Source organism: Amycolatopsis vancoresmycina (genome assembly GCF_000716785.1).
Taxonomy (GTDB): Bacteria; Actinomycetota; Actinomycetes; order Mycobacteriales; family Pseudonocardiaceae; genus Amycolatopsis; species Amycolatopsis vancoresmycina.
This window is the reverse complement of record NZ_JNYY01000002.1, coordinates 110,039-166,642: the sequence shown is the minus strand read 5'-3', so window position 1 is coordinate 166,642 and position 56,604 is coordinate 110,039. Positions and strand designations below refer to the sequence as shown.

At 71.8% G+C, this 56,604-nt stretch carries 53 protein-coding genes (2 of these 53 only partly in view); 32 read left to right on the top strand and 21 right to left on the bottom strand.

All coding sequences use genetic code 11. The features are described 5' to 3' along the window. Positions 1–487: the 3' portion of a hypothetical protein gene (locus tag OO60_RS06325; RefSeq protein ID WP_003076952.1), read on the top strand. 539 nt of this gene lie to the left of the window's left edge; 487 of the gene's 1,026 nt are visible here — the last part of the coding sequence; its start codon lies off the left edge, out of view; the stop codon is at positions 485–487. Here OO60_RS06325 and OO60_RS06320 read toward each other — a convergent pair. Continuing rightward, positions 454–1,692: an MFS transporter gene (locus OO60_RS06320; protein WP_003076953.1), complete on the bottom strand. Its 1,239-nt coding sequence runs from the start codon at positions 1,690–1,692 to the stop codon at positions 454–456. The genes OO60_RS06325 and OO60_RS06320 overlap by 34 nt on opposite strands. Before the next feature lie 173 nt (positions 1,693–1,865). On the opposite strand from OO60_RS06320, the gene OO60_RS06315 reads away from it, so the two are divergent. After that, positions 1,866–2,762, top strand: coding sequence for a LysR family transcriptional regulator (locus OO60_RS06315; RefSeq protein ID WP_003076955.1), 897 nt, complete (start codon positions 1,866–1,868; stop codon positions 2,760–2,762). On the opposite strand, the gene OO60_RS06310 is transcribed toward OO60_RS06315, so the two are convergent. The 3 genes from OO60_RS06310 to OO60_RS06300 form a co-directional block, all read right to left on the bottom strand. Then, a complete protein-coding gene (locus OO60_RS06310) occupies positions 2,759–3,496 on the bottom strand; it encodes a hypothetical protein (protein WP_003076957.1) in 738 nt (245 codons plus the stop codon). The two genes, OO60_RS06315 and OO60_RS06310, sit on opposite strands and share 4 nt — an antisense overlap. Before the next feature lie 13 nt (positions 3,497–3,509). Next, the gene (locus OO60_RS06305) at positions 3,510–5,318 is read right to left on the bottom strand and encodes a substrate-binding and VWA domain-containing protein (protein ID WP_033261007.1); all 1,809 of its coding nucleotides are present in this window, start codon (positions 5,316–5,318) and stop codon (positions 3,510–3,512) included. A gap of 80 nt (positions 5,319–5,398) precedes the next feature. After that, entirely contained in the window at positions 5,399–6,571 is a 1,173-nt protein-coding gene (locus OO60_RS06300; RefSeq protein WP_003076961.1) for a homogentisate 1,2-dioxygenase, read from the bottom strand. Positions 6,572–6,656: 85 nt separating this feature from the next. Here OO60_RS06300 and OO60_RS06295 point away from each other — a divergent pair, with 85 nt between their 5' ends. Both OO60_RS06295 and OO60_RS06290 read left to right on the top strand, forming a co-directional pair. Next, positions 6,657–7,511, top strand: coding sequence for a hypothetical protein (locus OO60_RS06295; protein WP_063749384.1), 855 nt, complete (start codon positions 6,657–6,659; stop codon positions 7,509–7,511). After that, positions 7,508–8,149, top strand: coding sequence for an IclR family transcriptional regulator (locus OO60_RS06290; protein WP_003076967.1), 642 nt, complete (start codon positions 7,508–7,510; stop codon positions 8,147–8,149). The genes OO60_RS06295 and OO60_RS06290 overlap by 4 nt, the downstream gene beginning before the upstream one ends. Here the strand turns inward: OO60_RS06290 and OO60_RS06285 are convergent. Both OO60_RS06285 and OO60_RS06280 read right to left on the bottom strand, forming a co-directional pair. Beyond that, entirely contained in the window at positions 8,146–8,811 is a 666-nt protein-coding gene (locus OO60_RS06285) for a DUF998 domain-containing protein (protein ID WP_003076969.1), read from the bottom strand. The two genes, OO60_RS06290 and OO60_RS06285, sit on opposite strands and share 4 nt — an antisense overlap. A 56-nt stretch (positions 8,812–8,867) precedes the next feature. Beyond that, positions 8,868–9,455 carry a TMEM165/GDT1 family protein gene (locus OO60_RS06280; RefSeq protein ID WP_003076971.1) on the bottom strand — a complete coding sequence of 196 codons (588 nt, stop codon included), beginning with the start codon at positions 9,453–9,455 and terminating at the stop codon, positions 8,868–8,870. Positions 9,456–9,642: 187 nt separating this feature from the next. Here OO60_RS06280 and OO60_RS06275 point away from each other — a divergent pair, with 187 nt between their 5' ends. The 5 genes from OO60_RS06275 (at position 9,643) to OO60_RS44435 (ending at position 17,927) form a co-directional block, all read left to right on the top strand. Then, positions 9,643–10,602, top strand: coding sequence for a S41 family peptidase (locus OO60_RS06275; protein ID WP_003076973.1), 960 nt, complete (start codon positions 9,643–9,645; stop codon positions 10,600–10,602). A 79-nt stretch (positions 10,603–10,681) separates the two neighbouring features. Beyond that, complete coding sequence (locus OO60_RS06270; RefSeq protein WP_033261090.1) at positions 10,682–12,154, top strand: cytochrome ubiquinol oxidase subunit I; 1,473 nt, start codon at positions 10,682–10,684, stop codon at positions 12,152–12,154. Between the two features lie 201 nt (positions 12,155–12,355). After that, positions 12,356–13,363 carry a cytochrome d ubiquinol oxidase subunit II gene (gene cydB, locus OO60_RS06265; protein WP_003076976.1) on the top strand — a complete coding sequence of 336 codons (1,008 nt, stop codon included), beginning with the start codon at positions 12,356–12,358 and terminating at the stop codon, positions 13,361–13,363. Next, positions 13,360–16,581 (top strand): thiol reductant ABC exporter subunit CydD, encoded by a 3,222-nt coding sequence (cydD, locus tag OO60_RS06260; protein WP_051767644.1) that lies wholly within the window; start codon positions 13,360–13,362, stop codon positions 16,579–16,581. The genes cydB and cydD overlap by 4 nt, the downstream gene beginning before the upstream one ends. A gap of 59 nt (positions 16,582–16,640) precedes the next feature. Continuing rightward, the gene (locus tag OO60_RS44435; protein ID WP_004562362.1) at positions 16,641–17,927 is read left to right on the top strand and encodes a GAF domain-containing sensor histidine kinase; all 1,287 of its coding nucleotides are present in this window, start codon (positions 16,641–16,643) and stop codon (positions 17,925–17,927) included. A 196-nt stretch (positions 17,928–18,123) separates the two neighbouring features. On the opposite strand, the gene OO60_RS06250 is transcribed toward OO60_RS44435, so the two are convergent. Next, the gene (locus OO60_RS06250) at positions 18,124–18,750 is read right to left on the bottom strand and encodes a response regulator (RefSeq protein ID WP_033261005.1); all 627 of its coding nucleotides are present in this window, start codon (positions 18,748–18,750) and stop codon (positions 18,124–18,126) included. Positions 18,751–19,034: 284 nt separating this feature from the next. Between OO60_RS06250 and OO60_RS06245 the strand changes: the two genes are divergently transcribed. Then, positions 19,035–19,499 carry an excalibur calcium-binding domain-containing protein gene (locus tag OO60_RS06245; RefSeq protein WP_004562360.1) on the top strand — a complete coding sequence of 155 codons (465 nt, stop codon included), beginning with the start codon at positions 19,035–19,037 and terminating at the stop codon, positions 19,497–19,499. Next, positions 19,496–20,146 carry a class F sortase gene (locus tag OO60_RS06240; RefSeq protein ID WP_004562359.1) on the top strand — a complete coding sequence of 217 codons (651 nt, stop codon included), beginning with the start codon at positions 19,496–19,498 and terminating at the stop codon, positions 20,144–20,146. Before OO60_RS06245 ends, OO60_RS06240 begins: the two co-directional genes overlap by 4 nt. Here OO60_RS06240 and OO60_RS06235 read toward each other — a convergent pair. Beyond that, positions 20,116–22,392, bottom strand: coding sequence for a helicase-associated domain-containing protein (locus OO60_RS06235; RefSeq protein WP_033261004.1), 2,277 nt, complete (start codon positions 22,390–22,392; stop codon positions 20,116–20,118). The two genes, OO60_RS06240 and OO60_RS06235, sit on opposite strands and share 31 nt — an antisense overlap. A 14-nt stretch (positions 22,393–22,406) precedes the next feature. Beyond that, on the bottom strand, positions 22,407–23,222 hold the full coding sequence (locus OO60_RS06230) for an excalibur calcium-binding domain-containing protein (protein WP_033261003.1): 816 nt from the start codon (positions 23,220–23,222) through the stop codon (positions 22,407–22,409). A gap of 194 nt (positions 23,223–23,416) precedes the next feature. Here OO60_RS06230 and OO60_RS06225 point away from each other — a divergent pair, with 194 nt between their 5' ends. The 4 genes from OO60_RS06225 to OO60_RS06210 are packed head-to-tail and all read left to right on the top strand — an operon-like array spanning position 23,417 to position 26,801. Beyond that, the gene (locus tag OO60_RS06225) at positions 23,417–24,787 is read left to right on the top strand and encodes a 3'-5' exonuclease (RefSeq protein ID WP_033261002.1); all 1,371 of its coding nucleotides are present in this window, start codon (positions 23,417–23,419) and stop codon (positions 24,785–24,787) included. Positions 24,788–24,797: 10 nt separating this feature from the next. Next, the gene (locus OO60_RS06220; RefSeq protein WP_004558585.1) at positions 24,798–25,349 is read left to right on the top strand and encodes a P-loop nucleotide/nucleoside kinase family protein; all 552 of its coding nucleotides are present in this window, start codon (positions 24,798–24,800) and stop codon (positions 25,347–25,349) included. Between the two features lie 23 nt (positions 25,350–25,372). Continuing rightward, positions 25,373–25,708: a DUF3024 domain-containing protein gene (locus tag OO60_RS06215; RefSeq protein WP_004558584.1), complete on the top strand. Its 336-nt coding sequence runs from the start codon at positions 25,373–25,375 to the stop codon at positions 25,706–25,708. A 55-nt stretch (positions 25,709–25,763) separates the two neighbouring features. Further along, complete coding sequence (locus OO60_RS06210; protein WP_155848996.1) at positions 25,764–26,801, top strand: NHL repeat-containing protein; 1,038 nt, start codon at positions 25,764–25,766, stop codon at positions 26,799–26,801. Here the strand turns inward: OO60_RS06210 and OO60_RS06205 are convergent. Continuing rightward, the gene (locus OO60_RS06205; RefSeq protein WP_004558582.1) at positions 26,798–27,115 is read right to left on the bottom strand and encodes a nucleotide pyrophosphohydrolase; all 318 of its coding nucleotides are present in this window, start codon (positions 27,113–27,115) and stop codon (positions 26,798–26,800) included. The two genes, OO60_RS06210 and OO60_RS06205, sit on opposite strands and share 4 nt — an antisense overlap. 133 nt (positions 27,116–27,248) lie before the next feature. Between OO60_RS06205 and OO60_RS06200 the strand changes: the two genes are divergently transcribed. The 3 genes from OO60_RS06200 (at position 27,249) to OO60_RS06190 (ending at position 31,257) form a co-directional block, all read left to right on the top strand. Continuing rightward, complete coding sequence (locus OO60_RS06200; protein WP_004558581.1) at positions 27,249–28,169, top strand: nitrate- and nitrite sensing domain-containing protein; 921 nt, start codon at positions 27,249–27,251, stop codon at positions 28,167–28,169. A gap of 88 nt (positions 28,170–28,257) precedes the next feature. Next, entirely contained in the window at positions 28,258–29,583 is a 1,326-nt protein-coding gene (locus OO60_RS06195) for a DUF6880 family protein (protein WP_338059670.1), read from the top strand. Between the two features lie 165 nt (positions 29,584–29,748). Then, a complete protein-coding gene (locus OO60_RS06190; protein WP_004558579.1) occupies positions 29,749–31,257 on the top strand; it encodes a hypothetical protein in 1,509 nt (502 codons plus the stop codon). 3 nt (positions 31,258–31,260) lie between these two features. On the opposite strand, the gene OO60_RS47070 is transcribed toward OO60_RS06190, so the two are convergent. From OO60_RS47070 to OO60_RS06180, 3 genes are all read right to left on the bottom strand, one after another. Beyond that, complete coding sequence (locus OO60_RS47070; protein ID WP_004558578.1) at positions 31,261–31,407, bottom strand: hypothetical protein; 147 nt, start codon at positions 31,405–31,407, stop codon at positions 31,261–31,263. Between the two features lie 270 nt (positions 31,408–31,677). Next, positions 31,678–32,610, bottom strand: a complete 933-nt coding sequence (gene coaA / locus OO60_RS06185) for a type I pantothenate kinase (RefSeq protein WP_004558577.1) — start codon at positions 32,608–32,610, stop codon at positions 31,678–31,680. Between the two features lie 114 nt (positions 32,611–32,724). Next, positions 32,725–33,345 (bottom strand): macro domain-containing protein, encoded by a 621-nt coding sequence (locus OO60_RS06180; protein ID WP_004558576.1) that lies wholly within the window; start codon positions 33,343–33,345, stop codon positions 32,725–32,727. 98 nt (positions 33,346–33,443) lie between these two features. On the opposite strand from OO60_RS06180, the gene pheA reads away from it, so the two are divergent. From pheA to OO60_RS06165, 3 genes are all read left to right on the top strand, one after another. Further along, on the top strand, positions 33,444–34,355 hold the full coding sequence (gene pheA / locus OO60_RS06175) for a prephenate dehydratase (protein ID WP_033261000.1): 912 nt from the start codon (positions 33,444–33,446) through the stop codon (positions 34,353–34,355). Then, entirely contained in the window at positions 34,352–34,969 is a 618-nt protein-coding gene (locus OO60_RS06170) for a histidine phosphatase family protein (protein ID WP_004558574.1), read from the top strand. Before pheA ends, OO60_RS06170 begins: the two co-directional genes overlap by 4 nt. Before the next feature lie 123 nt (positions 34,970–35,092). Beyond that, on the top strand, positions 35,093–35,734 hold the full coding sequence (locus OO60_RS06165) for a DUF4232 domain-containing protein (RefSeq protein ID WP_420835577.1): 642 nt from the start codon (positions 35,093–35,095) through the stop codon (positions 35,732–35,734). A 51-nt stretch (positions 35,735–35,785) separates the two neighbouring features. Here OO60_RS06165 and OO60_RS06160 read toward each other — a convergent pair whose 3' ends face one another. From OO60_RS06160 to OO60_RS06145, 4 genes are all read right to left on the bottom strand, one after another. Beyond that, positions 35,786–36,256 (bottom strand): hypothetical protein, encoded by a 471-nt coding sequence (locus OO60_RS06160; protein ID WP_004558572.1) that lies wholly within the window; start codon positions 36,254–36,256, stop codon positions 35,786–35,788. Between the two features lie 39 nt (positions 36,257–36,295). Further along, a complete protein-coding gene (locus tag OO60_RS06155) occupies positions 36,296–37,558 on the bottom strand; it encodes an MFS transporter (RefSeq protein ID WP_004558571.1) in 1,263 nt (420 codons plus the stop codon). A gap of 154 nt (positions 37,559–37,712) precedes the next feature. After that, positions 37,713–38,063, bottom strand: coding sequence for a metallopeptidase family protein (locus tag OO60_RS06150; protein WP_004558570.1), 351 nt, complete (start codon positions 38,061–38,063; stop codon positions 37,713–37,715). After that, a complete protein-coding gene (locus OO60_RS06145) occupies positions 38,063–39,091 on the bottom strand; it encodes a septum formation family protein (protein WP_004558569.1) in 1,029 nt (342 codons plus the stop codon). The genes OO60_RS06150 and OO60_RS06145 overlap by 1 nt, the downstream gene beginning before the upstream one ends. A gap of 94 nt (positions 39,092–39,185) precedes the next feature. On the opposite strand from OO60_RS06145, the gene OO60_RS06140 reads away from it, so the two are divergent. From OO60_RS06140 to OO60_RS06125, 4 genes are read left to right on the top strand one after another with little or no spacing between them, the layout of a single operon-like run. Beyond that, on the top strand, positions 39,186–39,782 hold the full coding sequence (locus OO60_RS06140; protein ID WP_004558568.1) for a hypothetical protein: 597 nt from the start codon (positions 39,186–39,188) through the stop codon (positions 39,780–39,782). Then, positions 39,783–40,949: a glutathionylspermidine synthase family protein gene (locus OO60_RS06135; RefSeq protein WP_004558567.1), complete on the top strand. Its 1,167-nt coding sequence runs from the start codon at positions 39,783–39,785 to the stop codon at positions 40,947–40,949. It begins immediately after the preceding gene. Positions 40,950–40,994: 45 nt separating this feature from the next. Further along, entirely contained in the window at positions 40,995–41,447 is a 453-nt protein-coding gene (locus tag OO60_RS06130) for a DUF350 domain-containing protein (protein ID WP_004558566.1), read from the top strand. Positions 41,448–41,470: 23 nt separating this feature from the next. Beyond that, entirely contained in the window at positions 41,471–42,376 is a 906-nt protein-coding gene (locus OO60_RS06125; RefSeq protein WP_004558565.1) for a haloalkane dehalogenase, read from the top strand. A 580-nt stretch (positions 42,377–42,956) separates the two neighbouring features. Here OO60_RS06125 and OO60_RS06120 read toward each other — a convergent pair. After that, positions 42,957–43,886: an NADP-dependent oxidoreductase gene (locus OO60_RS06120; RefSeq protein ID WP_004558564.1), complete on the bottom strand. Its 930-nt coding sequence runs from the start codon at positions 43,884–43,886 to the stop codon at positions 42,957–42,959. 91 nt (positions 43,887–43,977) lie between these two features. Between OO60_RS06120 and OO60_RS06115 the strand changes: the two genes are divergently transcribed. After that, entirely contained in the window at positions 43,978–44,520 is a 543-nt protein-coding gene (locus OO60_RS06115; protein WP_004558563.1) for a TetR/AcrR family transcriptional regulator, read from the top strand. On the opposite strand, the gene OO60_RS06110 is transcribed toward OO60_RS06115, so the two are convergent. Further along, positions 44,517–45,809 carry an aspartate aminotransferase family protein gene (locus OO60_RS06110; protein WP_004558562.1) on the bottom strand — a complete coding sequence of 431 codons (1,293 nt, stop codon included), beginning with the start codon at positions 45,807–45,809 and terminating at the stop codon, positions 44,517–44,519. The genes OO60_RS06115 and OO60_RS06110 overlap by 4 nt on opposite strands. Positions 45,810–45,927: 118 nt before the next feature. Here OO60_RS06110 and serS point away from each other — a divergent pair, with 118 nt between their 5' ends. Beyond that, positions 45,928–47,190 (top strand): serine--tRNA ligase, encoded by a 1,263-nt coding sequence (gene serS / locus OO60_RS06105; RefSeq protein ID WP_004558561.1) that lies wholly within the window; start codon positions 45,928–45,930, stop codon positions 47,188–47,190. Positions 47,191–47,255: 65 nt separating this feature from the next. Next, positions 47,256–48,257 carry a DUF3558 family protein gene (locus OO60_RS06100; protein WP_004558560.1) on the top strand — a complete coding sequence of 334 codons (1,002 nt, stop codon included), beginning with the start codon at positions 47,256–47,258 and terminating at the stop codon, positions 48,255–48,257. On the opposite strand, the gene lhgO is transcribed toward OO60_RS06100, so the two are convergent. Beyond that, entirely contained in the window at positions 48,254–49,444 is a 1,191-nt protein-coding gene (gene lhgO / locus OO60_RS06095) for an L-2-hydroxyglutarate oxidase (RefSeq protein ID WP_033260996.1), read from the bottom strand. The genes OO60_RS06100 and lhgO overlap by 4 nt on opposite strands. Before the next feature lie 114 nt (positions 49,445–49,558). Then, positions 49,559–52,669, bottom strand: a complete 3,111-nt coding sequence (locus OO60_RS06090) for an AfsR/SARP family transcriptional regulator (RefSeq protein ID WP_033260995.1) — start codon at positions 52,667–52,669, stop codon at positions 49,559–49,561. A 127-nt stretch (positions 52,670–52,796) separates the two neighbouring features. Between OO60_RS06090 and OO60_RS06085 the strand changes: the two genes are divergently transcribed. The 4 genes in view from OO60_RS06085 to OO60_RS06070 are tightly spaced (at most 32 nt apart) and all read left to right on the top strand, a layout consistent with a single transcriptional unit that may run on beyond the window. Further along, positions 52,797–53,930 carry a DegT/DnrJ/EryC1/StrS family aminotransferase gene (locus OO60_RS06085; protein WP_004559081.1) on the top strand — a complete coding sequence of 378 codons (1,134 nt, stop codon included), beginning with the start codon at positions 52,797–52,799 and terminating at the stop codon, positions 53,928–53,930. Positions 53,931–53,953: 23 nt separating this feature from the next. Further along, entirely contained in the window at positions 53,954–54,883 is a 930-nt protein-coding gene (locus tag OO60_RS06080; RefSeq protein ID WP_004559082.1) for an NAD-dependent epimerase/dehydratase family protein, read from the top strand. A gap of 32 nt (positions 54,884–54,915) precedes the next feature. Further along, on the top strand, positions 54,916–56,112 hold the full coding sequence (locus OO60_RS06075; RefSeq protein ID WP_004559083.1) for a glycosyltransferase family 4 protein: 1,197 nt from the start codon (positions 54,916–54,918) through the stop codon (positions 56,110–56,112). Beyond that, on the top strand, positions 56,099–56,604 hold the 5' portion of the coding sequence (locus tag OO60_RS06070; RefSeq protein ID WP_004559084.1) for an acyltransferase. The gene runs 124 nt beyond the window's last position; the window shows 506 of its 630 coding nt (coding positions 1–506); it begins with the start codon at positions 56,099–56,101; the stop codon falls past the right edge of the window. Before OO60_RS06075 ends, OO60_RS06070 begins: the two co-directional genes overlap by 14 nt.

The window sequence follows — 56,604 nt, the reverse complement described above, 5'->3', positions numbered from 1 at the left end:
GGCCGGGGCGTACTCGCCGCGGCTCGACCCGGTGCTGACGGCGCACCGGCGCCGCATCGCCCGCGACCACCGCGCGCTGGCCGCGTTCCTGCTGGTCCTGGCCGCCTTCGCGGGCTGGGTCCGGCTCGAGCTCCCGGCCACGGGCTGGATCGCGTGGACTTTCGCGGCCGGCGCCCTGCTGACCGCCCTGGTGGCGGCGGCCCGCTCGCTCGCCTACCGCCGCCCGCTCGCGGCCGACCACTGGACGGAGCTGCGCGCGGTACTGGACGGCCCGGTCCGCATGGGCCCCCGCGGCGCCCGCCTGAGCGGCCTGACGATGCTCGCGGACGGAACGGTGATCGGCTTCCGCATGCCCACGGCGGACCCCTCGATGGCGGCGAACGTCGCGGCCACCGGCCGCCTGTGGATCGCCGGCGTCCCGAGGCCCGGCGGAGCGACGGCGGGCGTGCCGGGTTATCCGGTGCTGGGCACGGTCTGGCTCGGCTGAGCGGGCGTCCGGTCACGGCGGGGCAGCAGGAACGGCGTCGCCAGCACCAGGACCCCGGCGATGCCGATCGCGACGCGCGATCCGGTGAAGCCGGCCAGCACGCCCCAGAGCGCGGTCATCGTGGCGATGGCGGCCTTGGTGCTGACCGACCACGCCGACAGCGTCCGCGCGACGCGGTCCGCCGGGAGCTGCTCCAGCCGGTAGGTCGCGAGCACCGGGTTGAACACGCTGCAGCAGACGATCAGGCCGAGCTCCACGACCATGACGTACGCCAGCCCGCCGGCGCCGTCCGGGAGGAAGGCGAGCGCGAGCAGCCAGCACGCCCTCGCGGCCCCGGCCGTCACCAGGACGGGGTGGCGCCCGAACCGCTCGACGAGCCGCGGGGTCAGCCGCGAGCCGGCGAGCCCGCCGAGGCACGGGACGGCGAACGCGAGCCCGTACTGCCACGGCGCGAACCCGAGGTCCTTCAGCATCAGCACGGCGAGCAGCGGCTCGGTCCCCATGATCAGGCCGTTGAACAGCAGGACGTTGCAGAACAGCGGCCGCAGGCCGGGGTGCGTCAGCAGGAAGCGCCACCCGTCGGCGAGGTCCCGCGCCCGCAGCGGGGCGGTGACCCGCGGGTGCGGTTCGTCGCCCTTGATGGCGCGGATGCCCAAGGCGGAGAGCAGAAAGCTGACGGCGTTGGCGACGACGGAGGTGACGGGCCCGAGGACGGCGAACGCGGCCCCGCCGAGCGGCGGCCCGAGCGCGGTGGCGGTCCAGTTGGTCGACTCGAACCGGCCGTTGGCGAGCAGGAGGTCTTCGGGCGGGACAAGTCCCTTGAGGAAGGCACCGCTGGCGGAGGTGAAGGTGATGTCCGCGGCGGCGACGATCACCGAGACGACGAGCAGCTGGGCGAAGCTCAGCAACCCGAGCGCGTAGGCGGCGGGCACGCTGACGAGCGAGGCGAACCGCACGAGGTCCATGCCCACCATGACCGGCCGCTTCCGCCGCCGATCGACCCACGGCCCGAGCGGAACGGCCACGAGCGCCCCGACGGCCGGCCCGACGGCGGCGAGCGCGGAGACGGCGAGCGGCCCGGCGTGCAGCACGAGGATGGCGAGCAGCGGGAAGGCCCCGAAGCCGAGCCAGGTCCCGAACGCGCTCACGGCGTAGGCCGACCAGAGCCACCTGAACCGCGGCCCCAGCGACCGCCCGCGCACCACGGGGAGATCAAAGCCGGGACCGCCCGCGCAGAGCAAACAACCGACGCGGCGGCGAGCCACAACGCCCCGTTGTGGCTCGATGCTCGAGCGGTGCGGCGACGAGCCGGGAGGGCTCGTCACCGGAGTCACGGCACCCGGGCCGCCCCTGGCCCGCACACCTAGAGTCGACCGTCGTGGACCTCGATACCGTGCGGACCTTCGTCACCGTGGTGGCGGCGGGCCGGTTCCAGGACGCCGCCACTGACCTGGCGATCACGCAGCAGGCCGTGTCGAAGCGCATCGCCGCCCTGGAGAAGGCGCTCGGAGTGCGGCTGTTCACGCGCACCGCCCGCGGCGCCGTCCTCACCGGCGACGGCGAAGCCTTCCTGCCGCACGCGCGCGAGCTCATGCAGGCCGAGCTGCGAGCCCTTGCGTCGGTGCGCACCGCGCCGCTCCGGGTCGACGTCATCGGCAGGCGGCTGTGCCCGGCAACCCTGCTTCGCGGATTCCACCAGGCCCACCCGGAAGTCGCGTTGGAGGTCACGACGCTGCTCGACACCGCGGTCGCCGCGATCCGGGACGGCTCGATCGATGCGTCGTTCCGCGCGGTCGGCGCACTGCCGGGCGACCTCGAAGCGCAGTGGGTGCACGACGAGCCGCTCCACCTGCTCTGCGGTCCCGCGCATCCGCTGGCCGCCGCGGCCGCCGTCACGCCGGAACAGCTGGCGGGGCACCGGCTCTGGATGCCCGGCGTGGTGCCCGGGACCGAGTGGGGCGCGTACTACGCCGAGTTCGCGACCGCGTTCGGACTGACCATCGACGCGGCCGGCCCGAACTTCGGGACCGAGGTGGTGCTGGACACGATCGCGGAATCGGCGCGCGTGGCGACCCTGGTCGGGGCGGGCAGCCGGGTGTGGTGGCCGCCGGGGCACGACCTGCGGCGGGTGCCGATCGAACGTCCCACGCCGGTGTACCCGCATTCGCTGGTGTGGCGCCGGGGCAATGCGCACCCCGGGCTGGCGGCGCTGCGGCGTCACCTCACGAAGAGCGAGAGCACCGCCGGTGCGTGGCGGCCGGCCTGGGCCGCTTAACCCAGCGACTTCCGCGTCGCCTGCTCGGTCTCCAGCACGCCCTGCCGGATGCCTTCCAGCTGGTCGCTCAGCTCGCGCACCGCCCCGGTGTCCACCGCGACGTCCGTCGTCGCCGCGGTCAGCTCCGCGACCCGGGCCACCAGGCTGTCCAGGCCGAGGGCTCCGGACTGCAACTGGGCCAGCAGCTTGTCGCGGGCGCCGGACAGCCGGGCGTGCACGTCCGCCTGGGCCTGGACCGCCGTCAGCGCCTGTTCGAGGTCGCCGCGGACCTCGGGGTTCGCCGTGCGCAGCTCGCGTTCCAGCCGGCGGCGTTCGTGCGCGACGGCGTCCAGGTCGACCCGGGCCAGGGCCTGGCCCGTCGCCGAGGCGCGGCCGGCCAGGCGGCGGAGCGTCGACAGCGTCTCCCGGACCACCGGCTCCATGTCCGCGACGCGGTCGGCGAGCGGGCCGCTGGAGAGGGAACCGCTCAGGGAGGCGAACCCGTCCGCTGCCGCCGACGCCCGGCGCAGCCAGTTCTCCTCGGCCGACCCCGGCGCCACGTCGAGCACGCGCGCCTCGCGCTGCGGAGGCTCCTTCTCGCGGGTTGCGACCGCCACGCCCGCCCAGGCCGCGAGAACGGCGGCGCCGACGCCGACCGACGCGACGACCGGCAGCTGCACGGCCCACGCCACCCCGGCCGAGGTGGCGGCGAGCAGCAGCCCCCACGGTTCGGCGAGCTCACGGACGAACTTCATGACCGCGAGGATCTCAGAAGTTCGAGATCACGGAGGTGAAGACCTGGTTGATCGAGTCCGGTTTGGACGAGTCGTACTCCGAGCCCTCGGTCGCTTCCGCGATCTGCTTCAGCACGTTCTGGTCGGCGTCCGAACCGTAGGCGATCGTGAACAGCCGGACCGTCTCCCCGTTGCCCTCCGGCCGCAGCTGGGGCACCAGGTGGTCGAGGTCGATGCCGCCGGAGTCCTCATTGCGGCCGTCGGTGAGCACGACCACCGCGTTGATCGCCGCCGGGTCCAGGTGGGCCTTCAGGTACTCGTACGCGGCCAGCGACGAGTCGTACAGGCCCGTGCCCGACTGCGGTGTCAGCCCGCTGAGCCGCATCGCCAGCGTCTCCTTGCCGCTGTTCCCGAGCGGCTGCACCGGGACCAGCTCCTGGTAGTCCTTGTCGCCGTCGAGGCGGGTCGAGAACTGCCAGAGCCCGACCTGGTCGCGCGGCACGAACTGGCCGAGCGCGTCGATCGCGGCCTGCTTGGCCAGGTCGATCTTGCTCTTGCCGGTGCCCTTCACCTCGTCGCCCATCGAGCCCGAGACGTCCACGACCAGCAGCACGTTCGCCTTCTTGCGCAGGTCCGTCCAGGTGGTCAGCAGCTTCGACAGCACCGACGGCGACGGCGGCCGGATGAAGTTGATCTTCGCGTCCGGCTGGACGCCGTTCGCGACGCTCGCCTGCGGGCCCGGTTTGCCGTCGAAGGACCGGAAGCCGAGTGCGGCGAACTTCGCCTGCGTCTCGTCCATGCGCAGGTAGCCGAGGAAGTCCGCGGCGATCTGCTTGCGCGCCGGGTCCGCCCAGTTCAGCGTGACGAACGGGTGATCGGAGTTCAGCGTCCCGTCGGCCGGGTAGATCGCGACGAGCGGCACCTTCGGCGGCGCGTGCTGGCCGACCTTCGCCGGGTCGTTCGTCGGGTTGCCCTGGTTGTAGCCGATCAGCGAGCTCTCCTCGACGGTCACCGCCGAGATGTAGGACAGCGCCGCGCCGCGGTCGTCGGCCTTCTGCAGGTTCGTCAGGAAGGTCAGCGTGTTGTCGCCGTAGTGCACGATCGCCTGCTCGATGTTCGACACGAACTGCTTGGCCTCGGGCTTCTCCAGCGCCGCCGCGGTGAGGTCGGACGACGTCCCGGTGGCCGCGTAGTAGGCGCCGATGGTGGCGTTCAGCCCCGCGGTGGAGATGTTCGGGTTCGTCTTGCCGAGCCGGAACTTCCCCCACTCCGGGTGGCCGTACTTCGCCCAGCCCGCCGGGTCGGTCGCGAGCGTGGCGAGGTCCTTCCAGCCGATCGGCTTGGCCGGCCAGCCCAGCGCCTCGGCCATCGGCTTCGGCATGGCGACGGTCAGCGGCGAGTTCGCGATCGACTGCGGGTCGCCGTCCGGCACGATCGACGCCGTGTCGCCCTTGGCGTTGACGCGCAGCAGGTTGACCCAGCCGCTCGCGGCCGGCGTCCAGACGTCCGGGCGCGGCCCGTCGGTGGCTTCGTTCCAGCCGTTCGCCAGCGCCTGCATCGCCACGCCGGACGATTTCGACCGCACGACGACGTCCACGCAGTGGCCGGCGACGGTCCGTCCGGAGTAAGCCTTCGCGGCTTCTTGGACGATTCCGACCTTTTCCGGTGACGAAGCGACGTTGAGCGCCACCGCGTCCGCACCCGAGCATTTCGGCGCGTCGGCGTCGTCGCTGGAGCCGCTGGTCCAGTACCGGATTCCGATGATCAAGGCGACGGCGACCACGATCGCGGCCAGGAACGGGAGGATTTTTCTCCTGCGTCGCGCTGGTTGGGAATTGATCATCGTAGCCTCCCCGTTCCGCCACCCGGACGTTCATTATCCGGGCGGCGGAACGGGGCGGGGACGGTATTTCCGAATCTTGATTATTGCTTAGGCCCGCGGCGCGACCACGTCCACGCGTAGCCGGGGTCTTCGGACGCGTCGGCGGCCTCGCCGAGCTCCAGCGGTGCGAACGTGTCGACCATGACCGCGGTCTCGTCGAAGAACTCCGCGCCGATCGACGCCTCCGCCGCGCCCGGCTGCGGGCCGTGCGTGAAGCCGGACGGGTGCAGCGACAGCGAGCCGATCCCGATCCCCGAGCCCTTGCGGGCCTCGTAGTTGCCGCGCACGTAGAACATCAGCTCGTCGGAGTCGACGTTCGCGTGGTTGTACGGCACCGGGATGGCGTCCTCGTGGTAGTCGACCTTCCGCGGGCAGAAGGAGCAGACGACGAAGTTCGGGCCCTCGAACGTCTGGTGCACGGGCGGCGGCTGGTGCACGCGGCCGGTGATCGGCTCGAAGTCGTCGATGTTGAACACCCACGGGTAGAGGCAGCCGTCCCAGCCGACGACGTCGAACGGGTGCGTCGCGTACGTGTAGCGGGTCAGCCCGGCGCGGTGCCGCACCAGCACCTCGACGTCCTCGCCGTCCTCCAGCAGCGGCTCCGCCGGCCCGCGGATGTCCCGCTCGCAGTACGGCGAGTGCTCCAGGAACTGCCCCTTCGCCGACAGGTAGCGCTTCGGCGGCCCGATGTGGCCGCGCGCCTCGAGGGTGAAGAGGTTGACCTCGCCGTGCGGGACGACCCGGTAGGTGCAAGACGTCGGGATCACGACGTAGTCGCCGTCACCGACCTCCAGGCGGCCGTAGATGGTCTCGAAGGTGGCCGAGCCGCCGTGGACGTAGAACAGCTCGTCGCCGGCCGCGTTGCGGTACAGCGGGCTGGGCGCGGTCGCCGTGACGAACCCGATGGTGACGTCGTTGTTGCCGAACAGCCGCCGCCGGTCGGTCACCGCGTCGGCCTCGCCGCCGAACTTGAGGTCCTGCGTCCTGAACGCCCGCGGCTTGAGCGGGTGGTTCGGGGTGAGCGTCCCGCGGTCCTCCTCGACGGCGACGGCGTCGACGATCGCCGTCGGCAGGCCGCGGTGGTAGAGCAGCGCGGAGTCGGCGGAGAAGCCCTCGACGCCCATCAGCTCCTCGGCGTAGAGGCCGCCTTCCGGCTTCCGGAACGCGGTGTGCCGCTTGTGCGGGATCTCGCCTACTCGCCGGTAGTAAGGCATCGACGTCCCCTTCTGACGTGTCCGTTGTGCGAACGATTTTGTCCTCATGTCGTACGCTACTAGCGTGTCAGTCGTGTCAAGCGCTGTGGAACTCACGCCCCCCGGCCCCCGTGGAATTCCTCCCCTGTTCGCGAGGCTCGTCGACGACTCGGCGCTCTTCCCGCCCGGGGACGCGGCCATGCCCGAAGCGCTGCGTGCGCACTTCGCCAGCCGGGAGTCCGAACACGCCGGTGTACTGGGGGTTTTCCTCTGCCAGGCGTCCCGGCTGCCGGAGCTGATCACCGAGCTGATCAAGATCAAGCCGAAGCAGCCGCTGCCGCTTTCGCTGATCATCGACACCGGCCTGGGCGGTGTCCCGAAGGCCATCTCGATCGTCGAGTCGCGCAGTGAGCTGCTCGCGCTGCGGATGGTCGAGATGCCCGCGCCGTCGGACGTCGACGAGGTGTGGCTGGAGCGCGTCTCCGAGTTCGTGCCCGAGGACGTCATCCGGGTGGTCGAGCCGCGGCGCGGCGTCGGCTGGCTCGACGGCGTCCGGAAGGTGATCGAGCACGGCAGCTGGCCGAAGATCCGCTGCGGCGGCCAGGCGGGCGAGAACTTCCCCAGCGTCGACGAGGTGGCCGACTTCCTCGCCGTCGTCAGCGGGTCCACCGGGGCGTCGTTCAAGGCGACGAACAGCCTGCACCGCGCGGTCCGGCACACCGACCCGGGCACCGGCTTCGTGCACCACGGCTTCCTGAACCTGATCGTGGCCTCCGCGCGCAGCCTCGCCGGCGGTGACGTCCGGGCGGCCCTGGAGTCCACCGATGCGCAGGCGCTGGCCGAGGAGGCCCGCGCGCTGTCCGAGCCGGCGGCGAAGGCCGTGCGTGAGCTCTTCGCGTCCTACGCGGCGGCGTCGTTCGAGGAGCCGGTCGCCGACCTGGGCGAACTCGGCTTGCTGTGACCAGCCGGGAGGGGTCGCTGACGCTCGACCGCGGCTTGGCGCTGCTGCAGGCAGTCGCCGACGCCGGCGGCGACGCGGCGACCATCTCCGAGCTGGCGGTGGCCATCGGGGCCAGCCGCGCGGCCGTCTACCGGCTGCTCGTGCCGCTGTCCGAGCGCGGCCTGGTGTGGCGCGACGGCACGAAGGTCCGGCTCGGCGTCGGGCTGCTCCGGCTGGCCGGGCAGGTGCTGCCGCAGCTGCGGGACGCGGCCGGACCGGTGCTGCGCGAGCTGGCCGAAAAGGTCGGCGCGACCGCGCACCTGTCGGTCGCGCAGGGGACGCAAGCGCTTGCGGTGGCCGTCGTCGAGCCGTCGTGGACGAGTTTCCACGTCGCCTACCGCGTCGGCAGCCGGCACCCGCTGACCGCCGGCGCGGCCGGCAAGGCGATGACCCTGCGTCCGGGCGGCGACGGCTGGGTGACGTCTTCCGGGGAGCTCGAAGCGGGCGCGTCGGGTGTCGCGGCGCCGGTCCGCGGGGTGCCGGGGCTGCGGGCGAGCGTCGGGGTCGTGTCGATGGAGCCGCTGAAGGCCGCCGAGGTGGGGCCCCAGGTCCTCGCGGCCGCCACGCGGCTGGCCGACATCCTGCGGACGGACGGCTAGCGCCGCGAGACCGCCAGCAGCGGCCGGACCATCGTCAGCAGCAGGGCGACGTCGATGCCGAACAGCAGGCGCTCGAACAGGCCCAGCGTGACGTCCTGCTGGGCCGGGCCGAGGACCAGCGTGAGCACGAACCCGGCGAGCACCACGCCGACGCTGGCGAAGCTCGCCGTGGCGAGGCGCCGGATCGTCGTCCGGCGGGGCTCCCACGGGCAGCGTTCGCGGCCCCTCTTCGTCAGCACGAACGCGGCCGCGGGCAGCGCGACGAACGCCGTCAGCGCGGCGATGTTGTGGACCTGGCCGGCGAGCGAACGCGCCTGCCCGTCCGGGTCGACGGGCACGAGCCCGCACACGAGCAGCCCGGCCGACCACACGCCGAGCAGCACGCAGACGGCGGTGGTGCCCGGGCGGTGGGCTTTCGCGATGCCGGCGAGGAGCGCGACCGAGCCGAACGAAAGCGCCAGGCACATCGCGCTGAACAGGGGAGCGGCCGAGGACGTGCCGAGCTTGCCGTAGACGTACTCCGACAGCGTCTGCCAGACCGGGCTGACCTGGCCGGACAGCCGCAGGTGCAGGTCGATCGAGATGGCCACGGCCAGCCCGATGCCGCCGAGCGCCACCCGGCCGTGCAGCGGCGAGACCGCGTGCGTCTTCGGCAAGTTCACCTGGTGCTCTCCCTTTCGTTCCCGAAAGGTTACCGGGTGAACCTGTGAGGCAGCGGTCAGAAGGCCAGCTGGAGCAGGGCGAACGCGGCGAACCCGGCAAAGACGAACCCGGCGCAGCGCTGGATCAGCTTCGGGTTGATCCGGCTGCGGATCTTCCCGCCGATGAACACGGCGAGCCCGGCGACCACCACGAGCGCGGCGAACGCGCCGACGCCGACAGCGACCGGGTTGCCGATGCGGGCGGCGAGGCTCGCTGTCGCGAGCTGGGAGGCGTCGCCCCACTCGGCGGCGAAGAGCACACCGAACGACGTCATCGCGGAGCGGAGGAAGGTCTGCGGAGCCGGGCCGGTGCGCGAAGCGTCTTCGCCTGCTTCGTCGGCTTCGCTGAATCCTTCGCGAAGGAGCATGAAAGCGCCGAGGCCGAACATCGCGGCGACCACGAGCGAAAGGACTACGTCCGGTAGCAGCGTCAGCACGCTGCCGAATGCGACGGCTATGACGCACTGCACGGCGAACGCGGCGCACACACCGGCGAAAACCGGCCAGCCCCGGAAACGGGTGGTCAGCACCAGTGTTGCGACGAGCGTCTTGTCCGGCAGCTCCACGGCGAGGACCAGGCCGAACGCGCTGATCAACGCCACCATAGCGGCAGTCATGAGTATTCTTTCGCCCCTTTCACTGCAACGATAAAGGGGAGGTTCGGAAAACCGCAAGCTGATGGCTTGTGCGAAATTGCCGGATCGGCGGCCATGAATTTGACATCAAGGGGTGTCGCACAAATTTTTTCGGCACGCCGAATTTTCGGTTGTGGCCTGGGGTACGTTGACCGCCGTGGGGTCACAGGCGCGTGCTGCGCAGGTCGAAGAGGTCATCCGCCGGCTGGAAGGTCACTACGTCTTCCCGGACGTTGCCGCGAAGCTGGCGAAGGTGCTTCGCGCGCGTCTCGACGAAGGCGCGTACGCAGACCTCGGCGACGCGGAATTCGCGACCCGCGTCACAGCGGACCTGCAGTCGGTGAACGACGACAAGCACCTGCGGCTGCGCCACCACACCGACCCGGTGGCCGAGGACGGCGACGCGGAGCACGCGTCGGAGGACTTCCGCCGCGCGGCCGAGCTGGAGAACTTCGGGATCGCGTCGGTGCGGCGCCTGCCCGGCAACGTCGGCTACCTCGACACCACCCTGCTCTACCCGCCCGGCCTCGCGGCGCCGTCGATCACCGCGGCGATGACGCTGGTCGCGCCGGCCGACGCGCTGCTGATCGACGTGCGCCGCAACCGCGGCGGCGACCCGGACACGAGCGCGTTCCTGCAGAGCTACCTGGTCGACGAGCGGACCCACTACCTCGACCTCTACGAGCGCGAGGGTGACCGCGTGACCCAGATGTGGACGCTGCCGTACGTCCCGGGCGCGAAGTTCGGCGGGACCAAGCCGATCTGGGTGCTCACCGGCCCGGCGACGTTCTCCGGCGGCGAGGACCTCGCGTTCTCGCTGCAGCGGCGGGGGCGGGCGAAGACCGTCGGCGAGCCGACGCGCGGCGGCGCCCACCCGCGTGAACAGTACAAAGTGGACACCTACCTGGACGTGACGGTGTCGATCGCCCGCTCGTACGACCCGGAGACGGGGGAGAACTGGGAGAGCACCGGCGTGCCGCCGGACGTCCCGGTCGCCGCGGACAAGGCGTTCGACACGGCGTACGCGCTGGCCCTGCGGCACGTCCTCGAGCTGGGTCCCGCGGGGCCGCGGCGGGCGGTGGCCGAGGAGGCCCGGCAGGCGCTCGACCAGCTGTAGTCACCCGGGACGTTGGTCCTGGGGCGGACGGGACCAGTTGATCTGGCTGCGGCCGGGGCCCCGGAGCACGCTGGACCACGTGGAGGTCCTTGAGCTAGCGCGGTGGCAGTTCGGCATCACCACCGTCTACCACTTCCTGATGGTCCCGCTGACCATCGGGCTGTCGATCCTGGTCGCGGCGATGCAGACCCGCTGGGTCCGCACCGGCGAGCTGCGGCACCTGAAGATGACCAAGTTCTGGGGCAAGCTGCTGCTGGTCAACTTCGCCATGGGCGTGGTGACCGGGATCGTGCAGGAGTTCCAGTTCGGGATGAACTGGAGCGCGTACTCCCGCTTCGTCGGCGACGTCTTCGGCGCGCCGCTGGCGATGGAAGGGCTCGTCGCGTTCTTCGTCGAATCGACGTTCCTCGGCCTGTGGATCTTCGGCTGGGACCGGCTGCCGAAGAAGGTTCACCTGGCGTGCGCGTGGGCGTTCTCGCTGGCCACGATGGCGTCGGCGTACTTCATCCTGGCCGCGAACTCGTGGATGCAGCACCCGGTGGGCGTGACGTTCGAGAACGGCAAGCCGACCATGAACTCGATCTGGGCGGTGCTGACGAACAACACGGCGCTGGCCGCGATCCCGCACACCCTCGCGGGCGCGTTCTCGGTGGCGGCGGCGTTCCTGGTCGGCGTCGCGGGCTGGCACCTCTGGCGGCGCCGCGGTCACCTCGACGTGTGGCGCTCGTCGTTGCGGCTGGGCGGCTGGGTCGGCGTGGCGGCGTTCGCGGTCCTCGCGATCACCGGCGACGCGCAGGGCAAGCTGATGTTCGAGCAGCAGCCGATGAAGATGGCGTCCGCGGAAGCGCTGTGCCACACGGAAAAGCCGGCGAGCTTCTCGATCATCGCGATCGGCGACGTGTCGGGCGCGAACTGCGAAGACGTCAAGACGTTCAACGTGCCCGCGCTGCTGTCGTTTCTGGCGCACAACGACTTCAAGACCGAGGTCAAGGGCGTGGAGAACCTGGTGACGGAGTACCAGGCCAAGTACGGCACGAACTACCCGGACGACCCGGCGCTGGGCTCGCTGGCCGGCAAGCCGATCGACTACGTGCCGAACCTGCCGGTGACGTACTGGGGCTTCCGCATGATGATCGGCTTCGGCGCGGTCTCGGCGGGCATCGGCGTCCTGGCCCTGTGGCTCACCCGCCGCGACCGCATCCCGACGGCCCGCTGGTTCCCGCTGCTGGTCCTGGGCGGCATCGCCACGCCGTTCCTGGGCAACAGCGCGGGCTGGATCTTCACCGAGATGGGCCGTCAGCCGTTCGTGGTGGCCCCGAACCCGACGGGCGTGGACGGCGTGTGGATGTTCACGGCCCAGGCGGTCTCACGCTTGACGACCGGCGAGGTGTGGACGTCGTTGATCGCGCTGACGACGGTGTACGCGGCCCTCGGCGTGGTGGAGCTGTACCTGATGCGCAAGTACATCCGCGGCGGCGTCGAAGCGGTGATGCCCCCGGAGAAGAAGAACTCGGACGAGGCCGAAGGCGACACGCTCGCCTTCGCGTACTGAGGCGGCCAAGATGACAAACCTGCAGCTCAGAAGCGGTGCAGCAGCCCCAGCTTTACCAACAGCAGCCCCCGCCCTTCCCGGGGGGCGTCCCCGAACCCAGTGTATCGGCCTGATCACTCTCGCGGGTTACCCACAGCAAATCTGTGGACAACTCGACCCGATGTGGATAACTCACGGCGACCGGCCGGCTCGAGGTGCCCGATGACTCTCGCCATCGTCTGGTTCGTCGTCATCGCCTTCTTCTGGCTCGGCTACCTCTTCCTCGAGGGCTTCGACTTCGGCGTCGGCATGCTGCTGCCCGTCCTCGCGAAGGACAACACCGAGCGGCGCGTCATGGTCAACACCATCGGGCCCGTCTGGGACGGCAACGAGGTCTGGCTCATCGTCGCCGGCGGCGCCATGTTCGCCGCCTTCCCCGCGTGGTACGCCGGGCTTTTCTCGGCCGCCTACCTGCCGCTGCTGCTCGTGCTGCTCGCCCTCATCGGCCGCGGCGTCGCCTTCGAGTACCGCGGGAAGGTCGACTCCGAGCGCTGGCGGCGCAACTGGGACCGCGTCATCATGGCCGGCTCGTGGATCCCGCCGCTCGGCGTCGGGCTCATCCTCGCGACCACCGTCCTCGGCCTGCCCCTCGACGCCGACGGCAACCGCGCCGGCTCGGCGTTCGCCGCCGTCCGCTGGGACACCCTGCTCGGCGCGGTCGCCATCGCCGCCTTCTCGATCACCCACGGTGCCGCGTTCCTCGCTCTCAAAACCAGCGGTGACCTGCGGGAACGCGCTCGCGCGCTGGCGTTGAAGCTGCTGCCGGTCGCGATGGTGCCGATGGTCGCGTTCCTCGCGGTCGTCCAGTGGCGCGCCGGCACGTTGTGGACACTGCTCTCGTTCGGGATCAGTGCTCTCGCTGCGGCTGTCGCCTGGTTCCGGCTTCGTGCCGACCGCGACGGGCAGGCGTTCGCCGCGCTCGGGGTGGTCATCGCCGGGGCCGCGGTGGTCATGTTCGGTTCGCTCTTCCCGAACGTCCTGCCGTCGACGCTCGACGCCGCCAACACGCTGACCATCGAGGGCGCCGCGTCGAGCCCGTACACCCTGACCGTGATGACCTGGGTCGCCGTCTTCGGCGCTCCCGCCGTGCTGGTCTACCAGGGCTGGACGTACTGGGTGTTCCGCAAGCGCATCGGCACGCAGCACATCCCGGTGGTCCACGCGCCATGACCGATCTTCCCGGACGCGCTCCCCTTTCCGCCTCGGAGTCCACAGTGGACTCGGCGCGGCCGGGAAAGGGCCCGCTCGGTGCACTGCCGGCCCTCGTGCCGGCCGTGCGCCGGGCGCTGGCCCTGGTGGGTTTCCTCTCCTTCCTCAACGCCGCCGCGCTGGTGGCACAGGCGTTCCTGCTCGCCGACGTCCTCGCGGCGATCGTCGGAGCAGGTGCCGGGGGACGCACCGCCCAGCTGGCCGCGCTGCTCGCGCTCGTCGCGGCGCGCGCACTGACCGGCTGGGCGGTGCGCACGGTTTCCGCGCGTGCCGCGTCGACCGCCCAACGCGAGTTGCGCGCGAAAGCCGTCGACCACGCGCTGCGCCTGGGACCCGAGTGGATCGCCCGCCGCGGCCACGGCGAGCTGACCGCGCTCACCACCCGCGGGCTCGACGCGCTGGACGCCTACTTCCGCGAGTACCTGCCGGCGCTGGTGACGGCGGCCGTCGTGCCGCTCGGCGCCGGCGCGGCCATCCTGTTCGCCGACTGGCCGTCCGGGGTGATCGTCGCGCTGACGGTGCCGCTGCTGCCGATGTTCGCCATCCTCGTCGGCAAGTTCACCGCCGACCGCGTCGCCGGCGCGACCGACGCGACCCACCGGATGTCCGGACGGCTGCTGGAACTCGTGCGCGTGCTGCCGGTGCTGACCGCGTTCCGCCGGGCCACCGCGCAGGCCGAGACGGTCCGCCGGCTGTCCGAACGCCACCGCCGCGCCACGCTGAAGACGTTGAAGGTCGCGTTCTCCTCGGCGTTCGTGCTCGAACTGGTCGCGACGCTGTCGGTGGCGCTGGTCGCGGTGGTGATCGGCGTCCGGCTCGCCGGCGGCCACCTGCCGCTGGCCATCGGGCTCGGCGTGCTGATCCTGGCGCCCGAGTGCTACCAGCCGCTGCGCGCGGTCGGCGCCGCGTTCCACGCCAGCGAGGACGGCGTCGAAGCGGTCCGGCGCGTCGCCGACCTGCTTGCGCTGCCCGTGCCCGCTGCGGGAACCGCGGTCCCGGCGCGGGGCGAGCTGCGCGTGTCGTCCCTGCGCGTCGCGCGGCGCGGCGGGTTCGCGCCCGACGGCGAGTCGTTCGCGGTCCGGCCCGGTGAGACGGTCTGGCTCCGCGCACCGAGCGGCGGCGGCAAGTCGACGACGCTTTCGGCGCTGCTCGGATTCGTCCCGGCGCACGACGGCGAGATCGTCGTCGGCTCGACGAGCCTCGCCGACGCCGACCTCGAGCGCTGGCGCGAACAGGTCGCGTGGGTGCCGCAGTCGCCGGTGTTCACCGGCGGGACGGTCAGTGAGGAAGTCGGCTCCTCCGGTGCGGTGCTCGCCGAGCTCGGCTTGGCCGGGCTCGCCGACCGGCCGGTTTCCCAGCTGTCGCTGGGGCAGCGGCAGCGGGTCGCCGTCGCCCGGGCGCTGGTCCGGGTGCAGCGCGGCGCCTGGCTGCTGCTGCTCGACGAGCCGACGGCGCACCTCGACGAGGCCAGCGCGCGGCTGGTGCTCGACGCGGTGCAGCGCGCCGTCGGCAACGGCGCCGCGGCGATCATCGCGGCCCACGAGCGCTCGGCCGCAGTCGACATGTCGACCGAGAATTCTGTTGCTGCTGAAGCGTCCACAGTGGACGACCCGGCATCGCCGCTGGGGTGGCGCGCGTTGCTCGACGGGCGGCTGTTCGGCGGCGCCGCGCTCGGGGCGCTCGCCCTGTTGGCCGGGGTGGCGCTGACGGCGACGTCGGGCTGGCTCATCGCCAAGGCGTCCCAGCAGCCGCCGATCCTGACCCTGACGGTCGCGGTCGTCGGCGTCCGGGCGTTCGGCCTCGGCCGCGCGGGCCTGCGGTACGTCGAACGGCTGGTCACGCACGACGCCGCGTTCCGCATCGCCGGCCGCGTCCGGGTGCGGCTGTGGAATTCGCTGGTCCGGCTCGGGCCGGCGCGGAGCCTGCGCGCGGGCGAGGGGCAACGGCGGCTCGTCGCCGACGTCGACACCGTCCGCGACTTGCTGCCGCGCGTGGTGTCGCCGCCGCTGGTGGTGGCCCTGGTCGCGGCGGGAGCGATCGCGGTGCAGACAGCGGTGCTGCCGACGGCGGGCTTGACGCTGGCGGCGGCGGTGGCCCTCGGGCTGGGTGCACCGTGGGTGGCGCTGCGCGCGGAACGCCGGGCGACGTCGGCGCTGGCGGCCGGCCGCCGTGACGTGGCGGCGCGAGTCCTGGTGCTGTTCGAAGCCGCGGCCGAGCTGCTGGCGTTCGGCAAGGCCGCCGAACACCGCCGCGCTCTCGAGGACGCCGACACGCGGCTGTCGGCGCAAGCGCGTCGGCAGGCGTTCGGTTCGGGAGCGGCGGAAGCCCTGGTCACGCTGGTCTGCGGCGCGGCGGCGGTGGTCAGCACGGCGTTGGCGGCCCAGGCGGTCGCGGGCGGACGGCTCGACCCGGTCTTGGCGCCGCTGCTGGCCTTGGTGCCGCTCGCGCTGGCGGAGGTTCTCGCGTTGCTGCCGCCGGTGGCGCAGCACTGGGACACGCTGCAGCGCGCCCGCCGCCGTCTCGCCGACGTGCCGGAAGCGCCCCCTTCGGCCCGGGCTGGGGCGGGCGTCGAGCTGCGGGGAGCGGACCTCGGCTGGCCGGGCGGACCGCTGGTGCTGCACGACGTCGACGTGGACCTGCCGCCGGGCACGTACGCGGCGGTGGTGGGACCGAGCGGGGCGGGCAAGTCGACGCTCGTCGCAGCGCTGCTGGGCTTCCTCGCACCTCGGCGCGGCGTGGTCGAGGTCCCGGAGAGGGTGGCGTGGGCGCCGCAGGAGCCGATGCTCGCCGCGACGACGGTCGCCGAGAACCTCCGCCTCGCCGACCCGACGGCAACCGAAGAAGACCTGCGAGCGGCGTTGCACGGCGCGGCGTTGACCGACGTCGAGCCGGAGACGCTGCTCGGCAGCGGCGGCACCGGACTGTCCGGCGGCCAGGCTCAGCGGGTGGCGCTGGCGCGGGCGTTGCTCGGGGCGCCGTCGGCGGGTCTCGTGCTGCTGGACGAGCCGACGGCGCACCTCGACGAGCCGACGGCGGCGGCGGTGCGCGCGCACCTGCGGGAGGTGCTGGCGGGCCGGACGGTGGTGCACGTGACGCACCGAGCGGAGGAAGCGGCCGGAGCCGACGTGGTCCTCGAGGTCCGCGACGGCCGGGTCGTCACGCGGGTGCCGGTCCCGTGATCGATTCCTGCGGTGTCCTTGCCGCGCCGCCACCGCGCCGCGCGATAATGACGGAACTCATGGATCCGACGCTTGCCGCGCGGGCACTGTCCGCAGCCACCGAGATCACGAGCACCGCCCTGTCCGGCGACGACCCGGGAGCGGTGCTGGACACGGTCGTCGCCCGAGCGGCCGAGCTCGCGGACGCCGACCTGGGCTTGGCCATGGTGAGCACCGAGGACGGCCGAGTGGTGGTGGAGGCTGCCCACTACGCAACGGCGGACCCCGCGGCGCCACCCGGTCAGCGGGCGGGCAGCCAGGGTTCGGGAGCGCGCACCAGCGAAGACCCCGGGGCGGCAGGCGCGCCGGAGCCCGACGGCCTTCAGCCATCAGCCGAGCTCGGCGACGAGATCGGCAGCACTGCGGCCGGCGAGTCCCTCCGTGGTCTCGCACTCCCTGCCGACTCCGCCGCCGGTCGCGTTGCGCGTGGGGGCGAGCCCGTCGCCAGTGCCGACTTCACCGTCGATCCGCGTACCGCGCCCTACGTGCCCGCCGAACTCCATGGCTACGGGCCCTTCGCGGCCGCTCCCTTCGGCTCTGGAGGGCGGGTTCTCGGCTCACTGACCGTCTACCGGAAGCGAGGGCGCGAACCCTTCTCCGCCGGGACCGTCGAGATGCTCGTCGCCTTTGCCGCGCAGGCCGGGGTCGTCCTCGCGCTCGCCGAGGGCGCCAACGCGCGTCACCGCGTCGCTCTCTACGAAGAGCGGGAACGCATTGCCCGTGAGCTCCACGACGTCATCGTCCAGCGGCTCTACGGGGCCGGGATGCAACTCGACCGGGTTCGGCGGAACATGCGCAAGCGCTTCGCCCAAGCCGACGGGGCTCGGCTCTCCGACGCCATCGACCAGCTCGACCAGACCATCGAGGAAATCCGCGGGACCGTGCGCGCGCTGCGGTCGCCGGAGCCTCGCCACGACACCGGCACGCCCACCGACCTCGCCGAGTCGGCGCGCGGCGAGGTCCGCATTGCCGGCGAGCTGCTCGGCTACCCGCCGACGCTGGAGCTGTCCGGCGAATTCGCCGACATCCCCGCGGAACGCGCCGACCACATCCGGGCCGCTCTGCGCGAAGCGCTGTCCAATGTGGTCCGGCACTCCGGCGCCAGCGAAACCCGCGTGACGCTGACCCGGGACTCCGGTGGCGTCAAACTCCGCGTCCGGGACAACGGTTCCGGTGTCCCCCAAGGCGTCGCCACCCGTGGTCTGCGTCATCTCGCCGAACGCGCGGACGCCGCGGGCGGGAAGTTCTTCCTGAACTCCTCGCCCAGCCTCGGCACGCTCGTCGCGTTCGACCTGCCGCTCGACTGACCCATCCGCCTGCGACTCACCCTTCTCGGGTCATCCAGCCTCCCTTCCACGCCCTCGTCATGATCTTACCGAGTGGTCGAACATATATTCGACTCACGTTCGAGTGAATCTCGACGAGAAAAGCCGTGATCGACGTGGCGGACCGTGACGAGGCGAAGAAAAGATCGCAGCGAACGGCGGATTGCGGACGAAGCGGTTACTTCTCGCGACGCGCGATCCACGCGGCCGCCTGCGTCCGGCGCTGCATCCCCAGCTTCGCCAGCACCGACGTCACGTAGTTCTTCACCGTCTTCTCCGCGAGGAACAGCCGCTCGGCGATCTCGCGGTTCGACAGGCCCTGGCCGATCAGCTCGAGCACGTCGCGCTCGCGTTCGGTCAACGTCGCCAGCTCGTCCGTCGGCGGGTGGCGCATCTTGTCCAGCACCCGCGCGGTGCTCACCGGGTCCAGCAGCGACCGGCCGGCCGCGACCTCGCGGACCGCGTTCACCACGTCCTGCCCCCGCACCTGCTTCAGCAGGTAGCCCGCCGCGCCGGCCATGATCGCGCCGACCATCGCCTCTTCGTCGTCGAACGCCGTCAGCATCAGGCAGGCCGGCGGGTTCGGCTTCGACCGCAGCTCGCGGCAGAGCGTGATGCCGTCGCCGTCGCCGAGGCGGACGTCGACCACCGCCACCTCCGGCTCGACGTGCATCGCCACCGCCAGCGCCTCTTCGACGGTGCTCGCCTCGGCGACGACCTCGATGTCGGGCTCGTCGCCGAGGAGGTCGCGGAGCCCGCGGCGGACCAGTTCGTGGTCGTCGACGAGCAGTACCTGGATCGGCATACCCCGAGGTTACGGGGGTGCGGGGCCCGTGGTGGCGGCCGGTCGTCGCCGTCACACGTGAAATACCTCAAAGGTGTGACCTCGAACCACGTAACATTCCGCCCGGTATGCATTCCTGACACGCAAATCCGCAGGTCGCGGCGGAAACGGCAGAGAATCACCGGACGCGTCGATCCTCGTGGAACACTGGCATTCCCGGAATTCCGGAAACGTCCGTAACGGCCTCGCCGACGCGGCGATAGTAACGACACATTCGCCCCCGATTCCGTTCGGAAGGAATTCCGTTGTCCCTGTTTCGCCGTGCCCTGACGACGGCCGCCGCCGTCGCCGGGCTCGCCCTCCTCGGCCCCGCCCCGTTCGCATCCGCCCAGCTCGCGACGCCGCTCACCGGCGACAAGGACTGCTCGGACTTCCAGTACCAGGAAGAAGCCCAGGCGGTCCTCGACGCCACGCCCGGCGACCCCAACGGCCTGGACCGCGACAAGAACGGCATCGCCTGCGAATCGCTGCCGCACCGGCCCCGGCCGGGCACGACCACGCCGACGGCGAAACAGCCCGCGCCGGCGACGGCCGCGAAAAAGCCGGCCAACGGAACCGGCCAGGTGAAGGTCAAGCCGGTCGGCGGTGTCGCCACCGGCGGCGGCGAACCGGAGGACGACGTCCCGGGCGTCCTCGTGCTCAGCGGCACGCTGCTCGCCGCGACGGTGTCCGGCGGCATGGTGCTCTACCTGCGCCGGCGCCCGAGTTGAGGCACCCGCGCCTGTGGCCGGCCGTCACGGCGGTCGTCGCGGCACTCGGCGTGGTCGTGGCCGTGGCCCTCGTCCTCGTCCTGGCCCCGAAGACGCCGGGCGAGATCGCCCCGTCGAGCCCGGCCACCGCGAACCCGCCGGGCACCGCGAGCATCGCGCACACCTCGGCAACGGCCGCCGACGGCCTCCCCGCGGCGAAGCCGGCGTCCCTGACCATCCCGGCGATCGGCGTGCGGGCCGAAGGGATCGAGGACCTCGGGCTGACCCCGGACGGCGCGCTGCAGGTCCCGGGCGACGCCACGACGGTCGGCTGGTTCACCGGCGCGCCGTCGCCGGGGGAGACCGGTCCGGCGGTGCTGGCCGCGCACGTCGACTACCGGCACGTGCCGGGCGCCTTCTCCCGGCTCAAGGAACTGCGCCCCGGTGAGCAGGCCGAGGTCGGCCGCGCGGACGGCCGGATCGCGGTGTTCACCGTCTACCGCGTCGAGCGCTACCCGAAGACCGCGTTCCCGACGGCGGAGGTGTACGGCGACACGCCGGGCGCCGAACTGCGGCTCATCACCTGCGGCGGGGCGTTCGACCGGGCGAGCGGCAACTACCTCGACAACGTCGTGGCCTACGCCAGGCTGACCGCCGTCGAGACCTGAGCCAGTTCGACCTTCGCCAGCTCGAGCCGCCGGTAGGCGCGCTCGCCGAGCGACCAGACGTCCAGGACGTCGCCGTCGAGCTCGGGGTAGGCGATGACGAGGTGCTCGCCGCGGTACTCGATGTCCACCGGCAGCCCGGCTTCGAGCTGCCAGCAGACCTGTTGCTGCTTCGGCGTGAGCCGGCCCGCGTAGCGGTCGCTCATCGCGCGGGCAAGCTGGCCGCGCAGCAGGGCCGGCCCGGTCGTCGGCGCCGCCAGCAGCCGCTCGGCGTGGCTGCCCGGATCGGGGGCGAGCCGGTCGCCGGGTTCCGGCTCGCGGACGGCCGACGTCGGCTCGGCCTGGTCGCGGGCGGGCAGCACGATGCTGCCGTCCGCGGTGTGGCGTGTCGGCGCGTAACCCGCTTCGCGCAACGCCTCCAGCGTGCCCGCGGCGTCCACAGTGGACGTCAGCACGGTCGGGGCCACCGCGCGCAGGCCGAGTTTGGCGAGCTTGCGGTGCGCGGCGAGCTCGGCCAGCACGGCGGGCTCGCCGACCACGACGCTCGCGACGTCGAGCACCTGCGCTTCGCCGTGCCGCCGCGCGACATCATTCACCAGGTACACCAGCGGCTGCGGCAGCTCGCCCGCGGCGCTCGAACGCAGGTCCTCGAGCAGCTCGGCGGCGGTCGTGCCCTGGTCGAACGCCCGCCGCACGGACGACGGCGAGAACCGCCAGCTGGTCGCCGTGCCCTGGGCTTCCCGGTCGGCGGCGCGGTCCAGCAGCGCGGCGAGCCGGGCGTCGGGCGAGCCGGGCACGATCGCGGTCAGGTCCGTGCCGAACAACGCCGTCGTCCGCGCGCGGGAGACGAGCTCGTCGGTGACTTCGACGAGCCCCTCCGGCTCCAGGAGGGCACGCCCGGCCGCCGTCGCCGCGCCGTGCGCGACGACGCCGAGCAGTTCGCCTTGCTCCAGGACGATCCGGACGTCGCCCGCCAGGTCTTCGGACGACAGCATGGGCGCGTGCCACCTGACGAGTTCGGTCAGCGCGTCCAAGTCGGTGATCGCGTCGCCGGGAGTGAGCCGCGCCAGCACGCGCACGACCAGCCGCCGCAGCAGCGCCTCGACGTCGACCTCGAACTGCGGCGGCTCCGGGTCCCACCAGGTCGCCAGCAGCAGGCGGTACAGCAGCGCCGGGGCGGGCCGGGCGAGGTCCGGGTCCGGTGCGAGCGTGGCCGGCGGCGCCTTCTGGCCGCGGCGCGGCACCGGCGGCTCGTCGGCCAGCAACAGCCCTGCCTGCGCCGCGAGGTCGATGGCCAGCGCGATCTCCGCCGGCGCGCCCCCGGTGTCCTTGGCGACCTTCTTGATCAGCCGGGTCCCGATCGTGCCGTCCTTGAGCAGCGGCAACGGTTCCGCGGCGGCCAGGTCGAGGATCGCCGACACGCGGTCGAGCAGGCGCAGCGCGGCGGCCGACGCCGTGGACTCCGCCGCATCGGCCCCGATGTGGGTGACGGGGTACCCCGGTTCCGCCGGGGTGAACGGCAGCTGGTGACCCGGCTCGCGCAGCGCCAGCGACACCTCGATCGGCATGGCGATCGTGCCGTAGTAGGTGCTGACCAGGAAACCGTGGTCGAACGCCCAGCCGGCCGGGGCCAGGCCCTGCACCTCGGGCACGCCGTCGGCCATGTCCTGCAACAGCTTGCGGCTCTCGGCGGGCGCGGCGGCGAAGAGCTCACGGACGCGTTCGCCGTCGCGGAAGAACTGCACGAGCCCGAGCAGGAGCTGTGCTTTCCTTGCGGTGTCGGGCAGTCCGAGGTTCCGCGACAGCTTCGCCAGCCGGGCCGCGCCGAGTTCGTCGAGCAGGTCCGCGACCGGACGGCCGAGCCCTTCGGACGCGAAGCTGTTGCGGTGCAGCAGTTCCGGCAGGATGACGCCGTCGCCGTCGGGCCACAGCAGGGCGCGTTCGGCCAGCTCGTCCACAAAGGACCCCACCGAGCCGGTGCCGAGCAGCCGGGCGACCTCGACGGCCGGCGCCGGCTGCCGCCCGAGCGCGTAACACAGCTGGACGGCCCGCATGACCTGCATCAGCGGCGTCGGCAACGCGAGCAGCGCGGCATCGATCGAGCCGGCGGACGCGAGCCGGGCCGCGACGACGTCGAGCCGCCGCGGCCACGGGTCTTCGAGCACGTCGGGCCGGTGGGCCAGGATCTTCGCCAGTGCCTGCTGGTCCAGGCCCGCGAGCCGGCCGAGCAGTTCGTCGGCGGTGGTCATCGGCCCAGGTTAGATCACCGTTCGCAGGCGACGCCGTCGCCGTCGCGGTCGAGCGCGGGCCGGTAGCCCGGTTCGCCGCGGTACAGCGGCGCGGCGCCGGCGGCCTTCGCGGCGGAGCAGTTCGCGTAGTAGGCGCTGTGGTCCGGTTCCGGGGCGGGCGCTTCCTCGGTGGTCTTCACCACGGGCGGCGGCTTGGGCGCCGCCTTCGTGGCCGGGGCCGGTGCCTGCGTGGGCTGCGGCGCCGGGGGTGCCGACGGTGCCGGAGGTGCCGGCGCGTCGATGGTGCCGTTGCACGGCGGCCCCCACAGCCCGCTGACGGCCTGCTTGGCCGCGCTTTCGGTGGCGGCGAGCGCGGGCAACGCGGCGTCCGCCGCGTACTTGAGATATCCGCGCTGAATCGCGAGAGCCGCGTAATCCTGACCGTCGGGGAGCGTCAGCGCGATGCCCTGCGCCGTTTCCGCCCCGAGCTTGACGGCCTTGCCGGAAAGCGTCGTGGTGGCCCAGCCGAGCGATTCCGTCCAGTAGCAGCCGGTGCCGGAGGCGGGCGGCGTGACACCGAGGACGTGCACCGTCCGGCTGCTGCCGTCGCTCCCGTTGACCACGACGGTCGCGCCGTCGGTCACGCCGGCGACCGTGTAGGTGACGACGACCGGCGCCGGCGTCGGGGTCGCGGATGTGCTGGTCGGCGGGGGCGCGGCGGACGACGGCGCGGCCGCGGCGGTGAGCTTCGGGTCGGGGGCCTTGCCGAAGATCGCGCCGAGCACGAACAGGACCGTGAAGGCGGCCAGGACGATCTTCAGCCAGTTCGGAAAGCGCTTCTTCGGCTGCATGCGGGGTTTTCCTCGTTCCTCGATGGCGACGTGCCGACGGTGTACTCGGGAAATCTCCCGCCGTTGTTACGCACCGGGCCGTGATCGACCACCAGTCGTTATCCGGCGGATTGTTGCCGTCACGATCACGTCACGAACCACGGTTCCGCGCCGAAAAGCTGTCACGACTTCCGGGCCGGGAACGACCTGCGGACGTGATCGAATCCCTCCCGCTGCTCGGCGCCGGCGGCCACCCCGCACACGGCCTGGACTTCACCGCCGTCGAGATCCGGACCACCGGCCTGCGCCCCGGGCGCGTCGTCGAGCTCGCCGCGGTGCGGGTCCACGGCGGCTCGCTGGCCGGGGAGCTGTCGACGCTCGTGAACCCGGGCCCCGGTGTCCCGCCCGGCCCCGCCCTCGTGCACGGCATCACCCGCGACGAGCTCGACGACGCGCCGTCGTTCGGCGAGGTGCTGGGTCCGCTGCTCGACCTGTGCGCCGGCAGCGTGCTCGTGGCGCACGACCCGGCGTTCACCGGCGCGTTCCTCGAGCGCGAGATCGAGCTGCTCGGAGTCCGGATGCCGCCGCTGCCGGGCGTGTCGACGCTGGCCGCGGCGCGGTCGGTGGTGCGGCTGCCGAACTACCGGCTCGCCACCGTGGCGCACGCGCTCGGCGTGCCCACCCGCCCCGGGCAGTCGGCGCTGTCCGGCGCGCGGGCGGCCGCGCAGCTGGTGATGGCGTTGTTCGGACGGTACGGCCTGACGTTCGCGGCCCCGCCGGTCCTGCCGGTCCTGCCGCGGTTCGCCGAGGGACGGCTGTTGCCGCGGGCCGAGGCGCGGCCCGCCGAGCCGGGCTGGATGGCCGAGGCGGTGGAACGCATCGCGGCGGACGACGCGTATTTGGACCTGCTCGCCGACGCCCTCGCCGACCAGCACCTCGCACACGACGAGGTGGCGGCGTTGGCCGCGTTGGCGAGCGAAGCCGGATTGTCGGAGGCGCACGTGCGGTCGACGCACGAGCAGCTGGTGACGGCGCTGCGCGAGATCGCGGAACGGGACGGCGTGGTGACCGCGACGGAGGCCCGCGAGCTGCGTCAGGTGGCGACGGCCCTCGGCGTCGGCGCGGCGGGTGATTTGCGGCCGGTCGCGGGCGGGAAACCGACCCGGGTGCTGGTGCTGGGGACGACCGTCGAGGCGGATCGGCTGCGGGCCCGGGTTCTGGCGGAAGGCGTCCAGCTGGCGAAGAAGCTGACGGGGAGTGTGACCCATCTGGTGGCCGATTCGTCGGTGCCGGCGAACGAGCCGCGGCTGGGCCGGGCCGCCGAGCTGGGAGCCGTCGTGCTCGACGTCCGCGCGGCACCGGTGGCCCTCGGGTTCGAGCCGCCACCCGTGGCTCCGGCCGCGGCTTCGGCGACGCCGAAGCGGCTCGGCGGCCGAATCCTCATGGGTGTCGGGCTGCTGGTGATGTTCATCGTGGTCGTGGGGATGTTCGGGGGGACACCGCTGGCGGGCGGCATCTTCCTGGGCGCGCTCGGCGTCGGCGCCCTGCTCGGCGGGTGGTGGCTGGCCGAGCCCGCGCCGCGCTAGCCTCGGTGCGGTGCCACGGCTGATCCACCTCAACGGACCCTCCGGGATCGGGAAGTCGACGATCGCGCAGGCCTACGCCGAGCAGCACCCGGGCGTGCTGAACCTCGACACCGACCGGGTCGTCTGCCTGATCGGGGGCTGGCGGGACACCTTCTTCGAGACCTTCAAGGCCGCGCAGCTGCTCGCCGTGGCCATGGCCGCGACACACCTGCGGACCGGGCACGACGTCGTCATGCCGCAGCTCGCCACCCGGCTCGTCGATGTCGCGCCCTTCGAGGCCGTGGCGGCGGAAGCCGGCGCGGCCTACCGGGAAATCCTGCTCACCGCCGACAAGGCGGTCGCCTGCGACCGGTTCGCCGGGCGGGCCGCGAACGGAGACTCCGCGACCAAGGGCATCGACGACGTCGTGAACGAACGCGGCGGCACCGCCGTCGTCGAACGGATCCACGACCAGCTCGCCGCCTACCTCCCGCAGCGGCCGGACTGCGTCGTCGTGCCCACCGACGGCTGTGCCCCCGACGTGACCTACGCGGCGGTACTCGCCCACCTGCGCGCCGGTTGAGGCGGTCCGGTTCACTGGACCGCATGGCTATTCCGGAGCTCGCGCTGCGGCAGATCGAACGCTGGTGCACGCAGCGCGTCCCCGAGCACCTGCAGGACCGGATCCGGGTCGAGTGCCGGACCCGGGGCCGCGCGGTGACCATCGTCGAACGGCGTGCGCCCTGGTCGACGCAGGCCGGGCCCGAGTGGAGCGAACAGAAGATCGCGCAGCTGCGGCTCGACGAGTTCGGGATCTGGTCCGTGTGGTGGGCCGACCGGAACGGGCGGTGGCTGAGCTACCCGGACGCGCCCGTCGCCAGCACGCCGCCCGCGCTGCTCGAGGAGATCGACCGGAACCCCGGCGGCGTTTTCTGGGGCTAGGCGGCGGCACGTCGATCTCGTAACAAGCGCCCGGGTGCTGCCGACCCCCTGGGGCGTGAACGGGAAATCAAGCCTCCTGGCCGCCGTGCTGCTCGTCGCCGGTTGTGGCGCCTTCGACGGGACTCCGGCCACGATGTCGGGTGCCTGGCCCTCGGCGTGTGCGCGGCCTTCCGTGCCGGCAGGTGCCGAAACGCCCATCGCGACGCCGGGTTACGTCCAATACGCGGCTGTCGCCGGCCGGGCCGTGTGGGTTGCGCTGCGGGAAGGGCTGCTCGCCAAGCTGGATCCCTTCTGCGGCACCGCCACGAAGACCGTGAGCGTCGTGACGGAGTTGTGGCCGACGTTGCCGTACGGCTCGAGGGCGTCGTTCGGCGCGCTGGTTTCCGATGGCGCCGACACCCTCTGGGCGCTCGCCGAGGTCGTCGATCAGGTCGGTGACGTGACGCAGTCCGTCGTGGTCCGGGTCGACACGGTCGCCGCGGCGATGACGGCGCGTCTCGTGCTGCCGCCGATCGGCTACACCCGTATTTCGGGCTCGCTCGCCGCGAACGGTGCGCACGTCTGGCTCGCCGACGCGGCGACCGAAGGCACGATCGGCCGGCTCGACCCGCGAACCGCGGCCGTCGTCGGGTCCGTGACCACCCCCGAGCGAGCGCAGGGCACCAACCAGGAGATCGGCGCGGCACCCGACGGGGCGGTCTGGGTCGCGAACGGTCCCCACGCGGTGCGCGTGCTGGACCCGGACGGGCGCACGCGGACCGACGTCGCGCTGCCCGGCGCCGACATCGGCAACGCGAGCATCCTGCCGCTGGGCTCCGCCGCGTGGATCGGCGGCGGCCCCGCGCAGCGGGTTTCCGCGACGGACTACACCGTCACCGCCGTCGGTGCGGCCCGGCTCGACTCGCTCACGCCGGGCTCCCGCGGGGTCTGGGGCGCGGTGAACTCCCCGGAGCACGCGATCGTCCACGTCGGGGCGGATGGCGGGGTCGTCGCGACCTACCCGGTGACCGGCCAGACCGCGTCGCTCGCCGCCACCGGGGACGATGTCTGGCGCGTCGGTTTCGACGGCGTGCTCTACCACCTCGCAGGCTAGGCAGGCGGCGGGAAGCGCACCTCGTTGCGGTCGATCTTCGCGTGCGCCGCCGCGGGGAGGTCGATGCCGAGGCGGTCCGCCAGCTGCAGCAGGTACAGCGTCACGTCCGCGATCTCGTCCAGGACCTTCGCCGCCAGCTCGGGGTCCTCGCGCCACGCGTCGGACTCCTCCGGCGTCAGCCACTGGAACAGCGAGGTCAGCTCGCCGACCTCGCCGGAAAGCGCCATCACGAGGTTCTTCGGGGTGTGGTACGGCTCCCAGGCGCGGGCCGCCGCGAACGCGCGGAGGCGGTGGGTCACGTCGTCGTAGGTCACGGCTTGATTGTCCCCGGTTGTCACTGTGCGCTAACGGCCGTATGGCGGACTGCCGTTGACCGGTGAATCTCTCACTCAATAGGTTGAACTTTGTCGGGATGCTTGCGGGGCCCAAGGCTGGGAAGGGAACGTCTTGAAGTACCTGCGATCCGTCCGCGGCCGCATGCTGGGCATCGCCTTCCTCCCCGGCGGTGCGCTCGTCCTCGTCGCCGTCGTGATCGCCGTTTTCCTGGTCCACCAGGCGGTTCGGACCCGCGATCTGGCCATGGAGACGGCGGCCGCCGCGGACCGGACGGCCCGGGCGGTGGTCGCCATGCAGGGCCAGCGGAGCGCGGCGATGGCTTCGCCCGAACGGCGCAGCGATGCGTACACGAGTTTCACGTTGCGGATCGAGTCCGCCATCGCGGGTTTACGCGAGTACGCGCGCCACGCGCCGGACGCCGAATCCGCCTACCAGCAGACGACCGCCGTCGAACTGCTTTCCGTCGCCGAAGGCATGGACCGCTCCGATTCCCTCGCCCTGGCCGGGCTGGACAACGTGACGCGCGGGTCGTTCACCTCCGCCGTCGCCGCCTACCGGGCTGAACTGGCCCGCGTTGTCCCGCAGCTCACCGAGAGTGGCCGGATGGCGTACGAGTCGCTCACCCGTAGCGCCGATTGGAGCAGGCTGGCCGCGGCCGAGAACGCTTTCACCGCTGCCGAACCGCTGCCCGTGCCCGAGTCCACGTGGCGCAGCGCCGCTTACGCCGTGTCCGAGCAGCTGTGCCTGCTGTACGCGCAGCAGAGCCAGTACGCGGTCCAGCTCACGCTCGACGACGGCCGCCGCACGCTCGCCGGCGCGCTCGCGGCCGGGACGGCGCTCCTGCTGTTCGCCGGGCTCCTGCTGGTCGTCGTGCGGCGGCTGGTGGCGCGGGTGCCGGTGCCGGTCGTCCCGATCATGGTGCCGACCGTCGGCGCGGCCATCCCGCGGCCCCGCCACGTACGGTCACGACGGCCGGGGCTGCCGGAGCCGTGGCCGCTGAAAGCCGTGCTCGACGACTTGCGCCGTCCCTGAGCTACTCACACACCGTCACGCATTACTCCGAAAAGAGCACGCGGTTGGCCCACACGCGTGCTGGCGGCCGTCGGGCAGACTGGTGCGCGTGAGTCCCCACTCGGATCTTCGCCCCTACCTGCGCACCTTGGACGCGGAGACGCTGGCGGACCTGCTGTCCGCCCAGGCCGAGCGCGATCCGGAGCTGCGGCACTCACTCGAACTGCGCGCGGCCACCCAATCCGGTGACGTCAGCGAGGCGCACCGGCTGCTGGACACCGCGGTCACCGACGGGAACGCCGAATACACCGCGAAGGTCGGCGCGGTACTGGACACGCTGCAGCGGATGCTCGACGCCGGCAGCCGCGCCGACCTGGCCCCGCTGGCCCGGCGCACGGTCGACGACATCAGCGAGGTGCTGGAGCAGACCGGCGACCACACCGGCAACCTCGCCGACCGGCTGGACCGCGCGGTGGAGCTGTACGCCCGCGCGTGCGCCGCCCGGCCGCCGGACCCGGAGAAGCTGGCCGACTGGATCATCGAGGTCGAGTTCGACGGCCCCGGCCGCCCGGTGATCGACCTCGCCGAGTTCGCGGCGGCACTCGGCGAGCCGGGGCTCCGCCGGATCAAGTCCACTGTGGACGACGTGCTGGCGGCCAACGGCCCCGGTCACCGCCGTGACGTGGCCGAACGGCTCCGCGAGCAGCTGGCCGAGGTGCTCGGCGACGTCGACGAGCTGGTGGCGATCCTGTCGGCCAAGCCGCCGCGGGTGGACGTCAGCCTCAAGATCGTCCGGGTGCTGCGGGCCGCCGGACGGCACAGCGAGGCCATCGCGCACGCCGCCCGCGCGCTCACCCACGACAAGCAGCCACCGCCTCCGGAACCCGAAGACGAGACCTCCCGGTACCGCAAGGCCTTCGACGCCGAACCGGGCCGCGAGACGTACGCCGCCCTGCGCGAGGCCGCGACGAAGGCCGGGAAGTGGACCGCGCAGCGCCGGGACGCGCTGGCCTGCCTGCGCGCCCGCGCCGCCGAGGGGATCGAGCAGGCGGACGAGCTGGTCCGGGTCCTGCTCGACGACGGCCGTCCGGACGAAGCCTGGCGGGCCTGCGTGCGGTTCGGCGCGTCCGGCGAGCTCAAGCTCGAACTGGCCGAGCAGCGCGCGGCCGAGCACCCGGCCGAGACGATCCCGGTGTTCCGCGCGCACGTCGACGAACTCATCGAACGCAAGGACCCGCAGGCGTACCAGGAAGCCGCCCGCCGGCTGAAGTTGTTGCGCACCTTGCACAAGCGCGCCGAGACACCGGACGAATTCACCGCCTACCTGGCCGCGCTGGTGGAAAACCACCGGCGGAAAACCCGGCTGATCACGGAAATCCGGACCGCCCGGATCGCCATCCCCAAAGCCGTAACCTCGCCCCGCACCCCTCGTTGACCCGGGAGAACCGGTGATACACGTGCACCGGGACATCGTGAGCGCGCCAAGGCGTCGCGGTGGCCCAGTTCCGCCTCCCGGCTCGGCGCCTCCCCGTCGAGCACCCGGCGGGACCCGCGCCAGGGCCACCGCGACCCACTCGCGGTGAGGTGAAAGCATGACGGTATGAGCCCGGTCAGTCGCGCCCGCAAGAAGGCACCGCAGCCCGTCACCCACAGCGTGACCGGCTTGTTCAAGGACATCCTGAACGACTTTTCGGCGCTGGGCGCCGACCCCGAGCCGGTCGACGTCGAGCTGCTCGCCTCCGAGGTGCTCGGCCAGTTCCACGACCTGCCCGCCGAGGACGGCGAAGCGCCGCTCGGCCTCGAACTCATCGCCTTCGCGCAGCGCAAGATCACGCCGGGCGCCGCCGCGCTGCTGGCCGCGCTGCGGGTCGTCGCGGAATCCGACGTCGAGCGCAAGGCCGCCGACGCCGGCCTGCAGGTCGTCCTCGGCCGCGGCATCCCCGAGCCCGCCTGGGCCGGCGCGCTGGGCCGGGTCACCGCCGGCGAGTGCTGGCGCACCGGGGACGTCTTCGGCGACGAATCGTCCCTGCTCACCGTCTTCTCCCACGGTGACAAGGTGTACGGCCTGCTCGCGCTGCTCGACTACACCGAGGGCGGCCGGGTCCGGGACCTCGTCGTGATCGACGGGCCGGCGGACGTCGTCGCCGAGATGCGGGAGCAGTCCGACGCCGACCCCGAGCTGGTCGTCTTCGAGGCCGTCGACCCCGCCGAAGCCCACCGCCTGATCGCGGACGGCCTCGCCGCCACCGACCACCTCGACGAGGCCGACGTCAGCGAGGACTACGCCCGCTTCCACGCCGTCGCGCTGACCTGGTGCCGCGCGCTGCCGGAGCCCGCGCTCGTGCCCGAGGTGGCCGAGTGGTCCGACGCCGAGCGCGCCGCCGTCGTCGAGCAGTTCGTCGCGGCGAGCGGCGAGGACGCCGAGGCCGCCCGCGCGATCGGCGCCCTGCTGCTGGAGCACGGCCTGCGCACCGACCCCGGCAACCCGCTGCGCGTCGGGCCGGAGAAGGTCGCGCGGTTCCTCGAGGGCCTGCTGGGTGAGGAGTACGAGCTCGACGCCGACCACGAAGACGCCGTGGAGCCGGTCGTGCTGGCCTGGGTGCAGTGGACCGGCGAGCGGGCGCACCTGACCGAGACCGCGATCGCCGCCCTCGACGAGGCCGTTCAGGACTACCTGAGCGAGTACGCCGACGATGACGACTCCCCGCTGGAGCGCTACTTCGCCGACACCAGCGAGCTGTCGCCGACCGAGCTGGCCGACGCGCTGGAGCGCCGGATGTTCGCCGTGCCGTCGCTGACCACCGAAATCGACGAGGAAGAGGTCGACCTCGACCCGAACGACCCGGAGCAGCGCCGGGCGCTGGTCATCGCCGAGGCCGACGAGGACGAGGAGGAGCAGCGGCTGATCCTGCGCGCCACCATCGTCGACCAGCTGTGGGACAACGAGCCCGCCGACGTCTGGCAGGCCGCCGAGCGCCTGCGGGAGGGCGAGTTGGACCGCGACGAGATCTTCGAGCAGCTGATCGACGCGCTGGAAAACAGCCTGCTGGACGCGGAAAACCTCGAATACGACGCCGACGCCTACGTCGAGGCGCTGGCCGAGCTCTGATCGCTAGGGGAGGGGTTCCGCGGACTTCGCCTTGCTGCGGCGCTCCTGCAGCCGGTCGTCGAAGTCGACGACGAAGGTCCCGGCCGCCATCGCGATCAGCAGGGCCAGACCCAGCACCGCACCGACCCACGTGAGGATCATCGTGAACATCGTGGGCCTCCTCCCCAGCTCAGAGCCGTTTTCCTGACTCCTTCAGGGTCGCTTTCCCACCGGTGCACCGGTATCGGCCAACCGGTTACGCCTGACCGCCGCACCTCGGCCGATCGGCCGGATTCCGGCGCGGAGAGTCGCCGATCCGCGACGAATCGTGGCCGCGCACTCGCTCAGCGTGGGAATGCGCGGCATGTGGGTGACGACCCGCGTGACCGGCTCGTGAGTGGTAAGGCGCGTTAGAACGCGCCTTACCACTCACGACCCCGGTCAGAGCTTGCGGAGGCGGACCCGGTTGATCGTGTGGTCGCAGTCCTTGCGCAGCACCAGCGTCGCGCGCGGCCGGGTCGGCTTGATGTTCTCCATCAGGTTCGGCTCGTTGATCGAGTGCCACAGGTGGCGCGCCTCGGCGCGGGCCTCGTCGTCGGGCAGACCGGCGAAGTGGTGGAAGTGCGACGCCGGGTCCGCGAACGCCGTGTGCCGCAGCTCCAGGAACCGCTCGATGTACCAGCGCTGGATGTCGTCGGTGTGCGCGTCGACGTAGATCGAGAAGTCGAACAGGTCGGACACCATCAGCCGCGGCCCCGGCTGCAGCACGTTCAGGCCCTCGACGATCAGGATGTCCGGCTGCTGCACCACCTGCTCCTGGCCGGGCAGGATGTCGTAGGCCAGGTGCGAGTACACCGGCGCGGCGACGCGCTCGGCGCCCGACTTGACCTCCGTGACGAACCGCAGCAGCGCACGCCGGTCGTAGCTCTCCGGGAAGCCCTTGCGGTGCATGATCCCGCGCCGCATCAGCTCGGCGCGCGGGTACAGGAAGCCGTCGGTCGTGACCAGGTCGACGCGGGGGTGGTCCGGCCAGCGGGCGAGCAGCGTGCGCAGGATGCGGGCGGTGGTCGACTTGCCGACCGCCACGCTCCCGGCGATGCCGATCACGAACGGGACCTTCGTGCCGCGGGAGTCGTCACCGAGGAACGTCGTGGTCGCTTCGTAGAGCCGCTGGCGCGCGGCGACCTGCAGGTTGATCAAGCGGGACAGCGGCAGGTAGACGTCGGCGACCTCGGCCAGGTCGACCTGCTCGCCGAGGCCACGCAGCCGCAGCAGCTCGGCCGCGGTCAGCGGCAACGGCGTCGAGCTCCTGAGTTCTTTCCATTGTTCCCGGTGCAGCTCGACATACGGGCTGAGTTCGCGGACCCGGGTCATCGCACACTCCTCCGGCCGTCGCCTGCACTGGCGGACGTTCACCTGCGTGATTAACGGTAGGGCTTACGGCCGGTGAACGCGCTGTGATGTAGTCCACCCCCTACCAGGGGTTGATCACCGAGGGTGACGATTTCCGAAGACTTCGTCCCACGCTGCCGCGACCTGCCGGGCGCAGGTTGCCGGGTCCACGCCGCCGACGCCGGTGCCGAGCCCCGGCATCGCGATCGTGTCCACGGACTCCCGGACCGGGCCGTGGTCGAGCCGGCCGTCGCGCCACGTCAGGAACACCGCGCGGGCGGCCAGGTAGGGGTGGACGGTGTCGCGGGGCAGCCGTTCGCCGGGCTCCCGCATCGTCGGCGCGCTGATCAACCAGGCCGGCTCGGCCTCGCCGGTCGGCACCACCACGGCGTCGCCGATCGGCAGCTCACCACCGTGGAAGGCCAGGACAGCGCTGCGGACGCTCTGCTCCACGCCGGGGAACGCCCGCGCGTACACGGCGTCGATCCCGCCGCGCATCAAGCCGTAGGAGTTGGCCGGGCTGACCACGGCCTGTGCCACGACGTCGAGCACCGAGCCGCGGTGCACCCGGACCCGGCCGGCCAGTTTTTCCGCAGCGGCGGTCCAGGCCTCGGCGAGCGGTGCATCGACGGCGCACAGCACCAGCTCCGGTGCGCGGGAGGCGATCGGCGGCTGCGCGCCCTCACGTCCGGTGTGCGTGCCCGATTCGGCGGTCACGCCCCCAGCATCGCAAAAAATGCCACCCGGCGTAACCGGTTCCCGTACCGGCTGTCCGAGTGAATGTCGCCACGGCCGGGCCCCGTAGCCTGGGAGCTGTGTCACGGATCGCATACTTCGGCCCCCGAGGGACCTTCACCGAACAGGCCGCGCGGGTGCTCGCCGCCGCCGGCGAAGAACTGATCCCGGTCGAGACCGTCCGGCTCGCGATGACGGCCGTCCGCGAAGGCCAGGCGGACGCGGCGTGCGTCCCCATCGAGAACTCGGTCGAGGGCGTGGTGCCCACCACGCTCGACGCGCTCAGCGAGTCGACGCCGCTGGTCGCCGTCGCCGAGACGATCCTGCCGATCCACTTCAGCGTGCTGACCCGGCCCGGTGGCGGGGAGATCCGGACCGTCGCCAGCCACCCGCACGCGCTGGCCCAGGTCCGCGAGTGGCTCGAGGCGAACCTGCCGGGTGCGCACCCGGTGGCGTCGTCGTCGACGTCCGCCGCCGCGGTCGGCGTGCTGGAGGGCGACTTCGACGCGGCGGTCTGCGCGCCGGTCGCGAACGAGCACTACGGCCTGGAGGTGCTGGCCACCGAGGTCGCCGACGTCACCGACGCGGCGACGCGGTTCCTGCTGGTCCGGCCGCCGGGCGAGCTGCCGGAGCCGACGGGCGCCGACCGGACGTCCGTGGTCGCCGCGGCCGCGAACCGCACCGGCACGCTCGCCGAGCTGCTCACCGAGCTGGCCAGCCGCGGGATCAACCTGACCCGGCTCGACGCCCGGCCGACCCGCAACAACTTCGGCGAGTACCGCTTCTTCATCGACTTCGAGGGGCACGTGGCCGAGCCGCGGGTCCTCGACGCGCTGACGGCGTTGCGCCGGCACTGCCGCAACCTGCGGTTCCTCGGCTCGCACCCGCGCGCCGACGGGACCCGGACCACGATCGAACCCGGCTTCGGCAACGACGACTTCGTCGAGGCGGCCGTGTGGGCCGACGCGGTCCGCAAGGGAGACCTGGCGTGAGGCTGCTGCTCGTCCGGCACGGCCAGACCGAGGGGAACGTCCGCGGCGCGCTGGACACCGCCCTGCCCGGCCCGCCGCTGACCGACCTCGGCCGCGCGCAGGCCGACGACCTCGCGGCGCGGCTGGCCGGCGAGCCGATCGTCGCGGTCTACGCATCGCAGGCGACCCGTGCCCAGCAGACCGCGTCACCGCTGGCCGCCCGGCACGCGCTGGACGTCCAGGTGGTCGACGGCGTCCACGAGGTCGTCGCCGGTGACCTGGAGGGCGCGACCGACCACGAGTCGATCCGCACCTACATGGAGACGGTCCGGCGCTGGACGCTCGGCGAGCTGACGGCGTCGCTGCCCGGCGGCGAGAGCGGCACCAGCGTGCGCACGCGGATGCTGGACGCCGTCGGCCGCCTGCGCGCCAAGCACGAGCAGGCCGACCCGGACGGCGTGATCGCACTGGTCAGCCACGGTGGCGCGATCCGGCTGGCCGGCGAATGGCTGGCCCCGAACGTGCACGCGGACGTGGCCAACGCGGCGCTGATCCCGAACACCGGCCTGGTGGAGCTGGACGCCCGGCCGGACGGCCTGTGGCATTGCCTGACCTGGGTTGACACGCCGCTCTGATCGTCACGAAAGTGTGATCCCGTCACGTTTGGAACACGTTTGGTGGGGAATTTACGAGGACGACCAACCTGCCCCGCGATCCGCACGTCTACCCCGTAGCACCACATCAGGGAGGCGATTGACATGGTTCGGACGAAGCTCACTCGGTTGTTGCCGGTCGTTGCGGCTTCGGCCGGCGTCCTCGCGCTTTCCGCCTGCGGCAGTGGCGGCACCACGCCGGCGGCGAGCAGCTCGACGCCGTCCTCGACGTCCCCGGCCGCGACCACCACGGTCACCACCGCCACGTCGAGCCCGGCGAGCTCGGCCCCGGCCGCGCCGCCGGCCGCCCAGCCCGCGGACAACGGGCTCTGCAAGGCCGGTGACGTCAAGCTCTCGCTCGGCCAGGGTGACGCGGGCGCCGGGTCGGTGTACCGGCCGCTGCTGATCACGAACTCCAGCTCGAAGCCCTGCACCATCCAGGGCTTCCCCGGGGTGTCCTACGTGGCCGGCAGCGACGGGCACCAGGTCGGCAAGGACGCCTTCCGCGAAGGCGCCAAGGGCAACGCCATCAAGCTGAACCCCGGCCAGACCGCGGCCGCGGACATCCAGTTCGTCAACGTCGGCAACTTCGACCCGGGCACCTGCCAGCCGACGCAGGTCAAGGGGCTGCGGATCTACCTGCCGCAGGAGACCGCGTCGAACTTCGTGCCGGACGAAGGCACGGGCTGCGCCAGCACGAAGATTCCGGGCAACCAGCTCGCGGTGAAGACGGTCCACCCCGCCTAACCCGGACCCCGCCCCACCACCACCCTCAACGGACGGGCTTCGCCCGGCTGTTCAGATCCTCGCGCAGATCTCCTGCGCCTGAGCCAGGTGCCGCTGGCCGGAGATGTCGTTGAAGTGCAGGCTGAGCACCATCCGGCTGACGCCGTCGATGTGGTCGGCCAGCGGCTGGTAGTTCGCGTTGACCTGGGCGGCGGCCGCGGACAGCTCGCGCGCGGCCATCATCCGGTGCAGCCGCTCCGAGGTGAGGCCGGGTGTCAGCGCCGGCTGCCGGTCCTGGCTCGTGTCGGGCAGCTCGCCCACCCGGTCGAGCGCCTGGCACGCCGCGACGGCGTCGTCGAGCGCGCCCGCGTGCACGCCGGACAGGCCCCAGAGCAGGCCGAGCACGCTGCCGCCCAGCACGAAGCCGGCCACCGCGCACAGCACCAGCAGCCGGCGTGACGGCGGCGGCGGCGACGGCTCGGCCGGAGGCTCGTCGAAGTCGGGATCGGCGTCGGTGCCGGTCCCCGGGTCCACGGTGCGCATGACGACCTCCTCACCACCTGGGTGAGGAGATATTTCAGCTCACAAACCCGGATCGTGGTGCGTGAGCGCCGCGGCTGAGTCCGATTCGTCACCGAGGGAGAACCGCCGCAGCGCCGCGAACGCGAAGGCGGCGATCGCCAGCATGGCCACGCCGGAGACGGCGAACGTCCGCGCGGCCGTGCCCAGCCGCTCGGTCAGCACGCCGCCGAGCAGCGCACCCAGCGGGATGGCGCCCCAGACGACCGTGCGCCACACCCCGAGCACCCGGCCGAGCAGCTCGCCGGGCACCAGCGTGTGCCGGGCCGTCGCGAGCACGACGTTGACCGCCACGACCGCGGCCGCGAACAGGGCGAACAGCACCGCACCCGCGACCGGCGAGCGCACCAGGCCCATCCCGCCGAAGCCGATCCCGCAGCAGACGACCCCGCCGACGACGACAGCGAGCCGGCCGCCCGCCCGCACCAGCCGCGGGGCGACGCCCGCGCCGAGCAGGCCGCCGATCCCGCCGGCGAAGGCGAAGAACCCGAACGTCGCGTCGGACAGGTGCAGGTCCTGCAGCGCGTACAGCACCAGCTGCGCCTGCGCGAGCTCGCTGACCAGGCTGAGCAGCCCGGCGATGACGACCAGCCGCAGCAGCAGCGGGTGCCCGCGCAGCCAGCGCAGGCCCGCACCCAGGTCGGTGCGCAGCTTCGCCGGCCGGCCCTCGGGTTCGCCTCGCCCGCGGTAGGTGCCGGACAGGCCGAGCAGGACCACGGCCGCGATCGCGAACCCCGCGGAGTTGAGGACGAACGGGAAGGCGGCGAAGAGCGCGAACGTCAGGCTGCCGATCGGGCCGCCGAGGAACGTCTGGCCGACGATCTCGCACGCCTGCAGCTTGCTGTTCGCCGCGTCGAGCGAACCGCCGCCGACGACCGCGGGGACCAGCGCGTTCGCCGCGCTGTCCGCGATCGTCTCGGCCGTGCCGATGATCAGCGCGACCAGGTAGACCAGCCAGATCGTCAGGCCGCCGGCGGCGACGAGCACGGCCAGCACGCCGACGGCGACCGCGCGGGCGGTGTTCGCGACGAGCATCGCGCGCCGCCGGTCGATCCGGTCGACCAGCGCACCGGCGACGGCGGCGAACAGCAGCCACGGCAGGAACTGGGTGGCGGTCAGCCCGGCGATGAGCACCGGGTCGCGGGTCAGGGTCGTCGCCAGCAGGGGCAGGGCCACCTTGCCGATGCCGTCGCCCAGGTGGGACGCCGCGCTCGACGTCAGCAGCCACCTGAGTCTTCGGCCGTCACCGTTCCGGGCCTCGTCCATGGTGCCTCCCCCGCGCGACTCGGCTACGAGCTTAACCGGCGGCGATGGCTGCGCGTGGTCACGTTGTCACTACTAGTGAAACTCGTGACGGTTTCTCGCGCGAGGTGCGGAAATCGGTGGAACGTGAGCGCGGGGCCGGGGAATCCGCGCCGGCTCAGCCCCAGCCGAGCTCGTGCAGCCGGGCGTCGTCGATGCCGAAGTGGTGGCCCAGCTCGTGCACGACGGTGATCAGGACCTCCTCGACGACCTCGTCCTCGTCCTCGCACATGGCGAGGATCGGCTGCCGGTAGATCGAGATCCGGTCGGGCAGCACCCCGCCGTAGGACGAGGTCCGCTCGGTCAGCGCGATGCCGTGGTAGAGCCCGAGGATGTCCGGCGCCTCGTCGTTGAACTCCTCGACGAGCACGACGACGTTGTCCATCGCCTTCGCGAACTCGGGCGGCACCTCGTCCAGGGCCTCCGAGACCAGCTCTTCGAACCGCTCGCGGCTCATCTCGACGGGCATCAGCTGCTCGGCTTCGTCGACGACGGAGCGGAGCTCGACGTGGCCGGGCCGCCGCCACCGTCCGCCGGCGGGCCGCCGTCCTGGGGCTGGCCGCCGTCCGGGCCACCAGGGGCGGCCTTGACGCTGCCGGTGACCGCCTGCAGGCCGCTCTTGTCCGGCAGCGCCGAAGCGACCTTGCAGTTGACCTTCGTCGAACCGGCGTCCCAGCTCTCCTGCTCCCGCAGGTCCCAGGTCAGGATCAGCTTCTTCGCGTCGAGGTCGGCGCCGCCGGTGTAGTCGGCGGCCGCCTTGTTGCACTCGGTGTCGAGCCAGGCCTTCTGGTCGTCCTGGGAGGGGTAGCCGTCCTTGAACTTCGACTTGAGGTCGAGGGTGGCGATCATTTCGTACGAGTGCGGCTTCGCGCAGTCGACCGGGTCGCCGACGCCCTTGCCGAGCAGCGCCAGGCAGGTGCCCGGCTCGAAGACCAGCGACTGGTCCTGCTCCTTCGCCGGCCCGGTCGTCGGCAGCAGCTTGCCGCCGGGACCGGCCCACTGCAGGCCGCACCGCAGCTGGCGGTCGCCGTCGTCCCACTGCGACGGCGTCGGGCGCAGGAGGTTCGTCGTGAGCTTCCCGTACGGGTCGAGCTTGTGCCCGAGGTACGGCTTCACGTCCGCGGTGCACTTCTGCTGCGCGATCTGCTGCCACTGGTCCAGCGAAGGGACGGGCGCGCCCGCCGGGAACTGGGCGCCGATGTCGACCAGCGCGGTCACCTCGAACAGGTGCGGCTGGGTGCAGGCCACCTTGCGTGCGTCGCTCGCGTCCGGGTTGTCCCAGGTCAGGCAGGTGCCGGGAGGCGAGTGGAACGCCTCCTCGGCGGCCGGGGACAGCTTGCCGGCGCCGCCGCCGGCCCCGCCGGTGATGCCGTCGCTCCACGAGAAGACGACGCTGAGGGCGAGCGCGATGAGCGCGCCCGCGAAGATCCCGCCCATCACGACGCGGGTGCGCAGCGTCTGCGTGGCGGTGGGGAACCGATCGGCGCTGGGAGACATCGCAGTCCATGATGCCCGCGCCGCGCGCGACGTGCGCGATCCGGGTGGTTAGGGTGGGTCACGGGTTCGTGGTGGCCGGGATTACGGAGCGCACATGACGCAGGACAACAACACTGGGGACCAGCCGCCCCCCGAGCCGCCGAAGCGCGGCTCGATGAGATTCCAGGACTCGAACACCCAGCCGAAGCAGCCTTCGCTCGCCGAGCAGCGGGCTCGACGGCAGGCGCTGGCCGACGAGGAGCGCAACGAGGAGCTGGCCCGCCAGGCCGACGCCAAGGCGGCCACCCGGCGCAAGATCCTGATCGGCAGCGGCGTCACGGTCGGGCTCGTCGGCCTGGTCGCGACGTTCTACACGGTCGCGAAGACCGAGAGCGTCACGGCGGTCTGCACCGACTCGAACGGCGTCGTCCAGAACGACGACTACTGCGACGACACCTACGTCTCCAGCCACGGCGGCTACCACAGCGGTGGCTTCCTGTTCCTGCCGATCCCGGGCGGCGGCTACAACAGCTACCGCTACAACTACGGCGGCACCGGCGTGATCGGGCAGCGGGTGTCCGGCGGCAGCTACGACGCGCCGTCGGCCCGCACCAACGTCACGACCAAGACCGGCAAGTCCGTCCAGCGCGGCGGGTTCGGCATCAGCGGCAAGAGCGGCAGCGGCGGCAGCGGCAAGAGCGGGGGATCGTAGGTGTACCGGGACCGGCGTGAGCCGCGGCGCGACTGGCAGCGGATCGTCGAAGAGCAGGGGCTCGTCTACGGCACGCCGGCCCGCGACAGCAGCGGCCGCATGCGGCCGTACTGGGACGAGTCCGTGCACTACGTCTTCGACATGGACGAGGTGCTGTCCCTCGAAGCCGACGTCGAACTGCTCCACTCGATGTGCCTCGAAGCCGTCGACAACGTCGTGACCACCGAGGGCTACCAGCGGTTCGGCATCCCCGAGTGGGTCTGGCCGCACATCGCCGAGTCGTGGAAGCGGCAGGACCCGCACGTCTACGGCCGGTTCGACCTGCGTTACGACGGCAAGTCGCCGGCGAAGCTGCTGGAGTACAACGCGGACACGCCGACGACGCTGCTCGAGGCGTCGCTGCTGCAGTGGCACTGGAAGACCGACGTCTTCCCGGACGACGACCAGTGGAACTCGATCCACGAGAAGCTCGTCGAGCGCTGGTCGGTCCTGCAGGACAAGCTGCCGTCGAACGAGCTGCACTTCACCTGGTCGGCGGCGGACCCGTCCGGCGAGGACAACGTCACCACGGCGTACCTGCAGGAGACCGCGGCCGAGGCCGGCCTCGACACGGTGGGCCTGGCGATCGAGGAGATCGGCTGGGACCCGGTGCTCAAGCGGTTCGTCGACCTCGAAGAATCGCAGATGGCGACCGTGCTGAAGTTGTACCCGTGGGAGTGGGTGGTCGACGAGGAGTTCGGCCGCCACGCCGTCGAGTCGCTGCCGCGGACGCTGTGGATCGAGCCGCTGTGGAAGATGATCCTCTCCAACAAGACGCTGCTGGCGCTCCTGTGGGAGAACTACCCGGGCCACCCGAACCTGCTGCCCGCGTTCGCCGACGACCCGGGCATCCTCACCGAGTACGTCCGCAAGCCGAAGCTGGGCCGCGAGGGCGCGAACGTCCAGATCGTCGCGACCGGCTACGAGACCCAGACCGGCGGTGTCTACGGCGCGGAAGGCTTCGTCTACCAGGCGTTCGACCCGCTGCCCGAGTTCGACGGCTACCGGCCGGCGCTCGGCGCGTGGATCGTCGGCGACAGCTCCGCGGGCCTGGGCATCCGGGAGACCGGCGGCCTGGTGACCGACGACGGTGCGGCATTCGTCCCACATCGCATCCCCGAAGCGTGATACAACACCGTCGCTGATCAGCTCTTTTCTCCTGGGAGACAACTCGTGAACACGACCCTTGCGCTGTCCGACACGTTCGGCTCCGACCTCGTGCGGGGGATCGGCGCGATCCTGCTGTACGGCGTCGTCGGCCTGCTGCTGATGTTCGCCGGCTTCTACGCGATCGACTGGACCACGCCGGGCAAGCTGTCGAAGCTGGTGACGCAGGGCCTGCCGAACGCGGTGATCGTGACGGCGTCCGGGATGCTGTCGATGGCGTTCATCGTCGTCGTGGCGATCTTCAACTCGGCGAGCGACCTGACGGAGGGCCTGATCACATCGCTGGTCTACGGCCTGCTCGGGATCGCGGTCCAGGTCATCGCGGTCCGCCTGCTGGAGTGGGCCACCCGCATCGACGTGGCCTCGACGATCGAGAGCGAGAAGTTCGCCCCGGTGAGCATCGTGGTCGCGGCGGCGCACATCGGCCTCGGTCTCGTGGTGGCGGTCGGCATCTCCTGACGTTCCCCACTAGCGTGGGGTCCGTGCGCCTGCTGAGGACACCGGACGACCGGTTCACGGACCTGCCCGACTTCCCCTTCGAGCCCCGTTACGCGGAGCTGGCCGACCCGCACGGCGGCGTGATCAGAGTGGGGTACGTGGAGGCAGGCCCGGCGGACGGCCCGGCGGTCCTCCTGCTGCACGGCGAGCCGAGCTGGTCGTACCTGTACCGCAAGATGCTCCCGATCCTGGCCACGGCGGGCCTGCGAGCGATCGCCCCGGACCTGGTGGGCTTCGGCCGGTCGGACAAACCGGGCGACATGGCGGACCACAGCTACGCCCGCCACGTGGAGTGGATGCGCGCATTCGCATTCGACGCACTGGACCTGCACGACGTGACACTGGTCGGCCAGGACTGGGGCGGGTTGATCGGCTTGCGAATGGTGGCCTCGAACCCAGCCCGCTTCGCCCGGGTGGTGGCGGCGAACACGGGCCTGCCGACGGGCGACGTCGACATGCCGGAGGTCTGGCACGCGTTCCGGTCGGCGGTGGAGAAGGCCCCGGTGCTGGACGTCGGCCGGTTCGTGCAGTCGGGATGTAAGTCCCCGTTGCCGGATTCGGTGCGGGCGGCTTACGACGCACCGTTCCCGAACGAGATGTACAAGGCGGGCCCGCGGGCGATGCCTTCGTTGGTGCCGTACCGGCCGGACGACCCGGCGTCGGCGGCCAACCGGGAGGCGTGGAAGACGCTGACGGGGTTGGAGATTCCGTTCTTGGTGGCGTTTTCGGATGGGGACCCGATTACGGCGGGTATGGGTCCGATCCTGCGGCGGGCGATGCGCGGGGCGGCGGGGTTGGAGCACCCGGTGATCGCTGGGGCGGGGCATTTCTTGCAGGAGGACAAGGGTGAGGAGCTGGCGGAGCATGTGGTGAGGTTTGTGCGCGGGTGAGCTGAGCAGCCCCCGTTTTCCACGCTAGCGGAGGGGACCGACGAAACCGGGCCCGCCGAGGGCGGTTGTCCACAGCGCGGCCGCGCGCCGGCGGTGGTCCACAAGGAACCGGCGGCCGACGGCGGCGTTGTCCACAGGCCGCCTCGGAACCGGTGGCCGGCGACGCGAGCTGACCAGCGACGTCACCAGACCTCCCCCGCCCCTCATCCCAGCCGCTTTTCAGTCGGCACTCGGGTTTGTCAAGGCACGCTTTCCCGCCTTGACGAACCCGAGGGGCGACTGACACTCCCACCGGAGGGGCGGGGGAGGTCGGACCCGCCTCACCGCGGCAGGGGATTCTGCCGCGGCAAAAGACAAAAGCATGTCCTCGCCGGACGGGCAGGCTCCGGGATGACCCTCGCACCGCTGTCGTCCCCCGTTGGGGAGGTGGGCCGCAGGGTGGTCATCCCGTCGCCTGACCGAGGCCTATCACTTTGAGCCGGGCCCGCAATCGTGCGCTTCTCTCTCGCGTCGCGCTCTGTGTTGCGGGCCCGGCTCAAAGTGATTTGACGGCCTCAGGCGACGGGATGACCACCCAGCTTCATAGGTCGATGACCACCTTTCCGTGGACGTGGCGGGCTGCCTGGAGCTCGGTTGCCGTGCGGATCTGCGCTACCGGGAATGTTGCTGCGATGGGGATTCGCAGCCTGCCTGCCGCTACCAAGCCTGCGATCTCTGCCAATGCGCCGGGGGCGGCGTTTGCGCCGTTGGCTCCCGGTATTCCTTCCAGCTGCGCTGCGATCGTGCAGATACGGGCGTCCGGTACGCCGAGCTTCTGCGCGGTAAGCGCTGTCTCCGTTCCGTGCAGGTCGATGGCCGCGGTGATTTTGCCTGGCGCCAAGGCTCGGACCCGGTCCTCCAGGCCGTCGCCGTAGGCCAATGGCTCGGCTCCCAGCTCGCGCAGGAATTCGGGCGCCGATCCCGTTCCCAGCACGCGGGCTCCCGTCAGCCTCGCCAGCTGGACCGCGAACACTCCCACGCCGCCCGCTGCGCCGCCGATCAGGACCGTGTCCTGGGGGCCCAGGGCGACCACCGCCAGGGCCGCGGAGGCTGTGCGGCCGGCGATGGTCAGGGTGGCCGCCGTTCGGTCGTCGACCTCCGGGGGCGTGTGGTGGGCCTCGTTCGCCGGTGTCTCTCCGCTTGCGTCCACCACCACGTAGTCCGCGATCGCTCGGGACAAAGCGCTTCCGAACACCCGGTCGCCCTCGGCGAAGTCGGTCACTTCCGGTCCGACCTCGTCGACCACGCCCGCGTAGTCCGTGCCGAATCCCGTGGGGAGGGTCAAGCCGAACCTGGCCGCCGTTTCCGCGTCGGCCGTCATGACCCAGTCCATCGGGTTGAGGCCCGCCGCCGTGACTCGGACCCGGATCTGGCCTGGGCCCGGCTGTGGCGTCGGGACCTCCTGGACTTCGAGCACCTCGGGGCCGCCGAACGCCTCGAGGCGGACCGCTCTGCTCCTGTTCTCCCGCATGAGTCTCCTCCGGACGACAGCGAAACGGACTATGCTCCGTTTCCTGGTCCAACACTAACACGAGAAACGGAGCGTGATCCGTTTGAGTGAGATGCGCGCGGACGCGAGCCGGAACCGTGAGCAGCTGCTCGCGGTCGCGACCCGCATGTTCGCGGAGGGCGGTGGCGAGCCGCCGATGCGGGCCATCGCCCGGGAAGCCGGGGTGGGCATTGCCACCCTCTACCGGCACTTCCCGACCCGGGAGTCGCTGGTCGACGCCGTCTACCGGGACCAGGTCGGGCGGCTGACCACCGGGGCCCGCGAATTACTCGGTCAGCTGACTCCGGCCGCCGCCCTGCGGCGGTGGATGGACCTGTTCGGGGACTGGATCGCCACCAAGAACGGCATGCTCGACACGCTGCTCGCGATGATCGAGGCGGGCGAGATCGCCCATGCGGAAACCCGGGACGAGCTGCTGTCGGCCATCACCACGATCCTCGACGCCGGCCGCGCTGCGGGCGATCTGCGCACCGACGTCTCCGCCGACGACATCGCCGCCTCCCTCATCGGCATCTTCACCGTGGCGCCCCGGCCTCGGCACGATGCCAAGGCCGGGCGCCTGCTGAACCTGCTGATGGACGGACTCCGGTCCTAGCTCAACGCTGCGTGCGTGGCCGCGAGGGAATCCACCAGGATGTCCAGGCCCTCCTGGGCTTCCTCCGCCGTCAGGGTCATCGGGGGGCCGAGCCGCAGGACGTTCCCATGCAAGCCGCCCTTGCCGATCAGCAGCCCGCGCTTCTTCGTCTCCTCCAGCATGCGCGCCGCCGCCGCTACGTTCGGGGATGTCGTTCCCGGCTTGATCAGCTCCACGCCGATCATCAGGCCCTTTCCGCGGACCTCGGCCACCAGGGGTGATGACGCCGCTCGGAGGCCGGACAGCAACTGCGCTCCGCGGGCTGCGCAGTTCGCCTGCAAGTCGTGGTCCTTGATGTAGTCCAGGACCGCCGTTGCGCCCGCCATCGAGACCGGGTTGCCGCCGAACGTCGAGAACGACTGGGCCTGGAAGCAGTCCAAAACGTCGCCTCGGGCCACCACGCCGCCCACCGCCAGGCCGTTGCCCAGGCCCTTCGCGAACGTCATCATGTCCGGGGTCACTCCGTGGGCCTCGATGCCCCAGAAGTGCTCGCCCGTCCGGCCCCAGCCCGTCTGGACCTCGTCCGAGATGAACAGCACTCCGTAGGAATCGAGCACTTCCTTCATCGCCCGGAACAGGCCGTCCGGGGGGAGGCTGAAGCCGCCCACGCCCTGGATCGGCTCCGCTATCAGGCAAGCCACGTCGCCCGCCGTTGCCGTGTCCAGGACGTCCACCAGGTCCGCTACGCACGCGTCGATGTACGCCGCGTCCGACAAGTCGCGGAACGGGCTGCGGTAACGGTAGCCGCCGTGGACGTAGTTGACCTTGACCGGGCTCAGGGCCGATGCCGACCAGCCTCGGTTGCCCGTGATCGCGACCGTTCCGAACGAGCGGCCGTGGTAGGAATTGCGCATCGCCAGCACCTGGTTGCTGCGGCGGTACTGCGTTGCCAGCATCAACGCCGTGTCGTTCGCCTCGCTGCCGGAGTTCGTGAAGAACACCTTCGCGTCCGGGATGTTCGACAGCTTCGCGATCCGCTCGGCCAGCTCGATCTGGGACCTGATCAGGTACAGCGTCGAGGTGTGGAGGATGCCCGTGTCGAGCTGCTTGCGGACCGCGTCGCCGATCTCGGCGACGTCGTAGCCCATCGAGTTCGTCAGCACGCCGGCGAAGAAGTCCAGGTAGGTGCGTCCCTGGGAGTCGGTCATCCGGCGGTCGTGCGCGTGCACGATCTCGATCGGCTCTTCGTAGAGCAGGGACATCCAGGACGGCATGACTGCGCGGTGCCGGGCGAGCAGCTCATCGGTCATCGAACGCCTCCTCGGGGTCTCAAGCGAGTATGAGGAGGCCGTGAACAGGGCTTCAACGATCAGACTGTCGGGATAACCCAGTAGGGACGCACAGTCTGTACGGACTACCCTCTGTCCCGTGATTGACCCCAGGACTCTGCGCGAAGACCCGGAAGCCGTGCGCGCGTCGCAGCGCGCCCGTGGTGAAGACGAGGGAGTGGTCGACAAGCTGCTCTCCCTCGACACCCGGCGCCGGTCTTCCATCGCGGCCGCGGACAAGCTGCGCAACGAGCAGAAGCTCCTGGGCAAGCAGATCCCGAAGGCGCCGCCGGAGGAGAAGCAGCAGCTCCTCGCCACGGCGAAGGACCTCGCCGCGCAGGTCAAGGCGGCCGAGGCCGAGCAGAACACCGCGTCGGAGGAGTTCGACACGCTGTTCCGGACCGTGCCGAACCTCGTCCACCCGGACGCGCCCGTCGGCGGCGAGGACGACTTCACCGTCCTCAAGCACGTCGGCGAGCCGACGAAGCTCGGCTTCGCCCCGAAGGACCACCTCGAGCTGCTCGAAGCGCTCGGCGGCGTCGACATGGAACGCGGCGCCAAGGTGTCGGGGTCGCGGTTCTACTTCCTCACCGGTGTCGGCGCGCAGCTGCAGCTCGGCCTGCTCAACATGGCCATCGCGCAGGCGCTCGAGAACGGCTTCACGCCGATGATCACGCCGTCGCTGGTGCGCCCCGAGATCATGGCCGGCACCGGCTTCCTCGGGCAGCACTCCAGCGAGATCTACCACCTCGAGGACGACGACCTCTACCTCGTCGGCACGTCGGAGGTGCCGCTCGCCGGCTTCCACGCCGACGAGATCCTCGACCTGAACGACGGCCCGAACCGCTACGCGGGCTGGTCGTCCTGCTACCGGCGCGAGGCCGGCTCGTACGGCAAGGACACCCGCGGCATCATCCGCGTCCACCAGTTCGACAAGGTCGAGATGTTCGTCTACGCCAAGCCGGCCGAGGCCGAGGCGGAGCACGAGCGGCTGCTGGGCTGGGAAGAGCAGATGCTGGCGAAGATCGAGGTGCCCTACCGGGTGATCGACACCGCGACCGGCGACCTCGGCACGTCCGCGCACCGCAAGTTCGACTGCGAGGCGTGGATCCCGACCCAGGAGACCTACCGCGAGCTGACCTCGACGTCCAACTGCACGACGTTCCAGGCCCGCCGCCTCTCGGTCCGCTACCGCGACGAGAACGGCAAGCCGCAGATCGCCGCGACGCTCAACGGCACCCTGGCCACCACCCGCTGGATCGTCGCGATCGTCGAGAACCACCAGCAGGAGGACGGCTCGGTCCGGGTGCCGGAGGCGCTGCGGCCGTTCGTCGGCGGCAAGGAAGTCCTCACGCCTCGCTGAATCGGGCGGATCCGCGGTGCTGCTCCGTTCGTCCCAGTAGTGTCCGGGCCGAACGGGAGGACTTCATGCGGATCAAGTGGCAGGTCGCGGTCGCGCTGGCGGCCGCGACCGTGGTGACCGGGTGCACGGTGGCGGTCGGCGGTTCGGCGTCGCCGGTGCCGGGGCAGGGCCCGGTCGTCACGGCCGTCGACGCCTGCAAGCTCCTCGACGAAGCCCAGGTCGACGCCCTCGGCTACCGGACGCCGGGTCGCTCGGTGCCGGAGAACAAGGACCGGCTCCAGCCGCCGATGTGCCTGTGGAACTCGAAGGACGACATCGAGCCGTCGGCCGTCCTGAACGTCGGCATCGCCGCCGGCATGGACTTCAACGAGTACATCTCCGGTGCCCTCAAGAAGTCCGAGCCGCAGGAGATCGGCGGGCTGACCTGGACGCAGTACGCCTCGATCCTGCCCGACGACTGCGTGTTCTACGCCCTGCTCGGCGCCAAGTCGTTCGCCTACGTGAGCGTCTCGACGAGCAAGCTCGACAAGTCCTGCGAGCAGGCGAAGCAGGCGATCCCGCAGGTGGCGGCGCACCTGCCGGGCGGGCAGGACGCCCCGCCGGTCACGCCGACGACCTCCGCCAAGCCGGAGCCGGGCGGCCCGCTGCTGTCGGCGGACCCGTGCGCGATGCTGAAGCCGGACCAGGTGGCCCAGCTCAAGGACATCTCGCCGAACGGCGAAAAGGACACCTCGTCCACCGTGCCGAACGCGTCCTACTGCCTCTGGGACGACACCGACGGCGACGACGGCCAGAAGGCGTTCGAGGTCTGGTTCGGCCCGAGCACCCCGGTCGGGGAGTGGCCCGGGGCCAAGGGCGTCAACCCGACCGAGACCGTCGACGTCGGCGGCAAGAAGTGGGGCATCTTCCCGAACATGGGCGGCCTGCGGGTCACCTGCGGCGCGACCCTGGCGATCACCGACACGTCGTCGGTGCAGGTGGTCAGCGGGTTCATCGGTGACGACAGCAAGACCTGCGACCTCGTGAAGCAGGGCTTGCCGCTGGTGACCGCGAACCTGCCGGGCTAACTGTCGGAAGCCACCTGGTCCGCGATGTGGCGCGCGATCTCGAGCGCGCTCGTCGCGGCCGGTGAGGGCGCGTTCAGGACGTGCACCTGGTCGCGCGCGGTCTCGATGAGGAAGTCGTCGACGAGTGAGCCGTCGCGGCGCATCGCCTGGGCGCGCACGCCGGAACCGTGGCGGACGATGTCGTCCGCGGTGACGGCCGGGACGAGCCGGGCGAGGCTCGCGGCGAACCGCTTCTTCGAGAACGAGCGGCGGACCTCGTCGAGCCCGGTCGGGAACGCGTACTTGCGCGCCAGCCGCCAGATCCCGGGGAAGGTCGCGACCTCGGCGACGTCCTTCGCGGAGAAGTCGCCCCAGCGGTAGCCCTCGCGGCGCAGCGCCAGCACGGCGTTCGGGCCCGCGTGCACGCTGCCGTCGAGCATGCGCGTGAGGTGCACGCCGAGGAACGGCAGCGTCGGGTCCGGCACCGGGTAGATCAGGCCCTTGACCAGGTGCCGCTTCTCCGGCTTGAGCTCGTAGTACTCGCCGCGGAACGGCACGATCTTCGCCGACGGCGTCAGCCCGGCCAGCCGCGCGACGCGGTCGGAGTGCAGGCCGGCGCAGTTGACCAGCGCGTCGGCCTGGACGACTTCGTCGCCGGTGGCGACCTCGACCCCGCCGGTGCTCCCGGCCCGGATGGCCACGGCGGGGGAGTTCAGCCGCAGGTCGACGCCGGCTTCGTCGAGCAGCCGGACCAGGGCGTGGCAGACGGCGGGGAAGTCGATGATCCCGGTGGATTCGACCCGCAGGGCGGCGACGCAGGCCACCTCGGGCTCGTACTCGCGGGCCTCGGCGGGCGAGATCTGCTTGGCCGGGACGCCGTTGGCCTCGGCGCGTTCGGCGAGGGTGGTGAGGGCCGGGAGCTCCCGCTCGTGGGTCGCGACGACGAGCTTCCCGCACACCTCGACGGGCACGCCGTACTGGCGCGCGAAGTCCACGATGGACCGGTTGCCGGCCACGGACATCCGCGCCTTGAAGGAGCCGGGCTTGTAGTAGAGCCCGGCGTGCACCACGTTCGAGTTGTGCCCGGTCTGGTGGGCCGCCCAGCGGGATTCCTTCTCGAGGACGGTGACGTCCAGCCCGCGCCTGGTCAGCTCCCAGGCCACGGCCAGACCGACGATCCCGCCCCCGACGACTACCACGTTACGCACGGTCGATCAGGCTACGCGAATGCGGCGGCGGGTGGTTCGCGGGCTGATCTGCGGGAACCGGGGCACGGGCCCTCGACCTCGGCCGGGAGGGTCCCCGCGGAACGTGCTCGAAGCCTAGGTGTCCGAACGAGTGGACACCTCTCCCTCGATCGAGTGATCGAGGGCCTTCTGCGCACTCATCCCCGACCCCGTGCGGTAGGCCCGCTCGAACCCGTCGACGCCGAGCGACTCCACCAGCCGGGCCCGGACCGCCGTCACGTCCGGGTCGCCGCTGATCGCCGTCCCGCGGACCGCCGCCGCCGCGCCCAGCAACACGGCGGCCTGCTCCGGGCCGGTCACGCCGGCCAGCCCTTCCAGCGCGAACGCCACGACGTCACCCGCGTGCCACTGCCGTCCCACCAGCAACGCCTCGCGGTGCAACGCGGCGGCCGCCGCCGGGTCGCCTTCCGCCAGGGCCAGCCAGCCGAGCGAGATCATCGCCGACGCGCGGGCCGTCTCCGCCGCGAACGAGCCGCCTGTGCACTCTGCCAGCGCCCGCTCGCACAGCTCACGGGCCGCCGCCAGGTCGCCGGAGAAGCGGGACAGGTTCGCCAGCCCGAGGTAGGCCGACGCGCGGGATTCCGGCATGCCCGAGCGGCGGGCCGTCGTGGCCGCCAGTTCGTAGTCCGCGCGGGCGCCGGTCCGGTCGCCGGACAGCAGCCGTGCCCAGGCCCGGCGGCAGATCAGGTCCGCGACGTCGTCCGTCGCCCCGATCTCGTGCATCAGGGCGAGGGCTTCGTCCATCATCGGCAGCGCGGCCTCGTGCTCGCCGCGCCAGGTCAGCAGCTGCGACAGGTGGTCAAGGGCCATCGAGAGGCCCCACCGCTCGCCCAGCGCCCGGAACTGCGCCGCGCCCTCGCGCAGTCCTTCCTCGGCGCCGGCCAGGTCACCCGACATCATCGACCGCAGGCCGAGGCCCATCGGCAGCAACGCCCAGCTCCACGGATCACCGGTGGCCAGCAGGCCCTCGCCGCGGATCAGCAGCTCCGCGTCGTCGCCGGGCGGGCCGGCCACGACACCCAGCAGCATCACCAGCATGGGGTGCCGCGGCGCCCACGCACCGTCGGCCGCGAACCGCCGGACCAGCGGCAGGTACTGCTCCAGCGACTCGTGCGGCTGCCCGGCCATGGCGCCGAGCACGCACACCAGGAACTCCTCGACGTGCTCCTCGCGCAGCTCCGGCGAGCACCGCGAGACCACGGCCAGCGACAGCCCGGCGCCCTCGAACCGCCGGCCGCGCATCCACCAGTACATCGCCAGCAGCAGCACCAGCCGCAGCGCCAGTGCGACGTCGTTCTCGGTGGCCCAGCGCAGCGCGGCCAGGATGTTGTCGTAGTCGGCGTCGAGCCGCGCGAGCCACGTCAGCTGGTCCGCGGTCCGCAGCATCGGGTCGGCTTGCTCGGCGAACCGCCGGAAGTACTCGGCGTGCGCGCGGTGGACTGCCTCGGCCTCGCCCACCTCAGCGAGCCTCTCGGCGCCGAACGCCCGGATCGTCTCCAGCATCCGGAACCGCCCGCCGACGGCTTCGACCAGGGACTTGTCGGCCAGCTCCGGCAGCAGGTCGACGTCGGCGCCGCACACCTCGGCGGCGGCCGCGGCGGTCGCGCCGCCCGGGAACACCGTCAGCCGGCGCGCGAGCTCGCGTTCCTCGTCGCTCAGCAGGTCCCAGCTCCACTCGACGACGCCGCGCAGCGAGCGGTGCCGCGCCTCGGCCGTCCGGCTGCCGCGGGCCAGGAGGCGGAACCGGTCGTCGAGCCGCGCCGCGATTTCTCCGACGTCCAAGGTCCGCACGCGGGCCGCGGCCAGCTCCAGGGCCAGCGGCAGGCCGTCGAGGGCGGCGCAGATGTGCTGGACGTCGCCGATCGTCGTCTCGTCGACCGCGAACGCCGGATCGCTCGCCGCCGCGCGGTCGGCGAACAGCCGGACGGCCGCGAACTCCCGGGCCGGCCCGGCGGGTGTCCCGGGCGGCGGGACGGCCAGCCGCGGCACCGGCGCCAGCTGCTCGCCGGTGATCCCGAGCGGCTCGCGGCTGGTGGCCAGCACCCGCAGGCCCGGGCACGCGGCGAGCAGCCGCGCGACCAGCCGGGCGGCCACGTCGACGACGTGCTCGCAGTTGTCGAGCACCAGCAGGGTGGCGCGTTCGCGCAGGGCCGCGATCAGCCGCTCGGCCGGGTCCTGCGGGCCGCCGCGCGAGCTCTCGCGCAGGCCCAGCGCGCTCAGCACCGCTTGGGCGACGCCGGCGCCGCCGTGCGGGGCGAGCTCGACGAACGCCACCGGGCCGGTCTGGGCCGCGGCCACCTCGACGGCCAGCCGGGTCTTGCCGGTGCCACCCGGCCCGGTCAGCGTGACGAGCCGGCTGCGGTCCAGCAGCCCGGCGACCTGCCGCAGTTCGTCGCCGCGGCCGACGAAGCTCGTCAGCTGCGCGGGCAACGCCGGCAGCACCGGCTTCTCGGTCTCGCCGCGAAGCACCGCGAGGTGGGCTTCGGCGAGTTCCGGGCCCGGGTCGGCGCCCAGCTCGTCGGCCAGGGTGCGGCGGGCGTCCTCGAACGCGGCGAGCGCGTCGGCGGGCCGTCCCGCGGCGGCCAGCGCCCGCACCAGCTGCGCGCGCGGCCGTTCCCGCAGCGGGTGCGCGGCGACGGTCTCCCGGAGGACGGCGAGGAGGTCTTCGGCCTGGCCGAGCGGCAGCCGGGCCTCGACGTGGTCGTCGGCCGCGTCGGCCCGCAGTTCCGCCAGCCGCGCGGCCTGCGCTTCGGCGAACGGCGCGTCCGCCAGGTCGCTGAACGCGGGCCCGCGCCACAACGCCAGCGCTTCGCCCAGCACCGCCGCGGCCCGCGCGTGCTCGCCGTTCTTCAGCAGCGTGCGGCCTTCGCGCGCGAGCCGTTCGAAGCAGTGAACGTCCACTTCGTCCGGTGGGGCGGCCAGCCGGTACCCGGCCGCGGTGAACTCGACCGGCGCGAGCTCCTTCAGCGCCGTCCGCAGCCGCGACACCTGCGACTGGAGGGCGTTCGCCGCGCCGTCCGGCGGGTGTTCGCCGTACATGCCGTCGATCAAGCGCTCGGCCGGGACGAACCGCCCGGCCTCCAGCGCGAGCAGCGCCAGCAGCATCCGCGACCGCGGGCCGCCCACCGTCACCTGCGTGCCGTCCGTGCGCCACGCGGCGACGGCCCCCAGCACCCCGAATCGCATGTGACCCAGCCTAGGACGTCCCCGACCTGGGGGAAGCGTCACTCCGAACGGGAGTTCGGCGTGGGCCTGTGAATCACCTGAGCGTGCGTCTATACACTTCGCCGAGTCCCCACGCAATGGGAGAGGTATGTCGTCAGACAGCATCGCCCTCGGTCAGCCGACCGTCGGTGAAGAGGAGCTCGCTGCCGTCGCGGAGGTCTTCCGGTCCGGCTGGCTGGCCGGCGCGGGCCCGGCGTGCCGTCGGTTCGAGGAACGCTTCGCCCAGGTCACCGGCACAGCGCACGCGCTGACGACGGCGAACTGCGGCTCGGCGCTCTTCCTGGGGCTCAAGGTCCTCGGAGTCCGGCCGGGCGACGAGGTGATCGTCGGCGACTACACGTTCCCCGCCACCGGCCACGCCGTCGTCCAAGCGGGCGCGAAACCGGTGTTCGCCGACATCCGCCCGGACGTCTTCAGCGCGGACCCGGCGCACGTCGAAGCGCTGATCACGCCGAAGACGGTCGGCATCCTCGCCGTCGACGTCGCCGGCCAGCCCGGTGACTTCGACGAATACCGCGCGATCGCCGACAAGCACGGCCTCTGGCTGTTCGAGGACGCCGCCTGCGCCGCGGGCGCCACGTACAAGACGCGGCCGGCCGGCAGCCTCGCCGACCTCGCCGCGTTCTCCTTCCACGGCCGCAAGGGCATCACCGCGGGCGAGGGCGGCGCGCTGGTCTCCGACCGCGAAGACCTCATCGCCCGCGCCCGCAAGCTGCACACCTACGGCATCGAGCCGGCGATCAGCCGCGAAGGCTCGGACACGCTGCCCATCCCGGAGTTCCACGAACTCGGCTACAACTTCCGGCTCTCGGACGTCCAGGCCGCGATCATGAACGTCCAGCTCGACCGCCTCCCGGACCTCCTCGCCGCCCGCCGCTCGGTCGCGAAGCGCTACCACGAGGCCTTCGCCGACGTCGATGCGCTGACCGTCCCGGTGGAACTGTCCGATCGGGAGCACCCGTGGCAGGCCTACCTGCTCACGGTCGCGCCCGGGATCAGCCGCGACACGCTCGCCCTGCGGATCCGCTCCCAGGGCGTCCAGTGCAACTTCGGCACCTACGCCTCGCACCTGCAGCCGATCTACGGGCCTCAGGCCCCGCTGCCCGTCTCGGCCGACGCGTTCGCGCGTCAGCTCGCCATCCCGATGCACGCCAACCTCACCGACGCCGAAGTCACCCGGGTCGCCGAGGTCGTGCGCGAAGCCGTGCAGTCCCTGTCCTGAAGCCGCCTACCGAGGAGAAATTGGTGTCCGACAAGAAGGTGCTCTTCACCGGGGGCGGTGGCTTCATCGCCGCGCACGTGATCCCGCTGCTGCTCGAAGGTGGCTACACGGTCCGGATCTTCGACAACATGACCCGCGGTGACCGCGCCCGCGTGAACGAGTTCGTCGCGACCGGCCAGGTGGAACTGGTCGAGAAGGACGTCCGGTACGGCGGTGCGGTGCGCGAGGCCATGCGCGGCTGCACGCACGTCATCCACTTCGCGACGGTGTCGATCAACAAGTCGATCGCCGACCCGCACGAGTCGATCGACATCAACATGATCGGCAACCACAACGTGTTCGCCGCGGCCGCCGACGAAGGCGTCGAGCGGCTGGTGTTCGCCTCGACGGCGTCGGTGTACGGCGACCCGAAGCGGCTGCCGATGCACGAGGACGACGAGCTCAAGCCGCTCACGCCGTACTGCATCTCGAAGCGCGCGGGCGAGGACCTGCTCGGCTTCTACGAGCGGCAGAAGGGCCTGTCGTGGAACGCGCTGCGGTTCTTCAACGTGTACGGCCCCGGCCAGAAGATCGAGGCGTACTACACGTCGGTGATCAACCACTTCATCCAGCGCCTGCGCGCCGGCCAGCCGCCGATCATCGACGGCCGGGGCGACCAGTCGATGGACTTCGTGCACGTCACCGACCTCGCGCACGCCGTCGTCGCGGCGCTGGAGTCGGAGAAGGCGAACCTGCCGATCAACATCGGCACCGGCATCGACACCTCGATCGCCGCGCTGGCCAAGATCCTCATCGAGGCGGTCGGCGTCGACGTCGAGCCGCTGTTCAACGAGCGTGACGTGCTGGTTTCGCGGCGTGCGGCCGACATCAGCCGGGCGCGGGACGTGCTGGGCTGGGAGCCGCGGATCACCGTCGAGGACGGCATGCGGGATCTGGTCAAGGAAACCGAGTGAGCACCACCGCCGGGCCCGCCCAAGGACGTGCGATGCGCATCGCGGTGGTGAACAACTTCTTCCCGCCGCGCGTGGGCGGCAGCGCGCACATGGCGGCGTCGCTCGCGGCGCAGTTCGTCGAGGCCGGGCACGAGGTCCTGGCGATCACGGCCGAGTACGCCGACGCCCCGGCCGAAGAGGAGCGCGACGGCTACCGCGTGGTGCGCCTCCCGGCGGTGAAGATGCCGCAGATCGGCCTGTCGATCGACTTCGACATGAGCTTCGCGTCGCTGCGGCCGGGCAACTGGCGGCGGCTGTGGAAGCTGCTGGACGCGTTCCAGCCGGACGCGGTCCACCTGCACGGCCAGTTCTTCGACCTGTCGTGGCTGGCCGGGATCTGGGCGCGCCGCCACGGCGTCCCGGCGCTGCTGACCATCCACACGCTGCTGATCAGCGACAACAAGCTGTACGGCGGCGTGTTCCGGCTGCTCGACGCGGTGCTCGTGCGGCCGATCCTCGCCTACCTGAAGCCGAAGTACGTCATCCTCGACAAGCTGGGCGTCGACTACTGCGTCGACCGCTACGGCACCAGCGACGCGAACTCGGAGTACTTCCCGATCGCCGTCGACACCGGGCACTTCGCGAAGCCGGTGACGAAGGACGTCCGCGCGGAGCACGAAATCGGCGACGCCCCGCTGATCGTGTCGCTGGGCCACGTCATCCCGCTGCGCAACCGGCTGCCGCTGATCGAGGCCCTGCCGTCCATTTTGGACAGGCACCCCGGGGTGCGGGTGGTGGTCGTCGGCCGCGTGTACCACGACGCGTTCCTGAAGCGGGCCGCCGAACTGGGGGTGTCGGACGCGCTGGTCGTCACGGGCGCGGTGCCGAAGGAGGACGTCCCGGCGTACTTCGCGGCGGCGGACATCGTCACGCACGACCTCAACGGCGGCTGCGGCACGGCGTCACTGGAGGCGATGCTTTCGGGCACGGCGACGATCGCGTCGGTGACCGAGGACAACTACCCGGGCATCGAGCTGCGCAACGGCGAAAACGTGCTGCTGGTGCGTCCGGACGACTCGGAAGCCGTGGCGCGCACGGTGATCGAGCTGCTCGACGACCCGGATCGCCGGGCGGCGATCGCGCAGCGGGAGAGCGAAATGGTGCGCTCGAACTTCGGCCTCGACGTCGTGGCGGAGGAACACCTTCGTACGTTTGAGAAGCTGGTGTCGGAAGCCGATGTTCTTCGATGACGAGCGCAGCCACCGGCTGCGCCCGCAGATCCTGACCGACCTCGTCTCGCAGTACATGAACGACGCCGAGCGGGCGGCGTTCTACGGGCTGCCCTCGACGTGCCGCATGCGCGAGCGCGCGAAGATCATCAGCCCGGAAAACCTGAAGATGGGCGACCACTGCTGGATCGGCGAGGGCGCGGCGCTGGACGCGAGCGGCGGCCTGGAGATCGGCGAGCACACCAGCATCGGGCTGAACACGCTGATCTTCACGCATTCGAGCTGGCTGGCGAACATGACGCTGCAGAACCACTCGGGCAGCGACCTGATCGAGCGCAAGCCGGTCAAGATCGGCAAGGGCTGCTTCATCGGCGGCCTGGTGGTGATCATGGCGGGCGTGACGATCGGCGACTTCGCGACGGTCCAGCCGAACTCGGTGGTGGCGAAGGACGTCCCGCCGCGGACGCTGGTGGCGGGCAACCCGGCCCGGGTGTTCCAGCGCTACGACGAGGA

What these genes read in the sequence shown, in the direction of transcription:
- OO60_RS44435 (WP_004562362.1), top strand. Translation starts at nt 16,641, where the DNA reads ATGGATCCGACGCTTGCCGCGCGGGCACTGTCCGCAGCCACCGAGATC.
- OO60_RS06190 (WP_004558579.1), top strand. Translation starts at nt 29,749, where the DNA reads ATGAGCCCGGTCAGTCGCGCCCGCAAGAAGGCACCGCAGCCCGTCACC.
- OO60_RS06100 (WP_004558560.1), top strand. Translation starts at nt 47,256, where the DNA reads ATGCGGATCAAGTGGCAGGTCGCGGTCGCGCTGGCGGCCGCGACCGTG.
- OO60_RS06300 (WP_003076961.1), bottom strand. Translation starts at nt 6,571, where the DNA reads ATGCCTTACTACCGGCGAGTAGGCGAGATCCCGCACAAGCGGCACACC.
- OO60_RS06145 (WP_004558569.1), bottom strand. Translation starts at nt 39,091, where the DNA reads ATGTCTCCCAGCGCCGATCGGTTCCCCACCGCCACGCAGACGCTGCGC.
- OO60_RS06090 (WP_033260995.1), bottom strand. Translation starts at nt 52,669, where the DNA reads ATGCGATTCGGGGTGCTGGGGGCCGTCGCCGCGTGGCGCACGGACGGC.
- OO60_RS06150 (WP_004558570.1), bottom strand. Translation starts at nt 38,063, where the DNA reads ATGCCCGTCGAGATGAGCCGCGAGCGGTTCGAAGAGCTGGTCTCGGAG.
- OO60_RS06120 (WP_004558564.1), bottom strand. Translation starts at nt 43,886, where the DNA reads ATGCGGGAGAACAGGAGCAGAGCGGTCCGCCTCGAGGCGTTCGGCGGC.
- OO60_RS06250 (WP_033261005.1), bottom strand. Translation starts at nt 18,750, where the DNA reads ATGCCGATCCAGGTACTGCTCGTCGACGACCACGAACTGGTCCGCCGC.
- OO60_RS06310 (WP_003076957.1), bottom strand. Translation starts at nt 3,496, where the DNA reads ATGAAGTTCGTCCGTGAGCTCGCCGAACCGTGGGGGCTGCTGCTCGCC.
- cydB (WP_003076976.1), top strand. Translation starts at nt 12,356, where the DNA reads ATGACTCTCGCCATCGTCTGGTTCGTCGTCATCGCCTTCTTCTGGCTC.
- OO60_RS06305 (WP_033261007.1), bottom strand. Translation starts at nt 5,318, where the DNA reads ATGATCAATTCCCAACCAGCGCGACGCAGGAGAAAAATCCTCCCGTTC.
- OO60_RS06140 (WP_004558568.1), top strand. Translation starts at nt 39,186, where the DNA reads ATGACGCAGGACAACAACACTGGGGACCAGCCGCCCCCCGAGCCGCCG.
- OO60_RS06115 (WP_004558563.1), top strand. Translation starts at nt 43,978, where the DNA reads ATGCGCGCGGACGCGAGCCGGAACCGTGAGCAGCTGCTCGCGGTCGCG.
- OO60_RS06235 (WP_033261004.1), bottom strand. Translation starts at nt 22,392, where the DNA reads ATGACCACCGCCGACGAACTGCTCGGCCGGCTCGCGGGCCTGGACCAG.
- OO60_RS06075 (WP_004559083.1), top strand. Translation starts at nt 54,916, where the DNA reads ATGCGCATCGCGGTGGTGAACAACTTCTTCCCGCCGCGCGTGGGCGGC.
- OO60_RS06085 (WP_004559081.1), top strand. Translation starts at nt 52,797, where the DNA reads ATGTCGTCAGACAGCATCGCCCTCGGTCAGCCGACCGTCGGTGAAGAG.
- OO60_RS06230 (WP_033261003.1), bottom strand. Translation starts at nt 23,222, where the DNA reads ATGCAGCCGAAGAAGCGCTTTCCGAACTGGCTGAAGATCGTCCTGGCC.
- OO60_RS06165 (WP_420835577.1), top strand. Translation starts at nt 35,093, where the DNA reads ATGGTTCGGACGAAGCTCACTCGGTTGTTGCCGGTCGTTGCGGCTTCG.
- OO60_RS06280 (WP_003076971.1), bottom strand. Translation starts at nt 9,455, where the DNA reads ATGGTGGCGTTGATCAGCGCGTTCGGCCTGGTCCTCGCCGTGGAGCTG.
- OO60_RS47070 (WP_004558578.1), bottom strand. Translation starts at nt 31,407, where the DNA reads ATGTTCACGATGATCCTCACGTGGGTCGGTGCGGTGCTGGGTCTGGCC.
- OO60_RS06160 (WP_004558572.1), bottom strand. Translation starts at nt 36,256, where the DNA reads ATGCGCACCGTGGACCCGGGGACCGGCACCGACGCCGATCCCGACTTC.
- OO60_RS06110 (WP_004558562.1), bottom strand. Translation starts at nt 45,809, where the DNA reads ATGACCGATGAGCTGCTCGCCCGGCACCGCGCAGTCATGCCGTCCTGG.
- OO60_RS06215 (WP_004558584.1), top strand. Translation starts at nt 25,373, where the DNA reads ATGGCTATTCCGGAGCTCGCGCTGCGGCAGATCGAACGCTGGTGCACG.
- coaA (WP_004558577.1), bottom strand. Translation starts at nt 32,610, where the DNA reads ATGACCCGGGTCCGCGAACTCAGCCCGTATGTCGAGCTGCACCGGGAA.
- cydD (WP_051767644.1), top strand. Translation starts at nt 13,360, where the DNA reads ATGACCGATCTTCCCGGACGCGCTCCCCTTTCCGCCTCGGAGTCCACA.
- OO60_RS06155 (WP_004558571.1), bottom strand. Translation starts at nt 37,558, where the DNA reads ATGGACGAGGCCCGGAACGGTGACGGCCGAAGACTCAGGTGGCTGCTG.